The sequence below is a fragment of the Azospirillum sp. UENF 111221 genome (genome assembly GCF_058780625.1).
Map to the genome: position 1 here is coordinate 290,530 of NZ_JBSNCH010000003.1, position 57,671 is coordinate 348,200.

Genomic DNA, 57,671 nt, shown 5'->3' on the forward strand with positions numbered 1-57,671 from the left:
CATGCTGCTGCTGGGCGAGACGGTCAGCCTGACCCGCCTGATCGGCACGCTGCTGGTGGTTCTGGGCGTGGTCCTGACGGCGCAAAGTTAAGGTATCGTAAACCAAACCAAAGGTCCGGCCGCAAAACAGGAAGGCGCTGTGACAATAGTCGCAGCGCCTTATTCCGCATTGCACCAATATCTTTGGTACACGACTGTCTGCATGCCAATGAGTACCATGATATGGCGACGAGTTTCGTCACAGTATCTTTCAATTTGAAAATGGAATGACACGATTCGGGTATTGACCGGAAAAGATTGACGGGTATAACTGACGACATATTCGCGAGCATAAATACCAGGGCACGCAATTTTAAAGACAGGCGACCCGGGTTCCGGCCGGCAGGCCGTTGCCTTGGGAAAGGGTTTCCTTTGCCGGCCGCGACACTCTCTTGCGGGTTCCCCGGAACCCCTGGGGTCGCGGCCGGTCGCCATTTGCCAGCCCCAAGGTCTGGATCCAAAGGCCCGTGCGGACGGCTGCACCGCCGCCCGGCGGCATTTCCCCGGCGGCGATTCGCAGCGTTGGAGCCGGGTCTTCGCCCCGACCGGCCCGTTGCGACATTCGGTGTGTAGAGGATTGATTGCGCATGGCTTCGCGGAGATGGCCGCCGCCTGCAAACCAGTCCCGGAAACCAGCCCCCGACCACGACCCAAACCGTTGACAACATGGCCGGGCGTGGGTGCAATAGCGCCCGCGAGCCGGGCCAGCCGTTGGGATGTGGCGGTGCCCGCAACACACACGAACAGGTCGGGGCAAATCATGAAAAAACTCGCTCTCAGCCTCATCGGCGCGGTCGCGGCGATCGCCATCGCCGGCCCGGCGATGGCCCAGGCCAAGAAGCCGGTCAACATCTACATCTGGAACGATTATCTGGGTGAAACGACCCTCGCCGACTTCACCAAGGCCACGGGCGCTGAGACGAAGGTCGACCTGTACGACAGCCTGGAACTGCTGGAGCAGAAGGTGCTCGTCGGCAAGTCCGGCTATGACGTGATCGTGCCGACCGCGGAGCCGACCCTGTCCCGCCTGATCCAGGCCAAGGTCGTGGGCCCGCTCGACAAGTCGAAGATCCCCAACTACAAGAACCTCGACCCCAAGGTCCTGAAGCTGCTGGAGAATTCGGATCCCGGCAACAAGTACGCCGTGCCCTATCTCGGCGGCACCGTCGGCATCGCCATCATCCCGGAGAAGATCAAGGCCGTCGCCCCCGACGTGGCGCTCGACAGCTGGGACCTGATCTTCAAGCCGGAGGTGGCGAAGAAGGTCGCGGCCTGCGGCATCACCGTGATGGATTCGGCCATCGACGTCATCCCGTCGGTGCTGAACTATCTCGGCCTCGACCCGAACTCCGAGAAGAAGGAGGATCTGGACAAGGTCGAGAAGACGCTGATGGCGGTGCGCCCCTACATCAAGCGCTTCGTCACCGGTGAGAACATCAACATCCTCGCCGGCGGCGATGCCTGCGTCGTGATGGCCTACAACGGCGACGCCATCCAGGGTGCCGCCCGCGCCGCCGAGGCGAAGAGCGCCAAGGTCGAATACATCACGCCGAAGGAAGGCGTGCAGGTCTGGTGGGACACGCTGGCGGTTCCGGCCGACGCGCCGAACAAGGACGGCGCCTACGAGTACATCAACTTCGTGCTCGACCCGGCCAACATGGCGAACATCTCCAACAAGGTCAGCTACGCCAACGCGGTGCCGGCCTCGCTGGCGACGGTCGCCGACGACATCAAGTCGAACCCCGGCATCTTCCTGCCGGCCGACAGCAAGCTGAAGCTGTTCTCGCTGAAGCAGATCAAGCAGGCCACCGACCGCGCCCGCACCCGCGTGTGGACCAAGGTCAAGACCGGCAAGTAAGCCGGGCCCCCCTGAGAAGCGCCGCTCCATGGTGCTGGCCCGCCCCGGCCGATCCCCAGCGATGGGGAGCGGCCGGGGCGTTGTCATGAAAGAGGAAACCGGATGGCCGGTCAGCCAATTCGCAAGCCCACCCGCCTGGAACCGTGGCAGGACGCGGGCCAGACCCCTTATGTCCGCATCGAGAAGGTGACGAAGACCTTCGGCGATTTCGTCGCCGTGGACGAAGTCAGCCTGTCGATCTACCGCAACGAGTTCTTCGCCCTGCTCGGCGGCTCCGGCTCCGGCAGAACGACGCTGCTGCGCATGCTGGCGGGGTTCGAGCAGCCGACCGAGGGCAAGATCTACATCGACGGCGTCGATATGGCCGGCATCCCGCCCTATGAGCGGCCGGTCAACATGATGTTCCAGTCCTACGCCCTGTTCCCGCACATGACGGTGGAGCAGAACGTCGCCTTCGGCCTGAAACAGGACGGGGTGGCGAAGGCGGAGATCCGCGACCGCGTGACGGAAATGCTGGGGATGGTCCAGCTGTCGGCCTTCGGCAAGCGCCGCCCGCACCAGCTGTCCGGCGGCCAGCGCCAGCGCGTGGCGCTCGCCCGCTCGCTGGTCAAGCGGCCGAAGCTTCTGCTGCTGGACGAGCCGCTGGGCGCGCTCGACAAGAAGCTGCGCGAGCGCACGCAGTTCGAGCTGGTCAACATCCAGGAAAAGCTGGGCGTCACCTTCATCGTCGTGACCCACGACCAGGAAGAGGCGATGACCATGTCCTCGCGCATCGCGGTGATGAACCATGGCGTGATCGCCCAGGTCGGCACGCCGACCGAGATCTACGAATACCCGCACAACCGCTTCGTTGCCGAGTTCATCGGCTCGATCAACATGTTCGACGGCCGCGTCGTCTCGACCGAAGGGGACCAGGTCCTCGTCGCGTCGGAGGAGGCCGGCTGCGAGCTGCTGATCGCCCACGCCACCCCGGCGCCGGCCGGCTCGCCCGTCTCCGTCGCCATCCGGCCGGAAAAGATCGCCCTGTCGAAGGAGCCGCTGCCGGATGGTGACGGCCGCAACCGGACGACGGGCATCGTCCGCGAGATCGCCTATCTCGGCGACGTGTCGATCTATCTCGTGCAGCTGCCGACCGGCAAGACGGTGCGCGTCACCGCCCCCAACATCACCCGCCGCACCGAAATGCCGATCACCTGGGAGGACGAGGTGACCCTGACCTGGCGCCCCTTCGCCGGCGTGGTGCTGACCCAATGAGGACGGTCGTCTCCGTCCTCGTTTCCGGGCTCAGCCGGATCGGGCTGTGGGGCCGCGGCGTGGTCGTCGCCATCCCCTATCTGTGGCTGCTGCTGTTCTTCATGGTGCCCTTCCTGATCGTCTTCGGCATCAGCTTCTCCAAATCGATCATCGCCCAGCCGCCCTATTCGTCGCTGGTGGAGTGGCTGACCGACGAGGATGCCGGCACCTCCAAGCTGCAGATCCTGCTGAACATCAGCAATTATTTCCGGCTGGGCGGGGACGACCTCTACATCCTCGCCTATCTGAATTCGCTCAGGATCGCGGCGGTCACCACGTTGATGTGCCTCGCCATCGGCTATCCCATGGCCTATGCCATCGCCAAGGCCGATCCGGCCCGGCGCGGACCGCTGATGATGCTGGTGATCCTGCCCTTCTGGACCAGCTTCCTGATCCGAATCTATGCCTGGATCGGCATCCTCAAGGGCAACGGCGTCATCAGCAATCTGCTGGAATGGGCGGGCATCACCAGCGGGCCGGTCGAATCCTCTATTCCGACTGGGCGGTCTATATCGGCATGACCTACTGCTATCTGCCCTTCATGGTCCTGCCGCTCTATTCGACCCTGGAGAAGATGGATCCCAGCCTGCTGGAGGCGGCGGCCGACCTCGGCTCCCGTCCGTTCAAATCCTTCCTGTCGATCACGCTGCCGCTGTCGCTGCCGGGGATCATCGCCGGTTCGCTGCTGGTCTTCATCCCGGCAGTGGGCGAGTTCGTGACGCCGGAACTGCTGGGCGGCCCGGACACGCTGATGATCGGCCGCGTGCTGTGGAACGAGTTCTTCGCCAACCGCGACTGGCCGGTCGCGTCGGCGGTGGCCATCGCGCTGCTTCTGGTCCTGGTGGTGCCGATCATGATCTTCCAGCATGTGCAGGGCAAACAGGCGGAGGCCGGGCGATGAAACGGTTCGGATTCCTGTCCTGGGCGCTGCTGTTCGGCTACGCCTTCCTCTATGTGCCCATCGCGCTGCTGGTCGTCTTCAGCTTCAACAAGTCGCGGCTGGTGACGGTGTGGAGCGGCTTTTCGACCAAATGGTATGGCGAACTGCTCCACAACGACGCCCTGCTGGATGCGGCGTTCCTGTCCTTCCAGGTGGCGGCGGTGTCGGCGACGCTTTCGGTGCTGCTGGGCACCTGCGCCGGGCTGGCGCTGACCCGCTTCGGGCGGTTCCGCGGCCGCACCCTGTTCGGCGGCATGATCACCGCGCCGCTGGTCATGCCGGAGGTCATCACCGGCCTGTCGCTGCTGCTGCTGTTCGTGGCGATGGAGCAATGGCTGGGCTGGCCCGACGGGCGCGGCGTCACCACGATCACCATCGCCCACACCACCTTCACCATGTCCTACGTCGCGGTGGTCATCCAGTCGCGGCTGGCCGGCATGGACGGCAGCCTGGAGGAGGCGGCGATCGATCTGGGCGCCCGTCCGGCCAAGGTGTTCTTCGTCATCACCCTGCCGCTGATCGCCCCGGCGCTGGTCGCCGGCTGGCTTTTGGCCTTCACCCTGTCGCTGGACGACGTGGTGGTGGCGAGTTTCGTCTCCGGCCCCGGTTCGACGACGCTGCCGATGGTAATCTTCTCCAGCGTCAAGTTCGGCATCAGCCCGCAGATCAACGCGCTGGCGACGCTGATGGTTCTGGTGGTGGCGGCCGGCATCTTCGTCGCCAGCATCGTCATGGCCCGCCAGGAACGGCAGCGCAAACGCGACGAACAGATGGCGATTCAGAACGGCTGAACGGCTTTTTGGAAGCGTTCCGCAGACCTAGCCATCCGCGCGCAGCAGACCTCTGCCGCCGCGGATGGCAATTGCCCGTTTCCTTTGCTATGTTGATGTCATCGTCAACAGCGAAAGAGGTCGTGCCATGCGCGCGCTCCTGTGGTTCCCCTTGTTGAGACTCGGATTTTTCAGTCCCGTTTCCACTGCCTATGCGACCACCCGTTCGGTCACCGCCCGCCGCGCCCTGCGCCCGCCGTCCGGCCTCTAGCCGGGCCTCATGCCGGACTCCTCTCCCGGCATGACGACGCGACGTCCATCCGCGTCTTTTTAAAATCCCGTCGCCGCAAGGCCACTCTGCACGACGCCCCTCTGCCATAACGCCAAGCACGCGCTGCGGCGGACGCGATTGCCAAAGGCGCGCTCCCGTGGTTAGGGTGGAGGGGTATGAAAAATGTCCCGGTCTCTTGCGGCGCGCTGACCGTTGTCTCGGTCCGACCGTTGTTTCGGTGTCGCGGCTGCGACGGGCAGAGGACTTTGAAAAAGGGTAGAGGGATCGACGCATGACGACACCGAACGCCCCGATGCCGACGGGTGAATGGACGGGTCAAGGCTTCCGCATGCCCGGCGAATGGGCCAGCCACAGCGGATGCTGGATGGCGTGGCCGTGCCGGCCGGAAACCTGGCCGGAGGGCGCTTTCGACGCCGCGTGCGACGCCTATGCCGAGGTCGCGCAGGCCATCTCCCGCTTCGAGCCGGTGACGATGGTGTGCGACCCGGCGGACGTGGCGGAAGCCTCGCTCGCCTGCGGTCCCGGCATCCAGATCCTGCCGCTGCCGATCAGCGAATTCCTGGATCCGCGACACCGGCCCCAGCTTCGTCGTCGACGGCAAGGGTGGGCTGGCCGGCGTCCATTGGGGATTCAACGCCTGGGGCGGCAATTACGAAGGCAGCGACAAGGACCAGCAGGTCGGCCGCCTGATCCTCGACCATCTCAAGCTCCCCTGCATGTCCGCCCCGCTGGTGATGGAGGGCGGCTCCTTCCATGTCGACGGGGAGGGGACGCTGATCACCACCGAACAGTGCCTGTTGAATCCCAACCGCAATCCCGGCCTGTCGCGGGAAGAGATTGAGCAAAACCTGAAGAGCCATCTCGGCGTCGAGACGGTGATCTGGCTGGGGCAGGGCTATCAGGACGACGAGACCGACGGGCACATCGACGAGATCGCGCTGTTCGTGCGTCCGGGCGTGGTGATGGCGATCACCACCGACGATCCCGGCGACCCCAATTTCAAAATCTTCCAGGACAATCTCGACCGGCTGAAGCGTGCCCGCGATGCGAAGGGCCGCGAACTTGAGGTCATCACCATCCAGCAGCCGGCCCGCCGCGACGTGAACGGCGTGCGCCTGACCCTGTCCTACACCAACCTCTACATCGCCAACGGCGGCATCGTCATGCCGGCCTTCGAGGATCCGGCCGACGACGAGGCCTTCCGCGTCGTCCGCAAGGCCTTCCCCGACCGCGAGGTGGTGCAGATCGCAGCGCTCGACATCGTCCGCGGCGGCGGCGGCATCCACTGCATCACCCAGCAGCAGCCGCTTCCCTGACGGGCCCGATCATGGTTTGGCGACCCTCGCCGCCGTGACGGGGCAGGCGAGGGAACGTGGCGGCGCGGCCGGTGTTCATGTCGGGCATTCTCCCTTCCGGAAAGCCCGACGATCATGGCCGAGGACACCGCCCGCCGGCTGCAGGCACGCCCCATCGCGGTGACGAAGGCCGCTCCACCCGTCTCCACCCGAACGATCCTGCTGATCATCACGCTGATCGTGGTGACGCTGTATCTGGCGGCGGACATCCTGATGCCCATCGCGCTGGCGGTGCTGCTCAGCTTCGTGCTGACGCCCATCGTCACCCGGCTGGAGCGCTGGCGTCTGGGCCGCGTTCCGTCGGTGCTGGCGGTGGTGGCGCTGCTCTTCCTCGGCATCATCGGCTTCGGTGCGGTGGTGGGCAGCCAGCTGGGCGATCTGGCCGACAATCTGCCGACCTACCAGCGCAACATCCACACCAAGATCAAGTCGCTGCGCAGCGCCACCGCCTCGGCCGGCGACCGCGGCGCGCTGAAGCAGGCGACGGATGCCTTCCGCGACCTGCAACAGGAGATCGAGCGCGCCACCGCCGGTGCCGCGGCCAACCAGCTGCCCGGCGCCGGTCCGGCGCCGCAGGCCGGCGCGCCTGTGCACCGCGAGCCGGTCCCGGTGCGCATCGACCAGTCCGACACCGGCGTCTTCGACCTCGTCAGCCGGGTGCTTGGCCCGGCGATGACGCCGATCGCCACCGCCGGCATGGTGCTGGTCTTCACCATCTTCATGCTGTTGCAGCGGGAGGATCTGCGCGACCGGATGATCCGGCTGGTGGGTTCCGGCGACCTCAGCCGGACGACGGAGGCGATGAACGACGCCGGTGAGCGGGTCAGCCGCTATCTGCTGATGCAGGTGGTGGTGAACGTGACCTACGGGCTGCCCATCGGCGTCGGGCTCTGGCTGCTCGGCGTGCCGAACCCGCTGCTGTGGGGGCTGCTGGCGACGGTGCTGCGCTTCATCCCCTTCCTCGGGCCGGTGATCGCCTCGGCCTTTCCCATCCTGCTGTCCTTCGCGGTCGACACCGGCTGGACCCTGCCGCTGCTGTGCATCGCCCTGTTCGTGGCGGTCGAGCTGTTCTCCAACAATGTGGTCGAGCCCTGGCTCTACGGAACGGCGACCGGCCTGTCCTCGCTCGCGATCATCGTGGCGGCGGTGGTGTGGACGACGCTGTGGGGCCCGGTCGGGCTCTTGCTGGCGACGCCGCTGACCGTCTGCCTCGTGGTGCTCGGCCGCCATGTGCCGCAGCTGCATTTCCTGGAGGTGATGCTGGGCGACCGCCCGGTCCTGCCCGACGAGGCGAAGATCTACCAGCGCCTGCTGGCCCGCGATCCCGCGGAAGCGACGGAACTCGCCGAGGAGCGGCTCGGCAAGTCCACTCCGCTGGAACTGGCCGACGGACTGCTGCTGCCCGCCCTGTCGCTGGCCGAACAGGAGCGCCAGCGCGGTTCCCTCAACCCGGACGGGAGGCAGGCGGTGGCCGAGGGCATGGCGGGGCTGCTGGACGAGTTGTCGGATGCAACCGCGCCTGCCGAGAATGCGCCGCGCGTGCTCTGCGTCGGGGCCCGCAACAATCTGGACGAGGCGGCGGCCGGGCTTCTCGCCTATCTGCTGGCGGGACGCGGCATCCATGCCGATGTCGTGCCCTGCGAGAAGGCATCGACCCGCTCCATCGCCAGCCTCGGCACCACGGGGGTGGATGCGGTGGTGCTGTCCTCGCTCAACCCGTCGGCGCTGGGCCATTGCCGGCGGATGATGCGCCGCCTGCGGATGCATTTCGGCCCGCGCGTGCCGATTCTGCTCTGCCTGTGGAGCGCCCATCCGGAATCCGAGGTGCCGGAGCGGGCCAGCGCCGAGACCGACGCCACTCTGGTCGCCACCGGGATGGCCGGGGCTCTGGCGCAGCTGGAGGAGCTGAACATCGGTGCCGTGCCGGTGCCGGACACGGTTGCCGAAGCAGCACCTTCCCCGACCTAGGCTGCTGCCGCCCAGCGGTTGCGTCCGGCGCGCTTGGCGATGTAGAGCGCGTCGTCGGCCGCCTGGATGCAGGTGTCGGCGGTCTGCCCCTGGCGATAGGACGCAACGCCCAGGCTGAGCGTCACCGTGATGCTGCTGTCCTGGTGGGCGAACGGATGGTGGGCGATGAGCTGGCGTAGTTTTTCCGCGACGGTTTCGGCCTGGATCTGATCGCTGCCGGGCAACAGGATCAGGAATTCCTCTCCGCCCCAACGGGCGCACAGGTCGTGCAGGCGGAGGTTCCGGCGCAGCAGGCCGGCGGTCTCCACCAGCACATGGTCGCCGGCGGCATGGCCGAAGGCGTCGTTCACGTCCTTGAAATGGTCGATGTCCAGCATGATCAGGGCGAAGCCGCTGCCGTTGCGGCCGACGCGGCACAGCTCCGCCTCCAGCCGCTCCATCATCTGGCGGCGGTTCGGCAGATCGGTCAGCGGGTCGGTCTGCGATGCGGCGTGCAGCGTGCGCGCCATCTGGCGGGTGTCGGTCTGCATGCGGTCGCTGATCTTGGCGATCTTGGTCAGCTGCCGCATCAGCTTCATGTGGTCGTTGGCGAGCGCGCGGAACTCCTGCATCAGCGGATGGCCGGCATAATCCTCGTTCGCCGCAAGACGGTCGACCCAATCCTGAAGCCTCTGTTCCTGCAGCATCATGCCCATCGTTCCCCGCCGCAAGGCCCAGCGCCTGGGCAAGCCCGTTACCGTCGTGCCGTCGGAATTGTCGACCTCGGAGTCGGCAGCCCCTGTCATTGCGACGTCTCCGGTACCGGAACCGCCGCCGAAGCCGTTGCCGCCGTGGACATCGCTGCCCGCGCCACCGGCAGCCGGACGGTGAAGGTCGAGCCCTGGCCCGGCTCGCTCGCCACCGAGATCCCGCCGCCATGGGTATCGACGATGCAGCGGGCGAGGTGGAGGCCAAGCCCGGCCCCGGTCGTCCCCGCCGCGTTGGAGGCACGGAAATACTTGTCGAACAGCCGCGCCGCGTCGGCTGCGTTGACACCGATCCCCTCGTCCGAGATCCGCACCGTCACCTGACCGCCCGCGCCGCCTCCGCAAGGGCTGCCGGCGGCACCGTCGCCGACCGAAAGGTCGAGGCGGATCGTCCCCGTTCGGCGAGTATTTGACAGCGTTTTCCATCAGGTTGGAGAACACGACCGCCAAAAGGTCGCGGTCGCCTGGAATCGGCACCGGAAGGTCCAGGCCGTGCAACTCGAACCGGTGGCCGGTGGCGGTCCCTGCCATCTCGCCCGCCAGCGTGGTCAGCATCGCCGCAAGGTCGAAGGCCACTGGCCGCGCCTTCGCGGCGCCAAGCCGTTCGTTGGTCAGGCAGCGTTCGATCAGGTGCAGCATCCGCTGGACCGCGTTGCGGATCTTACCGACCCGCGGCATCGCCGAAACCGGCAGCTTCGGCTCCAGCTCCAGCATCTGCGAGGCGCTGTCGATGATCGCCAACGGCGTGCGGAATTCGTGGCTGACCATCAGCACGAACTGCCGCTGCTGGCGCGTTATCTCCTTGGTCTCGGTCTGGAGACGGTCACTGATCTTGGCGATCTTGTGAAACTGGCGCAAAAGCTTGCCATGCCGCTCCGCCAGCGTCTGGAATTCCGCCAGCAGCGGGTTGTCGGCATTGGCCGGATCCTCGGCCAACCGTGCCACCCATTGACGAAGCTCCTGTTCCTGTGAGCGCATCGGCATTTCGGGTACTCAGCGCGCCATCAATGGGCCAGAATTTCAAACGGCAGAGACACGTCCTCGGCAAACTCCTCCGCCATGTCGAGGGCGCGGTCGTTGTCGCTGTCGTAATGCCAGCGCACCGACACCGTCTGGCCCTGCTGGTGGGCGCCGTCCAGCATTTCCAGCACGTCGATCATGCATTTGATGCTGCTGGTGTTGAGGTAGCTCAGCCCGATGTCCAGCACCACTGCCGGCGCGGGGGTCTTCAGATAATCCTCCAGCCAGTTGAACACCGGCGCGTAGAAATCGAAGGAGTTCTCCGGATAGGATTCGCCTTCGATGCGCAGCAGTCCGGCCGCCGGATCGAAATCGATCAGGGGAGAGCAGGAGGTTGCCTCGATCCGCAAACTGTCCATTATGTGTATTCCGTGATTTCTTATAGCTGCACTTCAAGGCTGAAGAAGAAATAGGTGTCATCCACCGCGCGCAACGAATATTCCAGCGGCCGGGTGGCCTTGCGCGCCATGTCGATCAGGCCCAGCCCGGCGCCGCTGGCGCCCGCCTCGCGCGGCTTGCGCGACTGTTCCTTGTAGACCGCCTTCAGGCCGGCCTTGTCCAGCCCGCGCAGCTTCTCCAGCATCGCCGACAGGCCGGGGACGTCGTCCGCCTCCACCAGATTGCCGGAGCTGACCACGTAATGGTCATGCTCCTTGCCGATCACCACGATGCCGCTGTTGGCCGGGATCGGCCGGCCCAGCGCTTCCCGCGACGCCGTGTAGTTGCGGACATTCTGCGCCTGCTCCACATAGACGGAGAAGACGTCCATGATCGCCGACTTTTCGATCCGCTCATTTTCCAGATGGTTGCGGACCGCCTTGCCCAGCTCTTCGATGACGCTGTGGCTGAAGGGGCCGCTGAAGCAGATCAGCAGCTTCTGCCGCGACAGCAGCTCCTGAAGGTTGAAGAGTTCGTTGCCTTTCATCGGACCTTGACGACCTGCCTTACGGGTGAACGGGGTGGGATGAGGATGCGTCGGGCGCGGATGCCGCCGCAAGCACCGGTGTTGCGGCCGGTGCGGCGGCAGGCGAAACGGTGAAGCCGACCAGGGTGATGTCGTCGCGCTGTGCCCGCTCGCCCTGATGCTCGGCCAGGGCCTGCGCGAAGGCGGCCCGGCGCTCCGTCATCGGGATCGCGTCATGCTCAAGCAGCATCGCGGCGAAGCGGCGGTTGCCGAAGCCGAAGCCGCGGGTGCCGCCGGCCTGATCGAGGAAGCCGTCGGTGGTCAAATAGAAGCTGCGTCCGGGCGCCAGCTCCACCCGGTGGGTGGTGAAGCGGTGGCTGCTGTCGGACCGGCGATAGCCCAGGCTCTGCGCATCGCCCTTCACCTCATCGACGGTCCCGCCGGCAGCGGAGTCGACGATGTGCAGGCCGATCCGCCCGCCGGCGAACAGCAGGTCTCCCCGGTCCGGCCGCACGAGGCACAGCCCGATGTCCAGGCCGTTGTCGAAGCGCGGGTTGTCGCGCCCGCGGGCCAGTGCCGCGCGCACCATGCGGTTCAGCCCGCCCAGGATCGTCGCCGGATCGCTGTCCGGCGTTTCCGACAGCACATGGTCCAGGACGGCCGACACCGTCATCGTCATGAAGGCCCCCGGCACGCCATGGCCGGAACAGTCGGCGACGCCGATCAGGAAACGGCCGTCCTCCAACTCGCGGAAGATGTGGAAATCGCCGCCCACCACGTCGCGCGGACGCCAAAGCACGCAGACGCCGTCCAGGTGCCGTGCCATTTCCCGCTCGTCGGGCAGGATGGCGGATTGCAGGAGGCTGGCATACTGGATGCTGTCCATCACCTGCCGGTTGACGACCGCCAGCTGCTCATTGGACTGGCGCAGCTCCTCCGTCCGTTCGGCGACGCGCTGTTCCAGCCGCTCGGTATAGCCGTGGACGGTTTCCGCCATGTGGTTGAAGGCGACGGTCAGCTGCCCGATCTCGTCGGCGCGGGTGTTGCGCAGGCGGACGCGGTAGTCGCCGGCGGCGATGGCCCCGGCGGAGCGCGTCAGCCGGGCGAGCGGCGCCAGCACCAGCCGGTTCAGCAGGATGCTGATCATGCCGATGACGGCGAGCAGCGAGAAGAAGACCAGTCCGGCCATCGGCGCCAGCGCGGTCATGGTGGCGCTTTCCGCCTCCTCCAGCGAATAGGTCATGCGCAGCAGGCCGACCATCGTGCGCTCGCCGTTGCTGCCGGACATGACGATCTGCTTTTCGACGGTCGTCAGCTCGGCCCGGCCGGCCGGACGCTCCAGCGCCACCAGCGGCTCGCCATGGCCGCCGCGGCCGCCGGAAGCCGCCCACACCTTGACGCTGCGCACCGCCGCGTCCTCGGCCAACAGGCCGCGGATCATCGCCTCCACCGCGCGGGTGTCGAACTCCCACACCGCCTGCCCCATGGCCGAGGCCTGGAGCGTGCCGACCAGGGTCGCCCGGTGGGTCAGCGCCTCCCTCTGCTGCCGGCCGACCAGGACGGAGGAGACGCCCATGGCGATCAGCCCGACCAGCAGGGTGCAGCCGACGATCATCAGGATGACGCGGGTCAGCAGCGACGACCCGCCGGCACGGACCACCTCGTCGCCCGACCCCTGGGGGCCGGCGCCGCGCAGCGTATCAGGATTCGGTGTCGTCCCATCCCGTGACGCTCATCCACATCCTCCTGACCCGGCCGATCGGACGATCCGTGTTCATGGCGGGTTTCAAGTCAGCCGCGGCCCCGGTTGCCGGATCCGCGATAGTCCCAGGCGCATCAGTAAATCCACCCTCGCGTGCAGCATGCCGACAGTCATCGAACCGGCCGGCGGACATGATGCATGTGGCGGATAAGGTTACCCTTAGCACGACGGGATCAATCAGTCCTGAAATAACATTCGGCACCGGCTTCATGCAGTGTCGGGACATCCGGGAAAATGGGAACAATCGGAAACCGGCGGAGACCATTTCCATCCAATTGCGACGAAGTGTAACAACGGCCTGGCCACCCGGCTGAAGCCTTTGGGGGAAAGCGGTTTTTCCCGTAGACGCCCGCGTCGCCGGCCGTGCTACCCTCGGATACTGTTGCTTGTGGCAAGAGCCGGCGGCTGGAGCTGTCTTCTGGGGGAGAGCGAAGGATGGCGTTTGGTGTTCGTGCATTCGTTGTCCCGCGGACCGTTCCAGCCAGACTTGCCGCCGTCGGCGGGGCCGTTCTTGCCGCATTGGCCGCGACGGCGTTGCCCGCCGCTGCGCGTCCGGTGACCGTGCTGGCGCCGGAACTGCCCCCGATGATGAGCGCCGACGGCACCGGGCGCGAGGCCAGCATCATCGCGGAGACGCTGGCCGCCTGCGGGCATGAGGCGCATTTCAAGGTCGTCCCCTTCGGCCGCCACTGGAACGACTACCGCGACAGCGTCCAGGGAAGCGCGCAGGCCGGCGGGCAACCGGGAGGGCAGATCGACGCCGTCTCCACCGTCCCGGCGGGCATGGAGATGCCGGGAGCCCGCTCCGCCCCCTACATCCTCTACCAGAACGGCGCCTCCGTGCTGAAGAGCAGCGGTTTGACCGTGCAGTCGCTGGCCGATCTGGCGGGCAAGCGCGTCATCACCTTTTCCGGCGCGCCGGACGTGCTGCCGGGGCTGCGCGCCGCCATCCCCAGCTTCGGCGATTTCCGGGAGCGCGCCGACCAGATGGTGCATTCCAACCTGCTGTTCGCCGGTCGGGTCGACGCGGTTCTGGCCGACGGCCTGATCTTCGCCGAATACAACCGCCAGCTTCAGGAAAAGGCGAAGGCGGCCGGCGGCCTGCCCTTCGACCCGGCCCAGCCGGTGCAGTTCACCGCCATCTTCCCGCCCACCGCCTACAGCATGGTGTTCCGCGACGAACAGCTGCGCGCCGACTTCGACCGCTGCCTTGCGGAGATGAAGGCGAAGGGGCGCCTCGACGCCATCGACCGCGACTGGGTCGGCCGCTATTCCGCGACGGTCGGCGACCGCTACCTGTCCCAAAGGTGAGGTCGCGGAACCGGATTTGCGGAACCGGGGTTTATCCCATCCGTCCGATATGGTTTGCGTAACCGCTTCGGGCGTTTAATATAACTTCATATGAATGTGAATGGGGGCGTGAGGCGTCGTGGCCCGGATCATTGTGGTCGAGGACGAAGCCGACCTTCGTGACGATCTTGTCGAATATCTCGACCGCTGCGGGTTCGAGGTGGGGGGTGCGTCGCGCGGCGCCGAGCTGGACCGCCTGCTGGAGGCAGGCCCGGCGGATGTGATCGTGCTCGACATCAATCTGCCGGACGAGGATGGATTCTCGGTCGCCCGCCGCGTCCGCGCCAGCTCTTCGGCCGCCATCATCATGCTGACGGCGCGATCCGGACTGATCGACCGTGTCATCGGGCTGGAGCTGGGCGCCGACGTCTATCTGGTCAAGCCGGTCGATTTCCGCGAGGTGGAGGCGCAGATCAAGGCGCTGATGCGCCGGATGCAGAAGGGCGCCGCACCGCAATCGGCCACAGAGCAACCGGCGGGGATCGGGGTGTCGTTGCCCGGTCCGGCGCCTGCCCTTGCCCCTGCGGACTCGCGCAAGGTCTGGGTGTTCGACGACATCGAATGGCGCATCCAGCCGCCGACCGGTTCCGCCGTGCCGCTGACCGCGACGGAGTACAAGTTTCTTTCGCTGCTGGTCGCCGCCCCCGGTGAGGCGGTCAGCCGCCAGGACATTTCCGTCACCCTGACCGGCCGCGATTGGGACCCCTACAGCCGCTCCATCGATTCCCTGGTCCGCCGCTTGCGCATCAAGGTGGAGGAGCGCAGCGGCTGCGCCCTGCCGGTCCAGGCGGTCCACGGCGTCGGCTATGCCTTCGTCGGCCCGGTGGTGACCAGCGCGGTGGAGGACAGCGCCGACTGAGGCCGCGCTGCCGGCGGTGTGCTGCCGGCGGCAAGGGGCGTTGGCGGCGGGTCTCCACCCCGGTCTCGGCACTCGACTCCCGGCCCTCCTTCGGCGATGGTAGCGCCCGCAAGGAAGGGACGAGAGACCACCATGACAGATGCCACCGCCGCCTCCGAGAACACCCCCGCGACCGGCAGCCCCGCTTCCGGCGGCGCCAATTCGGGCAGCGACGGCAGCGGCCTGTATCTGGTCGACGGCTCGGGCTTCATCTTCCGCGCCTTCCATGCGCTGCCGATGCTGACGCGACCGGACGGCACGCCGGTCAACGCGGTGCTGGGCTTCTCCAACATGCTGCTGAAACTGCTGGCCGACGCCAAGGCGGAGGCCGTGGCGGTGGTCTTCGACAGCAAGCGCCTGAATTTCCGCAACGAATTCTACCCCGACTACAAGGCCCACCGCCCGGAGCCGCCGGAGGAGCTGAAGCCGCAGTTCGCGCTGATCCGCGAGGCGACGGAGGCCTTCTGCCTGCCCTGCCTGGAGCTTGAGGGCTATGAGGCCGACGACCTGATCGCCACCTACGCCCGTCTGGCGCAGGAGGCCGGCCGGCCGGTCACCATCGTGTCGTCGGACAAGGACCTGATGCAGTTGGTCCGCCCCGGCGTCGGCATGTTCGACCCGATGAAGAACAAGGCCATCGGCCCCGACGAGGTGTTCGAGAAGTTCGGCGTCCCGCCGGAGAAGGTGGTGGACGTACAGGCGCTGGCCGGTGACAGCGTCGACAACGTCCCCGGCGTGCCCGGCATCGGCGTGAAGACAGCCGCCCAGCTGATCACCGAATACGGCGACCTGGAAGCCCTGCTCGCCAATGCCGAGAAGATCAAGCAGCCGGCCCGCCGCCAGAAGCTGGTCGAGTTCGCCGATCTGGCCCGCGTCTCCCGCCGTCTGGTCCTGCTCGACGATCAGGTGCCGCCGCCCAAGCCGCTGGACGAGCTGCGGGTGCGCGAGCCCGATCACCAGCGGCTGATCGACTTCCTGCGCGCCCAGGGCTTCCGCAGCATCGTCTCCCGCGTCGAGATGGAGATGCAGAAGGACGGCCGCATCGCCGACGGGGCCGGCGGCTCGCTCCCGGCCCCCGGCTCCATGCCCAGCCCTGCGGCGAAGTCGCCGGCGACGGCGGAAAGCCCGGCCACGGAGGACCGCCCGGCCCGCAGGACGGTGCTGAACGTCCCGGAGGTGCGCTACGAGCTGGTCCAGGATGCCGACGCGCTGCGCCGCTGGGTCGAGCGGGCGCGCGAGACCGGCGTGCTGGCGGTCGACACCGAGACCGACAGCCTGACGCCGGCCACCGCCACGCTGGTCGGCGTCTCGCTGTCGACCGAGCCGGGCATCGCCTGCTACATCCCGCTCGCCCACAAGGCGGAGGGTGCGGCGGCGGCCGGCCAACTCGATTTCGAGGCCCCGACGCCGCCCAGGCAGATCGCGACCGACGAGGCGATGGCGATCCTGAAGGACGTGCTGGAGGACCGGTCGGTCCTGAAGATCGGCCACAACTTCAAGTTCGACCATCAGCTGTTCGCCCGCAACGGCGTCAACGTGTCGCCGGTCGACGACAGCATGCTGATCTCCTACGTGCTGGAGGGCGGGTCGCACGGCCACGGCATGGACGAACTGGCGGAGCTGCACCTCGCCTACACGCCGATCCCCTTCAAGGAGGTCTGCGGCACCGGCAAGAACCAGATCACCTTCGACCGCGTGCCGCTGGACAAGGCGCTGGCCTATGCCGCCGAGGACGCCGACATCACGCTGCGGCTATGGACGCTGCTGAAGCCGCGGCTGGTCGACGACCGCATGGTCACCGTCTACGAGACGCTGGACCGCCCGCTGGTCCCGGTGGTGGCGGACATGGAGCGGGCCGGCGTCCACATCGACAAGAAGGCGCTGTCCGACCTGTCGCAGAGCCTGTCGCTCCGCCTCGCCGAGATCGAGAAGGATGTCCATGCGCTGGCCGGCCAGAGCTTCAACATCGGCTCGCCCAAGCAGCTGGGCGAAATCCTGTTCGACACTCTCAAGCTCGGCACCGGCAAGAAGGGCAAGACCGGAGCCTATTCCACCGACAGCAGCGTGCTGGAGGAGCTGGCGGAACAGGGCCACACCATCGCCCAGCGTGTGCTCGACTGGCGCCAGCTCGCCAAGCTGAAGAGCACCTACACCGACGCGTTGCAGGAGAAGATCTCGCCGGTCACCGGCCGCGTCCACACCGCCTTCGCGCTGGCGGCGACCAACACCGGCCGCCTGTCCTCGACCGACCCCAACCTGCAAAACATCCCGGTGCGGACGGAGGAGGGCAAGAAGATCCGCCGCGCCTTCGTCGCGTCCCCCGGTTACAAGCTGCTGAGCGTCGATTATTCGCAGATCGAGCTGCGTCTGGTGGCGGAGATGGCGAACATCCAGGCGCTGAAGGACGCCTTCCGCGACGGGCTGGACATTCACGCCGCCACCGCCGCCCAGGTCTTCGGCATCCCGCTGGAGCAGATGACGCCGGACATCCGCCGCAAGGCCAAGGCGATCAACTTCGGCATCATCTACGGCATCTCCGGCTTCGGGCTGGGCCGCCAGCTCGGCATCGCGCCGGGGGAGGCCAACGCCTTCATCAAGACCTATCTGGAGCGCTTCCACGAGCTGAAGGTGTGGATGGAGGCGACCAAGGCCTTCGCCCGCCAGCACGGCTATGTGGCGACGCTGTTCGGCCGCCGCTGCTACATGCCCGGCATCCAGGAAAAGAACGCCGCCCGCCGCGCCTTCGCCGAGCGTCAGGCGATCAACGCCCCGATCCAGGGCACCGCCGCCGACATCATGAAGCGGGCGATGAACCGCATGCCGGGCGCGCTCGCCGCCGCCGGCAGCAACGCACGGATGCTGCTGCAGGTGCACGACGAACTGCTGTTCGAGGTGCCGGAAGCGGAAGCCGAGGACGCCGCGCGCATTGTGCGCGAGGTGATGGAGGGTGCGGCGACGCTCGGCGTGCCGCTGGTGGCGGAAGCCGGGATCGGGGATAACTGGGAAGAGGCGCACTGAGGGGGGCGAGAACCCCCCTCTCCCTCCCCGGGGAGAGGGGATTGCAGTTTTTTCCTACGCCACGATCCGTACCGGCACCCCCTTCGCGGCGGGCGTCTTCGACGCCTCGTCGTGATACCACAGCGGAATCAGCGGGTTCATCTCCGGGTAGTACGCCCCGACGCAGCCGCGCGGCAGCTGGAAGGGCGTCACCGTCAGCCCTCCCACCCGGCGGTCGACGTCGTCGCCGGCATCGCTCGCCAGCGCCACCACCTGACCCTCGCGCAAGCCGGCGGCGGCGATGTCCTGCGGGTTCATCAGCAGCACGTCGCGGGTGCCCTCGATGCCGCGCAGGCGGTCGGAGTAGCCGTAGATCGTCGTGTTGAACTGGTCGTTCGACCGCATCGTCATCAGCCGCCAGCGGCCCGGCGCATCCTCGAAGCCGATGGCGCGCAGACGGCCCGGCGGGGTGAAGTGGGCCTTGCCGGACTCCGTCTTCCAGATCCGCTCGCGTGCCGGGTTGCCGCGGTAGAAGCCGCCGGGGGTGAAGACCCGCTCGTTGAAATGGTGGAACTGGTCGGGATAGGTCGCCTCGATCTGGGCACGGATGCGGCGGTAATCGGCCACCCACGCGTCCCATTTTACCTTCGGGTTGGGCGGCAGGGTCGCCTTCGCCATGCCGGCGACGATGGCGACCTCCGATTTCAGATGCGGGCTGGCCGGCGTGTTGTTGCCGAGCGAGCCGTGGATGCAGCTCAGGCTGTCCTCCATCGTTACCGCCTGCGCGCCGCTCTCCTGCACATCCTCCTCCGCCCGGCCCAGGCAGGGCAGCAGATAGGCGACCTCGCCGTTGATCAGGTGGCTGCGGTTCAGCCTGGTCGCGATCTGCACGGTCAGGCGCAGGCGCGACCAGGCCGCCTCCATCCGCTCGCGCTCGGGGATGGCGCGGACGAAGTTACCGCCGAACCCGATGAAGGCCTTCACCTCGCCCGACAGGATCTTCTCGCAGGCCTTGACGGTGTTCAGCCCCTCCTTGCGCGGCGGCTCGAAGCCGTACTGTTCGGCCAGCCGGTCGAGCGGCACCAGCTCCGGCTTTTCGGAGATGCCGACGGTGCGCTGGCCCTGGACGTTGGAATGGCCGCGCACCGGCGAAATGCCGGCGCCGTCGCGGCCGATGTTGCCCTTCAGCAGCCACAGATTGACCAGAGCCCCCAGCGTCTCCGAGCCGTGCACCTGCTGGGTCAGGCCCATGCCGTACATGGCGATGGAGCGTTCCGCCTCGATGTAGATGTCGGCGGCCTGCTTTAGGTCGGCGCGGGTCAGGCCGGACTCCTCCTCGATCTCCTCCCAGCCGATGGCGTCGACCCGCGCCTTCATCTCCTCGAATCCGGCCGTGTGCTGGGCGATGAAGTCGTGGTCGAGGATATGTTTGCCGTCCGCCTTCCGCTCCTTCTCGGCGGCCAGCACATGCTTGATCAGGCCGGTGATCGCGGCGATGTCGCCGCCGGTCTTGACCTGGAAATAGAGGGTGGAGATTTGGGTGTCCTTGCCCGTCAGCATCTCCAGCGGGCTCTGCGGGTTGCGGAAGCTCTCCAGACCCTTTTCCCGCACGGGGTTGAAGGTGACGATCTTCGCGCCGCGCTTCACCGCGTCCTGCAACGGGTGGAGCAGGCGGGGGCTGTTCGACCCGGTGTTCTGGCCGAAGAAGAAGATGGCGTTGCAGCTCTCGAAATCGTCGAGCACGCAGGTGCCGACCGGCGAGCCGATCACCGTCTTCAGCCCGACCGAGGTCGTCTCGTGGCACATGTTGGAGCTGTCGGGCAGATTGTTGTGCCCGTAGAGCCGCGCGAACAGCGCGTAGAGATAGGAGGTCTCCAGGCTGGCGCGGCCCGAGGCGTAGAACACCGCCTGTTCCGGGGCGATGGCGCGCAGCTCCGCCCCGATGGCGGCGAAGGCCTCGTCCCAGCCGCAGGGCACATAGCGGTCGCCGGCGCGGTCATAGCGCATCGGGTGGGTCAGCCGCCCCTGCTGCTCCAGATCGTAATCCTTCCAGCCCTTCAGCTCCGTGACCGTGTGCTGGGCGAAGAAGTCGGGAGTGCAGCGCCGGCTGGTCAGTTCCCAGATCGTCGCCTTGGCGCCGTTCTCGCAGAACTCGAAGGCGCGGGGCTTGGCCGGCTTGGCCCAGGCGCAGGACACGCACATGAAGCCGCCGGGCTTGTTCTGCCGGCGCAGCGTGTCGAGCACGGCGGGGGTCGGCCGTTCCTCCCCCATGATGCGGGCCATCGACCCGACCGACCCCCAGCCTCCGGCCGGACCGTCGTAATGCGGGGTGTCCTTGTCGTCCGACAGGCCGTCGATGCTCATGGGGCGATACTCTGGGGAGTGGTCTTGCGACATTTCGGGGGCAGGCTCCTGGGACCGGAACGTCGGTTCCGACAAGGATCCAACCCGGCGGACGGCTTCGGGTTCCCCGAACCGGTCAGCGCTTCTTCTGGGAACTGGTGTTCCGGACATCCGGCTTGGACAGCACTGCGCGCAGCAGTTCGGCGTTCTTGCGTGCCTCCTGCTTCTGGCTGTCCCAATTGGCGGCGATCAGGTCCTGGCCGCGTTCGCGGGCATAGTCGCCCAGGCGCTGGAACAGCTCCACCCGTTCCTCGTGGGTCCGCAGGGCGACCCAAAGGGCCGTTTCCATCGCTTCGGCCTGCGCCGCCTCCATGCTGTCGGGGCTGTAGGCATGGCCGACATGGCAGCGGAAGCGCAGCACCGGTCCGTCATGGATCTCGCTCAGGCCGCCGCCGCATTCCGGACAGGACAGGGTGGTCGGCTTGCCGACCGCGTTGGTGTCTTCTGACACGGCTGTGAACTCCTGCTCGGCGATCCGCGCCTCCGTGGCGACATCGAGCGGCACGGGTGGGCCAGATGGGGCCGGTTCGGCGGCCAGCCGGTACAGCAGGGCCGGCATATGGGCGAGCGGCAGGACGTGATCGGCCTCGCCTTTGTCGATGGCGCTTTGCGGCATTCCCGGCCATTCGGCATCGTCCGGATCCTGGACGACGCCGATGCCGCCGCAGCGGCGGATCGCCCGCAGGCCGGACGTGCCGTCATCCAGGGTGCCCGACAGCACGACGCCGACGACACGGCTGCCGAAGGCGACCCCGGCCGAGCGGAACAGCGGGTCCACCGCCGGCCGGGTCCGGTTCTCCCGCGGGCCGCGGCGGACCAGCACCCGGTCGCGGTGGACCAGCAGATGGTGGTCGGGCGGCGCCACATGGATGTGACTGGGGCGGATCGGTTCGCCATCCACGGGATGGAAGGCCGGCAGCCAGCCGATCCGTTCCAGCAACTGCGGCAGGACGCTGGTGGCATTGGGCGTGATGTGGAGAACGACGAACACAGTCGGCGCCCATCCTTTCGGCATCGCGCCGAACAGGCGGGTGAGAGCGGTCAACCCGCCGGCCGACGCACCGATGGCGATGATGTCGCGATTCTCCATGAAACCAGAACAGGTCCGCATCCGCGGCGTTTCACGATTGGCTGAATAATTCACCTGTTGCTTGCAGCAGTTCCCGGGAAGGGCGTAGGTCTCCACGTCGCTTGAGCCGGGGGCGGGCAGGCGATTATGCTTGTCCCGACACCGTCATGACGCAGACTGATGACCAAGAAGACCGACGATCCCGACAGCGATTTCAACAATCTGATCCGTCACATCCAGGAAAGCCGCGGCATCGATTTCCGCGGTTACAAACGCACGAGCCTGGAGCGGCGCATCCGCCGGCGGATGGAGGAGGTCGGCTGCGACAGCTTCGCTGCCTACCACGCCTTTCTGGAAGTCCACCCGCAGGAATTCGTCGATCTTCTGAACACCGTCCTCATCAACGTCACCTCCTTCTTCCGCGACACCGAGTCGTGGGAGGTTCTGCGGCGGGAGGTCGTTCCCCGCATCCTGGAGCGCAAGGGCGACAAGGGGGCGATCCGCATCTGGAGCGTCGGCTGTGCCTCGGGCGAGGAGCCCTATTCGCTGGCGATGATGTTCGCGGAGGTGCTGGGGACTGTGGACTTCTGCCGCCGCGTCAAGATCTACGCCACCGATCTGGACGATGCGGCGCTGAACACCGCGCGCCACGCCACCTATGCGCCGCGCGACGTGGAATCGGTGCCGGAGCCGCTGCTGGAACGCTATTTCGAGCGCATCGGCAATCATTACGTGTTCCAGCGCGACCTGCGCAAATGCGTGATCTTCGGCCGCCACAATGTGGTCAGCGACGCGCCGATCTCCCGCATCGACCTGCTGATCTGCCGCAACCTGCTGATCTATCTGGAGGCCGACACCCAGGGCGTCGTCCTGCCGCGGCTGCATTACGCCCTGGTCAATGACGGCTTCCTGTTCCTGGGCAAGGCCGAAACCCAGCTGGCCCGGTCGCGCATGTTCGAGCCGGTCGACCTGAAGAGCCGCATCTTCGCCAAGGTGCCGCAGGAATGGCGGCGGAGTGCCGGCGGAAGCCTGTCGCTGGCCAACGACGCCGGCGGCCCCCGCGTCAACCAGCAGATGCGGCTGCTGGAGAGCATCGTCGACAGCAGCTCCACCGGCTATCTGGCGGTGAACGCCGAAGGGGTGCTGGTCTTCGCCAACACCCATGCCCGCCGCCTGTTCGACGTCGAGGAAACCGACATCGGCCGCCCGTTCCACGACCTGACCATCTCCTACCGTCCGACCGAGCTGCGCAGCCGGATCGAGGAGGTGCGAACCTCCGGCCGCATGGTCCGCATCGAACACCAGCCCTTCACCCGGCCGGAGGCCGAGCCGGTCCGCCTGACCATCGAGGTGGCGCCGCTCCACAGCCGCGACGGCAAGGCCTTCGCCACTCTGCTCAGCTTCTTCGACACCAGCCGCATCTTCCTGTTGCAGCAGGAGATCGAGGCGGCACAGGAAAGCCTGGAGACGACCATCGAGGAACTCCAATCCTCCAACGAGGAGCTGGAGACGACCAATGAGGAACTCCAGTCCACCAACGAAGAGCTGGAAACGACCAACGAGGAACTCCAGTCCACCAACGAGGAACTGGAGACGATGAACGAGGAGCTGCGCTCCACCAACGAAGAGCTGGAGGTCGCCAACGAGGAGATGCGCCGGCAGAGCGAGGAGGCGGGCGAGTATCGCCGCTATTCCGAATCGATCCTGCGCAGCATCGACGTCGGCATCATCGTTCTGGACGACAACCTCACCGTCCAGTCCTGGAACCGCTGGAGCGAGAATGTCTGGGGCCTGCGCAACGAGGAGGTGGCCGGAGAGCTGTTCCTGGATCTGGACATCGGCCTGCCGGTTCAGCGGCTGCGCCGCCCCCTGCACGACATCCTGACGACGCAGGCTCCGGCGGAGCCGGTGGAGATGGAGGCGATGGACCGCCGCGGCCGGCGCATCGCCTGCCGCATCCGTCTGTCGCCTCTGCTCTACGACAACCGGGCAGCCCGTGGGGCCGTGCTGATCATCGAGGACGTGACGGAACGGGCGCGGTCCGACGCCTTCGTCGAGTATCTGGGGCGCATCATCGGCCAGTCCCTGAACGAGGTCTATTTCCTCGACGCCGCCAATTTCAATTTTCAGCTGGTCAACAAGGGAGCGGAGGAAAAGCTGGGCTATTCGCTGGATGCGCTGCGCCAGATCGCGCTGCACGACCTGATGCCGGACATCGACGCGGCCGCCTTCAGCCGGCTGGTCGGGCCGCTGCTGTCCGGGGAAAAGGCGGAGATCGTCCTTGAAACCACCATCGAGCGTCCCGACCAATCGGTCCGCCCGGTTGAGCTTTGCATGCAGTATTTCGGTGAGGAACAGCCGCCGATCCTCGTCGCCCTGGCCCATGACGTGACCGAACGGCAGCGGATCGGCCTCGATGACAGCCGCGTGGAGGCGGCCAGCAATTGATCGTCAGGCCGATTTATACGATGGCGGCGCGTGGAGGTCGCGAAAGGTCCGGTTGTGATCAGGGTGGCCGATGCTGGCCACCCCGCCTGTACTCGATCCGGCTCATATCAACTGGCCTAAAGGAATAGGGTGGAACTGCGGCTGACTGTGACAGTTTAGATAATGAACCTACGGCTGGTTTGTCTGAACGACTCGATGCAAAGTTGCTCATTGGTGGCGCTGGCAGGGGCTGCACAGGATGTCGGATGCGCACGGATACAAGGGAGCGGAGCGGGTCGCGACCACTGGCGTGAAGGCTAGGCCGCTGATCGTGCAGCCCCTTTGGGACCACATGGACCATGCCGTCATCGTTACCGACTGCAATCTCGATGCGCCGGGACCGATCGTCCTCTATGTCAACCGGGCCTTCACCACCCTGACCGGCTATCGGGCGGACGAGGCCATCGGCCGTTCCCCACGCTTCCTGCAATGCCGCCGCACCGATCCCGCCGTGTCCGCGACCATCCGGCGTGACCTGCGGCAAAACGGTGCGGCCCGCGTTTCCCTTGTCAACCGCCGCAAGGACGGCAGCGACTATCTGTGCAGCCTCGTCATCACGCCACTGGTTGGGGTGCGCGGCGAAACCGAGCATTTCATCTGCGTGGCCCAGGCCCTGAAGGAAGACCGCACTCCCGACGCGCTGATGCGCCTGTCGGCCGAGCTGGAGCAGGCGCAGACGCTGATCGAGGATCTGGAGCGGCGTCAAAGCGACGCCGATGAGTTGATCGACCGTCAGCATCGTGAAATGGCGATCGTGACGGAGCGCTACCGCGAGTCCCTGTCTCAGCTGGATGCGATCCAGGAAAGGTTGGCCATCCGCGAGACTGCGCTGGACCGCCGCGGCAGGGATTTCGAGCGCTCGGATTCCGAACTGAACGCCTCGCTGGAAGAGCTGCGAGCGATGGACGAGGAACTTCGCGCCACGCTGGAGCAGATGGAGGACTCCAACATCCAGCTTGCCCAGGTCAACGAGGAACTCCGTCGCCTCCAGGCCGCCGATGCCGACAAGCTGCAGCTCCTGGCATCGGCCAGCCACGACCTGCGCCAGCCGGTGATGTCGATGGGGCTGTTCCTCGATGTCCTGCGCAACCGCCTGGGCGAGGCGGAGCGGCCGATCATGGGCGGGCTTCTGGCGGCACACCTGTCGATCCGCACCCTGCTGGACGGCATGCTGGACACTGCGAGGCTGGACGCCGGAGCGATAGAGCCGGTGGTCGAGACATTGCCGGTCGCCCTGATGCTAGAAATCATCCATGGCGAATTCATGCCGCAGGCCGAAATGCGCGGCCTACGCTTCCGCGCCGTTCCCAGCACCGCGATGGTGGTCAGCGACCCCCAGCTGCTGGAGCGCATCCTGCGGAACCTCGTCGCCAACGCGCTGAAATACACCGTGTCCGGCAAAATCCTGCTGGGCTGCCGCCGCTGCGGCGATTGCCTGCGCATCGAGGTGTGGGACACCGGCCCCGGCATCCCCGAGCACAGCCAGCAGGCCATATTCGAGGAGTTCCGGCAGCTCGACAATCCGAGCCATGATCAGAAACACGGCGTCGGGCTGGGGCTGGCGATCGTCTCGCGGCTCGCCGGCCGGCTCGGTCATCAGGTTCAGTTGCGCTCCTGGCCGAACCGTGGATCGGTCTTCTCGGTGACGGTTCCGCTGGCCGAACGTAAAAGGCGCAAGCGCCGCCGTTGATGGTGTGGCTTGCCACCTTCGGTTTGGAGGACGGTTATCCCCATGCGCCGTCTACGTGCCGATGGAACGGTTCATCCCAAGGCCAAATCGGTCCAAAGTCGCATCATGGCCCTGCGTCTCTATGGCCAAGTGGCACTTTTGCACGAGTAAAGGGGAACAAACGTGGATCATCACGTGCAGCACGCTCATGACTCAGCAAAGTTGGATCAGGCGTCCGACCGCCGGGGCTTGTCCGGCGCTCCCCTCAAGTTCCTGATCGTCGACGACCATGCCCTGGTCCGCTACGGCCTGTCGCTGGCCTTGCAGCAGCGCTATGAGGACGTCGCGATCGTCGAGGCGGGATCGCTGGCCGATGCCACGCGCAAGGCGCACTCCGAACCGGGTCTCACCGCCATCCTCTACGATCTTCAGATGGGCGACGCTGACGAGCACAGCGGTTTGGCCGAGATGCTGGAGGCGGCCGGCGATGTGCCGGTGATCGTGGTTTCGGGGGTGACCGACGGCAACGTCATCGCCTCCTGCATCCGCGCCGGTGCCCGCGGCTTCGTCCACAAGGGATGCGACGGCACGGTGCTCGACCAGGCGCTGCCCATTGTGCTGGAAGGCGGCATCTTCGCCCCGGCGCCGCCGGCCGTGCGCGGCGGCACGCCGATCCGCATTCCGCTGCCGGCCTCCGCGACGCCGGTCCGCACCGAAGGCGATGCCGTCAACAGCCTGACCGACCGTCAGCGCGAGGTGCTTCGCCTGCTTCTGGAAGGCCAGTCGAACAAGGAGATCGCCCGTGCGCTGGGTGTGCTGGAGGGCACCATCAAGGTCCATCTGCGCACCGTGATGCAGCGGCTGGGCGTTCGCAACCGCACCCAACTGGCGCTGGCGACCATGAAGTCGGGGATCAAGCTGTCGTCCTGATCGGTAAAGGGTGGGGGCTATTGCGGCGTCGGGCCGATGCCGCGTTGCTGGGCGGCGTCCAGCAGGCTGACGAGTTCGCCCGACACCCACCAGCGGCAGCGGCGGCGCTCCTCGGTCGCGACGGTCACGACGCGCTCGATCAGCCTGCTTTCCCCGGCGTTCAGCTCACGGCCATCGCGCAGGGCCCGCTCGGCGATGCCCAGCAGGGTCTTGTCGATGGCCGTCACCTCGATGGGGTAGCCGGCCTCCTCCGCCAGTTCGCACAGATCGGCCATGGCCGACAGCGCGTCCTCCCGGCCATAGGCGCCGATCTGCCGGAACAGGGCGGCCAGATGCTCCCCGATTGCCGTCAGCCAGGGGTTGGTCGAGGCGGCGATGCCGCGGCGGCGCAGCCGGTGGTTGAAGCCGTTGATGAAACGCACCGGGTCGATCAGCGGCCGGGCGGAGGTGCTGGCGTTCAGGGTCAGCAGCCGGTGGCTCAGCACCGGCACCACCTCGCCCTCGACCAGCCCGGTCACCCGGCCGACGGCGGCCGAGACCGCCGCCCAGTTGCGTCCGCCGCGCTCGACGCCGAAGCCCTGCAACGCGTCGTACCAGCGGAAGGCACGTTCCTGCAGGCGGTCCACCGTCTCGCCCGCCGTCAGCTGCGGCGGGGCAGGGCGGCTGAGATGCAGATCCTCCAGCTTCTGGCGCAGGCATTGCCAGGCGAACTGCACATGCCCGACCGCCGCCTCCACCAATGCCGGGCTGGGGGACATGCCATGGAGGGCCAGCGCCTGATCGGGATCGCGCGACCCGTTGATCAGGGAGAGCGCATAGTGCATCGCGCCGTCGGCCGAGCCGTGCTCCGCCATCTCCGACACGGCGTGCAGGATGCCGATGGTGTCGCGCGGACGGACCATCCCCTTCCACAGCGGCGCATGTTCCAGCATGGAGTCCAGCATCGCCAGATCGCCCATCGACAGCGGCGCCACGCCGGCCAGCCCGCGCTTGCGCAGCAGCGTCAGCCGTTCGGCGTTGGCGGTCGCCAGCAGCGGCCCGGCCACGCCGCGCTGGCGCAGGACGGCCAGCGAGCGGACGCGAAGCTCCTCCGCCCAGTCCGCTGCGGCGGTGGAGGCGAGGACCCTGTCCAGCGGATGTTCGCTGGCACGGGCGGCGATGTCGGACTGCACCCGTCCGGCCAGTTCGCGCAGATGCGGCAGCAGGGCGAACCACCAGGCACTGGCGTCGACCACATGCATGCAGCCGGGCGGCCGGCTTTCCGCCAGCATCAGCTGGTCGGTGCGCAGCATCACCGGATCGAACCAGCCGGTCCAGATGCGGCGCGCATGTTCGGTGCGCGGGCCGTTCAGCATGGCGACGATCAGCCGGCCGACCTCCACCGTCATCTGATCGTCTTCCAGATGCCCGGCCTGCACCAGCTCGAACAGCTTGGATTTCTGCGCCCGGTCCAGCGGAGCCAGAATCGCCTTCACCTTGTCCAGGCTGACGGAAGCCGGATCGGGTTCGACCGCGCGGAGCGGAGCGGTCAGAAGGGAGGCGCTGCGGTTGGGGCGGCCGGCCATTGGCGTTCACGGGCGCTGCTGAATCACGGCAATTTTAGGTACTGGCACGAATGATTGCTACTGGTATGTCGTGACATATTCTGTCGAGCTGTGTCGGAGCCGTTTCTTGCAGCACCTCCGCAACTTTTGGCCGACGGGCCGACACAATTGAAACGAGATGCATCAAATGCATCCAAAATTTATTTCATTTAAGCGCTAAATCGTCCCTTCACACATGTGTCCCGTACACCCATTATGGGGTCAGGCATCGCCTCACGCATCAAGGCGCTCACATGGTTCCGCAACAGATCGCCGACACCGCTCCCAGGTTGTTCAAAGTCATGACCCAGGCCGACTCCCGCAAGGCAGAGAAGATCGGACCCGAGCAGGCGGCAGACGATTTCGTCGCCCGTCTCGCCGCGGCCGGCCTGCCGGCCGACGAGCGGGCCGAGGCCTACGAGGCGGCGCTGAAGCGGCTGATGGCACACCTGATCCGGCAGGAAGGCTGGCTCGCCGAGGAATTCACCGCCGTCGCCCGGTCGCTCGGCGCCTACTGACCGCTTCCGCCGTCCACACGCCGGCCGCCCGTCCACTCAGGACCGGCGGCCTTTTTGCGTTTGTGGAGCGTTTGCAGAGGGTGGCCGTCCTCCCCTCTCCCCGGCGGGAAGAGGGGATGGCCACTGCCCTCACCGCTCGTTGAAGCTGTCGGACAGGGCGAAGTAGATCGGCTTCAGCAGATATTCCAGCAGCGACCGCTCGCCGGTGGGCAGCTCCACCTGGGTGGTCATGCCGGGAAGAACCGGGTGCTGGACGTCGTTGCGGCCGACATGGTTGCGGCTGAGCGCCACGACCGCCTTGTAGTAGGGGCGGTGCTGCTCGTCCAGGAAGGTGGAGGCCGAGATGCGCAGCAGTGTGCCGGTGATGGCGCCATAGCGGGCGAAGTCGTAGGTCAGCACCTTGACCGTCGCCTCCTGCCCGACCTGGAGATGGCCGACGTCGCGCGGGGTGACATGCGCCTCCACCGTCATTTCATGGTCGACCGGGACGACCTGCATCAGCACGCCACCTTCCGGCACCACCGCGCCGATGGTGTTGACCCGCAGATCCTGCACCAGCCCGCGCACCGGCGACAGCACGGTCAGGCGCTGGGCACGGTCGTCGAGCTTGGCGCGGGCCTCGCGCAGCTGGGCGATCTCGGCGGTGACGGTTCCCATCTCGGTCACGGCGTCCTGCGACAGCTTGGCCGACTGGTCGAGGATGCGGTTGCCGGCCTCGGTGATCGCTTGGCCGGTGGCGATGATCTGCCCCTCGATCCGCCGCTGCTCACCCATCAGGCGCGACTGCTCGCGCTGGGTTTCCAGCGATTGCAGCTTCGACGACAGGCCCATCGATTCCAGCTTGTTGCGGATGTCGACCGATCCGGTGATGAAGGTGATCTGGTCCTTGATGCTGGCCAACTGCCCCTCATACAGCGCCAGTTCCGCCTCGCGCTGCGACACCTGGGCGCGCAGGACGGCGATGGCGGTGTCGCGGGCCTGGCGCTGGGTGTCGTAGATCAGCTTCTGGTCGGCGACCTGCGACTCCGTCTGCGGCGTGTCGGGACCGGCGACGCGGGCGAAATCGGCGGCCCGCCCGGCGGCGAAGGCGCGCAGCCGCTCCGCCCGCAGTTCCAGCGTCAGCAGCCGGGCATTCATCTGCTCCCGCTCCGCCTGGACCTGCTTGGGGTCGAAGGCGAGCAGCGGCTGGCCGGCCTCCACCAGATCGCCTTCCTTGACCAGGATGGACGACACGATGCCGCCCTCCAGATGCTGGACGACCTGGGCATTGCCGGACGGCACCACCTGCCCGGCGGTGACGACGGCCTCCTTGACCGGCATCAGCGTGGCCCAGGTCAGCAGGGCCGCCATCAGCAGGACCAGCACGAGGATGGTGGCGCGGACCAGCGACAGCGTCGCATCGTCGGCGCTGAGCGATTTGCCGGTGGGGCGGGCGAGGTCTGAAGCGGCCATCTTGCGGTTCACACGGGACTGGAGGAAAGAGCGAAAGGCGTCGGTGCCCGATCGGCGCCAGATCAGCGTTGTGGCGTAGCGGCGACGCCGGGCGGGCGTTGCAGCCCGATCCCACCCAGCAGCGCCCCGGCGATGCCGTTGGCGACGCTGTTGCCGCCGCCCGGGCCGCCGCCCGGGCCGCCATTGGGACCTGTTCCGGGGCCGACCGGACGGGGGCCGGGCAGGCCGCCGGCCGGGGCGGCGGGGCCGATCATGCCGGCATCCATGGTCAGCACCGTGTCGGCCAGCGTCAGGTGGCTCGGCCGGTGGGTGACCAGGAAGATGGTGCTGTGGCTGCGCAGGGCGGCGAGCGCCGCGTGCAGCGCCTTGTCGCCCTCGAAGTCCAGCCGGCTCGCCGGCTCGTCCAGCAGCAGGATGCGCGGACGGCGGATATAGGCGCGGGCCAGACAGAATCTTCTGGGTCAGGCTGGGCGACAGGCGCAGCGACTGGTTGTCGCCGATGCGGGTATCCAGCCCGCGCGGCAGCGCCTCCACCTCGTCCAGCGCGCCGGCCAGCGACAGCGCCCAGCGCAGTTCGGCCTCGTCGGCGGTCTGGTCGGCGAAGCGGAGGTTCTGCGCGATGGTGCCGTAGAACAGCGAGCTGGCTTGCGGCACATAGCCGATGGACTTGCGCAGGTCGACCGGGTCCATCTGGCGGATGTCGACGCCGTCGACCCGCACATTGCCGGCCTGCGGCGCATAGAGCCCCAGCATCACCTTCAGCAGCGACGACTTGCCGGCGCCGTCCGGCCCGACGATGGCGACGATCTGCCCCGGCTTGACGGTGAAGGTCACGCCGACCAGCGCCGGATCGGCATCGTTGCGGTAGCGCAGCGACACGCGGGAGAAGGAGACCTCGCCCTTCAGCCGGCGCGGCTGCAAGGTGGCGCAGCGCGGCTCGCGCTCCGGCCGGATGCTCATCAGGCCGTTGATCTGGCGGGCGTTGGCGCGCAGCTGCTCGATGCGCGGCAGCATGGAGACGGCGGTCTGCAACGGCACCATCACCCGCCACAGCAGCATCATCGACGCCATCAGCGCGCCCGGCGTCATCGTGCCGGCGAAGACCTGGAGGGCGCCGACGCCGACGGTGGCCAATCCTGCCACCGGCACCACCAGCCCGGCCAGCGCCGCATGGGTCGCCGACAGGTTGGCGGCGGTGTGGCCCGACCGGGCGGTGCGGGCGGACAGCCGGTCATAGCGGTCGCGCCAGTGGGCCAGCCCGCCGATGGCGCGCAGGGCCGGCATCTTGGCGACCATCTCGACGAAGAATTCCTGCCGCTCGGTGTCGGCCCGCGCGGTGATGCCGGTGCGGGCTCGCACCATCGGGTGGACGGCGGCGCCGATTGCGGCGGTGACCAGCACGGCGGCCAGCGGGACGAGGGCCAGCGGCCCGCCCAGCACCGCCATCACCATCAGATAGAACAGGGCGAAGGGCACGTCGAACAGCGCCGCCACCTGCCCCTGGCTGATGAAGTCGCGGATCGACTCCAGGTCCTTCACCCGCGCGATCTGCGTGCCGATGGCCGCCCGCTCGCTCATGCCCACCGGCAGCATCAGGATGCGGTCGATGGTGGCGTTGCTGACGGTGCGGGCGATGCGCGATCCGGCATGGGCCAGCGCCCGGCCACGGATTTGGCGCAGGGCGAAGTCGCCGGCGATGACCAGGAAGGCGCCGACGGCGATGGTGACCAGCGTGTCGAACGACCCGGTGCCGATCACCTTGTCGTAGATCGCCATGGTGAAGAGCGGGGCGGCGACGGACAGCAGGTTGATGACGGCACTCAGCCCCAGCACCGCCCACAGCAGCGGGAAATAGGCGTGGATGACCGAGCCGACCCAGTTCTGGCTCCCGGCGCCGGAGGCGGACTCCAGCGGCGTGAAGACGTAAGCCGTGCCCTTGCCGTAGTTCAGCGTGACCGTTTCGCGCGACTGGCCGCTGAAGGCGGTGACGCCGTCGGCATCGGCCGACAGCAGCGTGTAGATGCCGCCGTCGCGGGCGCGGAACAGGCAGGGCAGCAGCGACGGCTCCGGCCGGCCGAGGTCGAAGCGCAGGCTGCGCCCCTCGAAATGCAGGCGCTGGAACACGTCGCACAGCTCCTCCACCGTCTGCACCTCGGAGAAGTGGGGCAGGGCTTCCGCCAGCGTCTGCGGCGCGCCGCGCCAGCCGAGCGCGTCGAGCAGCGGCACCATGCAGGCGCCGACGGCCGACGCCTCGGCCAGACGGCGGCGCAGGATGTCGCCATCATCATGGGCGGCACGGATCGGCTGCGCATCGGTGCCGGATTCGGCCTCCGGTTCCACGGCGCTGGAGACGGCGGCCACCAGGGCCGGCTGTCCCCCGACGGCATCGGCGGCCGGGTTGCGGGCCACCGCAAGGCCGTCGACGATCTGCACCACCCGGTCGGCCAGCGACAGCAGCGACGGGCGGCTGCTGACCAGCAGGATGGTGACGCTGCCGCGCAACTCGTCCAGCGCACGGCGGAACGCCTTGTCGGACTCGACGTCGAGCGACGAGTTCGGCTCGTCCAGCAGCAGGACGGCCGGTTCGCGGACCAGCGCGCGGGCAAGGCAGATCATCTGGCGGGCACCGCGCGGCAGCGCCTCCTGCGAGGCGTCGCCGACGATGGTCTCGTAGCCCTGCGGCAGGCTGGCGATGCGGCGGTCGAGGCCAAGGCGCCGGCAGACCTCCATCGCCAGATCGGCCCGGCTGGGGTCGAACAGCGTCAGGTTCTGCAGGATGGTGCCTTTGAACAGCTCCGGATGCTCGCCGACATAGACGACGCCGCCGATGCCGATCATGGCGTCGGCCCCGGTCAGGGTGCGCACGCCGACCCGGACCTCGCCGGACCGCGGCCGCAGCACGCCCAGGATCAGGCGCAGAAGCGTCGTCTTGCCCGAACTGTTGGTCGCCACCACGCCCAGCAGCTCGCCCGGCCCGACGCTGAGCGACAGGCCGCTCAGGATCTCCGGCCCGCGGTCATAGGCGAAGACGACCTTGTCCATCTCGATGGAGCCGGGGGCCAGCGGCGTGGCGACCGCACCGTCCGACTCGGGGTTTCCATCCCTGGCGACCGGCGCCGCGGCGCCGTTGGATCCGACCTCCAGCAGGACATGGCCGATGCGGCGCAGGGCCAGCGACACCGACTGGTAGCGCACCCAGCGGTCGAACAGCGCCTGCACCGGCTGGACGCAGCGCCCGGCCAGCATCGAGCAGGCGGTCAGCACGCCGGTGGTCATCGCCCCGTCGATCACCGACACGCTGCCCAGCAGAACCACCAGCATCATCGTCGCCTGCGCCAGCGTGCCGGCGACGACGGAGGCGGTGCCGCTGAGCCGCGCGACGGTGAAGTCCTCCTCGCTGCAGCCCTGTTGCAGGCGCTCGTGGCGGCGCAGCAGGCCGGCCTCGGCCCCCAGCCCCTTCACCGTGTGGACGCCGCCCAGCACCTCGCTGATGAAATTCAGGCGCCGCTCCTCCAGCGTGTGGCGGCTCTCCAGCGCCCGGCGCATCCGCCGGCCCAGCACGGCGCCGACGATCAGGAAAAGCCCCAGCACCGCCACCGGGATCGCCGCCAGCCAGCCGGCCAGCAGGGCGATCAGGCCCAGGTAGAGGGCGGCGAAGGGGATGTCGATGGCCGATTGCAGCGCCTGGCCCGAATAGAATTCCCGCACCAGCTTGATGGCGCGGTAGACCTCGAAATGGGTGCCGATTCCCTGCTGGGAAAAGGCGTTCAGCGGCATGTGCATCAGCCGGTCGATCAGCGACGCGCTCGACTGGTGCTCGATCCTCGCCCCCATCCAGGTGGTCAGCGCCGAACGCGCGACCCGCAGGATCGCCTCCATCACCGCCGCCGCCCCGCAGCCGATGCCGAGCAGAAGCATGGTGCCGGTCGGATTCGTTCGGCAGGATGCGGTCGTAGACGTGCAGCAGCGTGACCGGCAGGGCCAGTCCGAAGATGTTCAGCGCGAAGGATGCGAGGATCAGCATCCCCCGGTCGCGGCGCGGGCCCAGCATGCCGGACAGCAGGCGCCGCGCAGCCTTCTCGGCCGCACGGTTGCTGTCGCCGCGGTCCCGGCCGGTCGAGGCCTTGGCCGAGTCGGCGGAGGATGTGGTGCGGGAAGTGGGCTGAGGGGCGGGCTGCAAGCGGATCGACCTGTTTCACGGAGTTAACCGAGCGCTAATCAACACCATATTTGCTAGTGATAGGTAAATCCGCGAATAGCAACAAAAGGCAACCGAGTGACAAAGCGCGTTGCGCGCGGCCCTTCGGAGTTTGCGCGAAAGCGGTAAAAACCCAACAGTCCCAAGGGATTTCGTTGCCACTGGGTGGGCCCCCTGGGGTAGAGGTGGTGGGCGGTTCAGCGTCCAACATGTTGAAACTCATCACAGGATGTTTCTTATCACAAGCAAGTAGGAGCGCTAGAACCTAGGGTCGTGACGAGTGGTGCGGTGCGATTTCGCGCCCGACTTTATGGAGCGGTCCGATGGCTGAGGAAGCGGTTCAGGGTAAGGTCCCGGCGGTCGACGATCGTCAGATCCTGGACGATCTGACCCTTCTCCAGCAGGTCGACGGTACTCGCCTGGGCGGCGTCATCCATGAAGCGAGCTCGGTACAGCTTCAGCGGCCCGACGATACGCTGGGCTATGTCCAGACCGATTATCGCGGCGCCGAGGATTCTGATGGTGGGCGGCGCGGTGCAGACCGGTGCCGTCGTCGGCGAATTCGGTGGCGGTCGCCGCCGACCAGGCGGTGAACGCGCTGCTGCTGAACGGCGACGTGCTGCGCACCGAAGGCACCCGCGGTTCCGGCCCGACCGGTCCCGAGGGCTCCGGCCCGACGGACGGGGAGGGCCGCGGTGCCGACGGCAAGGCGGCGGAGCGGGCGGAGCTGCTGTCGACCGCGCGCACCACCTCGGCCTACGACCCGCTCGAGGCTGCGGCGTCGGACATCCCCGTGCCGGAGTTGCCCGATCAGGTGATCGACAATGGGGTGGTTCCCGCCGCCGAGGGCGTGACGTTCCTGCAGGCCGCCGCGGTGGTCGCCCCCGCCGTCGCCACAGCCTCGACTCCGGCCCCGGCCCCGGTGTCCGACACGCCCAGCCTGACGGTGAACGGGGTGTCCGGTGACGAGGACAGCGCCATCGCGCTCAACATCGCCGCCGCCCTGACCGACACCGGCGGGACGGAGGTGCTGACCGTCACCCTGGCCGGCATTCCGGACGGCGCGGTTCTGCGCGACGCCTCCGGTGCGGTGCTGACGGTGGTCAACGGCAGCATCGTGCTGACGGCGTCGCAGATCCCCGGCCTGACGCTGACCCCGCCGGCCAACAGCGGCGACAGCTTCAGCCTGACGGTGACGGCCACCAGCACCGACGGCACCGCCGCGCCCAACAGCGTCACCGCCACGCTGCCGGTCACGGTCAATCCGGTGTCCGACACGCCGACGCTCAGCGTCTCGGCCGTCACCGGTGCCGAGGATACGGCGATTCCGCTGACGATCAGCCCGGCGCTGACCGACACCGACGGCTCCGAGACGCTGACGGTCACCATCGCCGGCATTCCGACCGGTGCGGTCCTGACCAATGCGGCCGGCGAGGTTCTGACCGTTTCCGGCGGCTCGATCACCCTGACGCCGGGCCAACTGGCGGGGCTGGCGATCACCCCGCCGCTGAACAGCGACGCCGATTTCACGCTCACCGTCACGGCGACCAGCCGCGACGGCAGCGCCGCGCCCGCCAGCACCAGCCTGCCTCTGGTGGTCACGGTGAACCCGGTCACCGACACGCCGACGCTGAGCGTCGCTGCGGCGACCGGCAACGAAGACTCCGCGATTCCGCTGACCATCACCCCGGCCCTGACCGATACCGACGGGTCGGAAACGCTGAGCATCACCATCAGCGGCATTCCCTCCGGCGCCAGCCTCGCCAACGCGGCCGGCGATACGCTGTCGATCAGCAACGGCTCCGTCACGCTGACGCCCGGCCAGCTGGCGGGTCTCCGCATCACGCCGCCGGCCAACAGCGACGCCGACTTCACCCTGACGGTCACCACGACCGCGCAGGACGGCACCGCCGCGCCGGTGAGCGTCAGTGCGCCGCTGGCCGTCACCGTCAATCCGGTGACCGACACGCCGACCCTGTCGGTCAGCGCGGCGACCGGCAGCGAGGATACGGCCATTCCGCTGGTGATTTCGCCGGCCCTGACGGACACCGACGGCTCGGAATCGCTGAGCATCACGATCAGCGGCATTCCCGTCGGCGCGAGCCTGAAGAACAGTGCGGGAGACACGCTGACGATCGGCAACGGTTCGATCACGCTGTCGCCGAACCAGCTGGCCGGCCTGACGATCACGCCGCCGGCCAACAGCGACGTGGATTTCACCCTGACGGTCACCGCCACCGCCCGCGACGGCGGCGCCGATCCCGTCAGCGTCAGCGCGCCGCTGGTGGTCACCGTCAATCCGGTGACCGACACGCCGACCCTGTCGGTGTCCGCCGCCACCGGCAGCGAAGACACGGCGATCCCGCTGTCGATCACCCCGGCGCTGACCGATCTGGACGGGTCGGAGGTGCTGACCATCACCATCAGCGGCATCCCGGCCGGCGCCAGCCTCAGCAACACGGCCGGCAACACGCTGACCATCAGCAACGGCTCGATCACGCTGATGCCGGACCAACTGGCCGGTTTGAAGATCACGCCGCCGTCGAACAGCGACGACGACTTCACCCTGACCGTCACGGCAACGGCCAAGGATGGCGTCGCCACTCCGGTTTCGGTGACGCAGACCCTGGCGGTGACCGTCAACCCGGTGACCGACACCCCGACCCTGTCCGTATCGGCCGCCCGCGGCGATGAAGACACCGCGATTCCGCTGACGATCAGCCCGGCCCTGACCGACACCGACGGGTCGGAGACGCTGAGCATCCGGATTTCCGGCGTTCCGGCGGGAGCGACGCTGAGCGCCGGCACCTCGGTCACCGAAAGCAACGGCACCACCACCTGGACGCTGACGCCCCAGCAGCTTGCCGGTCTGAAGATCACGCCGCCGGCCAACAGCGACGTGGATTTCGACCTGACGGTCACTGCAATCGCCAAGGACGGCACAGCACCGGTCGCGACGACGAGCCAGACCCTGCACGTCACCGTCGATCCGATCACCGACACGCCGACGCTGAGCGTCACCGCGGCGAGCGGCAATGAAGACACCGCAATCCCGCTGTCGATCACTCCGGCCCTGACCGATCTTGACGGGTCGGAAACGCTGACGATCACCATCAGCGGCATCCCGGCGGGCGCCAGCCTCAGCAACACGGCTGGCAACACGCTGACCATCAGCAACGGGTCGATCACGCTGACGCCGGACCAGCTGGCCGGGCTGAAGATCACGCCGCCGTCGAACAGCGACGACGACTTCACCCTGACCGTCACGGCAACGGCCAAGGATGGCGTCGCCACTCCGGTTTCGGTGACGCAGACCCTGGCGGTGACCGTCAACCCGGTGACCGACACCCCGACCCTGTCCGTGTCCGCCGCCCGCGGCGACGAAGACACGGCGATTCCGCTGACGATCAACCCGGCCCTGACCGATACCGACGGGTCGGAGACGCTGACCATCCGGATTTCCGGCGTTCCGGCCGGAGCGACGCTTAGTGCCGGCACCTCGGTCACGGAAAGCAACGGCACCACCACCTGGACGCTGACGCCCCAGCAGCTTGCCGGCCTGAAGATCACGCCTCCGTCGAACAGCGACGTGGATTTCGACCTGACCGTCACCGCGATTGCCAAGGATGGCAGCGCGCCGGTGGCGACGACGAGCCAGACCCTGCACGTCACGGTCGATCCGATCACCGACACGCCGACGCTGAGCGTCTCCGCGGCGAGCGGCAACGAAGACACGGCGATTGCGCTGGCGATCACTCCGGCGCTGACCGATCTTGACGGGTCGGAGACGCTGACGATCACCATCAGCGGCATCCCGGCCGGTGCGACGCTCGCCAACACGCTGAACGGGACGCTGACGGTCAGCAACGGCTCGATCACGCTGACGCCCGACCAACTGGCCGGCCTCAAGATCACGCCGCCGGTGAACAGCGACGACGACTTCACCCTGACCGTCACCGCGACGGCCAAGGATGGCGTCGCCACTCCGGTCAGCGTCAGCGCACCGCTGGTGGTTACCGTCAATCCGGTGACCGACACGCCGACGCTGAGCGTCACTGCTGCGACCGGCAACGAAGACACCGCCATTGCGCTGACGATCAACCCGACCCTGACCGATACCGACGGGTCGGAGACGCTGACGGTGACCATCAGCGGCATTCCGGCGGGCGCCAGCCTCAGCAATACGGCCGGCAACACGCTGACCATCAGCAACGGCTCGATCACGCTGACGCCGGACCAGCTGGCCGGGCTGAAGATCACGCCGCCGTCGAACAGCGACGATGACTTCACCCTGACCGTCACGACCACGGCGAAGGACGGTGTCGCCACTCCGGTCAGCGTCAGCGCACCGCTGCTGGTGACCGTCAACCCGGTGTCCGACACCCCGACCCTGTCCGTATCGGCCGCCCGCGGCGATGAGGACACCGCGATTCCGCTGACGATCAGCCCGGCGCTGACCGACACCGACGGGTCGGAGACGCTGAGCATCCGGATTTCCGGCGTTCCGGCGGGAGCGACGCTGAGCGCCGGCACCTCGGTCACGGAAAGCAACGGCACCACCACCTGGACCCTGACGCCCCAGCAGCTTGCCGGTTTGAAGATCACGCCGCCGTCGAACAGCGACGTGGATTTCGACCTGACGGTCACCGCAATCGCCAAGGATGGTAGCGCGCCGGTGGCGACGGCGAGCCAGACCCTGCATGTCACGGTCGATCCGGTCACCGACACGCCGACGCTGAGCGTCTCCGCGGCGAGCGGCAACGAAGACACGGCGATTGCGCTGGCAATTAGCCCGGCGCTGACCGATCTTGACGGGTCGGAAACGCTGACGATCACCATCAGCGGCATCCCGGCGGGCGCCAGCCTCAGCAATACGGCCGGCAACACGCTGACCATCAGCAACGGCTCGATCACGCTTACGCCCGGTCAGCTGGCTGGGCTGAAGATCACGCCGCCGCTGAACAGCGATGCGGATTTCACGCTCACCGTCACCGCGACTGCCAAGGACGGCGTCGCCGCGCCGGTTTCGGTCAGCCAGACCTTGCCGGTGACCGTCAGCCCGGTGTCGGATACTCCCTCGCTGAGCGTCACGGCGGCGACGGGCAACGAGGACACCGCGATTGCGCTGTCGATCACGCCGGCTTTGACCGACACCGACGGGTCGGAGGTGCTGACCGTCACCATCTCTGGGATTCCGGCCGGTGCGACGCTCGTCAACACGCTGAACGGCACGCTGACGGTCAGCAACGGCTCGATCACCCTGAACCCCGACCAGCTTGCCGGGCTGAAGATCACGCCGCCGCTGAACAGCGACGATGACTTCACCCTCACCGTCACCGCGACTTCGAAGGACGGGAGCGCCGCGCCGGCCAGCACCAGTGCGCCGCTGCTGGTGACCGTCAACCCGGTGTCCGACACCCCGATCCTGTCCGTATCGGCCGCCCGCGGCGATGAGGACACCGCGATTCCGCTGTCGATCAGCCCGGCCCTGACCGACACCGACGGCTCGGAGACGCTGACCATCCGGATTTCCGGCGTTCCGGCCGGAGCGACGTTGAGCGCCGGCACCTCGGTCACCGAAAGCAACGGCACCACCACCTGGACGCTGACGCCCCAGCAGCTTGCCGGGTTGAAGATCACGCCTCCGTCGAACAGCGACGTGGATTTCGACCTGACCGTCACCGCGATCGCCAAGGATGGTAGCGCGCCGGTGGCGACGGCGACGCAGACCCTGCACGTCACCGTCGATCCGGTCACCGACACGCCGACGCTGAGCGTCACCGCGGCGAGCGGCAATGAAGACACCGCAATCCCGCTGGCGATCACTCCGGCGCTGACCGACACCGACGGGTCGGAAACGCTGACGATCACCATCAGCGGCATCCCGGCCGGAGCAACGCTCGCCAACACGCTGAACGGCACGCTGACGGTCAGCAACGGCTCGATCACGCTGACGCCCGACCAACTGGCCGGGCTCAAGATCACGCCGCCGTCGAACAGCGACGTGGATTTCGACCTGACCGTCACCGCGACGGCCAAGGATGGCGTCGCCACGCCGGTTTCGGTGACGCAGACCCTGGCGGTGACCGTCAACCCGGTGACCGACACCCCGACCCTGTCCGTGTCCGCCGCCCGCGGCGATGAGGACACCGCAATTCCGCTGTCGATCAGCCCGGCCCTGACCGACACCGACGGGTCGGAGACCCTGACGGTCACCATCGCCGGCGTTCCGGCGGGAGCGACGCTGAGCGCCGGCACCTCGGTCACCGAAAGCAACGGCACCACCACCTGGACGCTGACGCCCCAGCAGCTTGCCGGGTTGAAGATCACGCCGCCGTCGAACAGCGACGTGGATTTCGACCTGACCGTCACCGCAATCGCCAAGGATGGTAGCGCGCCGGTCGCGACGGCGACGCAGACCCTGCACGTCACCGTCGACCCGGTCACCGACACGCCGACGCTGAGCGTCACTGCGGCGAGCGGCAATGAAGACACCGCAATCCCGCTGGCGATCACTCCGGCGCTGACCGATACCGACGGGTCGGAGACACTGACGATCACCATCAGCGGCATCCCGGCGGGAGCAACGCTCGCCAACACGCTGAACGGCACGCTGACGGTCAGCAACGGCTCGATCACGCTGACGCCCGACCAGCTGGCCGGCCTCAAGATCACGCCGCCGGTGAACAGCGACGATGACTTCACCCTGACCGTGACCGCGACCGCCAAGGATGGCGTCGCCACTCCGGTCAGCGTCAGCGCACCGCTGGTGGTTACCGTCAATCCGGTGACCGACACCCCGACGCTGAGCGTCACTGCTGCGAGCGGCAACGAAGACACCGCCATTGCGCTGACGATCAACCCGGCCCTGACCGACACCGACGGGTCGGAGACGCTGACGGTGACCATCAGCGGCATTCCGGCCGGTGCAACGCTCGCCAACACGCTGAACGGGACGCTGACCGTCACCAACGGCACGATCACGCTGAACCCAAATCAGCTTGCCGGGCTCAAGATCACGCCTCCGCTGAACAGCGACGCGGATTTCGACCTGACGGTCACCGCGACCGCCAAGGACGGCACAGCGCCGATCGCGACGGCGACGCAGACCCTGCATGTCACCGTCGACCCGGTGACGGACACGCCGACGCTGAGTGTCACTGCTGCGAGCGGCAACGAAGACACGGCGATTGCGCTGTCGATCAGCCCGGCGCTGACCGATACCGACGGGTCGGAGACACTGACGATCACCATCAGCGGCATTCCGGCCGGCGCGATCCTCGCCAACACGCTGAACGGCACGCTGACGGTCAGCAACGGCTCGATCACGCTGAACCCCGATCAGCTTGCCGGGCTCAAGATCACGCCGCCGTCGAACAGCGACGTGGATTTCGACCTGACCGTCACCGCGACGGCCAAGGATGGCGTCGCCACTCCGGTTTCGGTGACGCAGACCCTGGCGGTGACCGTCAACCCGGTGACCGACACCCCGACCCTGTCCGTGTCCGCCGCCCGTGGCGATGAAGACACCGCGATTCCGCTGACGATCAGCCCGGCCCTGACCGACACCGACGGGTCGGAGACCCTGACGGTCACCATCGCCGACGTTCCGGCGGGAGCGACGCTGAGCGCCGGCAGCTCGGTCACGGAAAGCAACGGCACCACCACTTGGACGCTGACGCCCCAGCAGCTTGCGGGTCTGAAGATCACGCCGCCGTCGAACAGCGACGTTGATTTTGACCTGACCGTCACCGCAATCGCCAAGGATGGCAGCGCGCCGGTCGCGACGACGAGCCAGACCCTGCACGTCACCGTCGACCCGGTCACCGACACGCCGACACTGAGCGTCTCCGCGGCGAGCGGCAACGAAGACACGGCGATTGCGCTGGCAATCACTCCGGCGCTGACCGACACCGACGGGTCGGAGACGCTGACGATCACCATCAGCGGCATCCCGGCCGGAGCGACGCTCGCCAACACGCTGAACGGGACGCTGACGGTCAGCAATGGCTCGATCACGCTGAACCCCGATCAGCTTGCCGGGCTCAAGATCACGCCTCCGGTGAACAGCGACGATGACTTCACCCTGACCGTCACCGCGACGGCCAAGGATGGCGTCGCCACTCCGGTCAGCGTCAGCGCGCCGCTGGTGGTCACCGTCAATCCGGTGTCGGACACCCCGACCCTGTCCGTGTCCGCCGCCCGTGGCGACGAAGACACCGCGATCCCGCTGACGATCAACCCGGCCCTGACCGACACAGACGGGTCGGAGACGCTGACCATCCGGATTTCCGGCGTTCCGGCGGGAGCGACGCTGAGTGCCGGCAGCTCGGTCACCGAAAGCAACGGTACGACCACCTGGACCCTGACGAAGGACCAGCTGACCGGCCTAAAGATCACGCCGCCGCACAACAGCGACGTGGATTTCGACCTGACGGTCACCGCGATTGCCAAGGATGGCACAGCACCGGTCGCGACGACGAGCCAGACGCTGCATGTCACGGTCGATCCGATCACCGACACGCCGACTCTGAGCGTCACGGCGGCGACGGGCAGCGAGGACACAGCGATTGCGCTGGCGATCACTCCGGCGCTGACCGACACCGACGGGTCGGAAACGCTGACGATCACGATCAGCGGCATTCCGGCCGGTGCGATCCTCGCCAACACGCTGAACGGCACGCTCACCGTCACCAACGGGTCGATCACGCTGACCCCCAATCAGCTCGCCGGGCTGAAGATCACGCCGCCGTCGAACAGCGACGACGACTTCACCCTCACCGTCACCGCGACTGCCAAGGACGGCGTCGCCGACGCGGTCAGCGTGACCCAGCCCCTGCCGGTCACCGTCAACCCGGTGTCCGACACGCCGACGCTGAGCGTCACCGCCGTCACCGGCAACGAAGACACCGCCATTCCGCTGACGATCAGCCCGGCGCTGACCGACACCGACGGGTCGGAGGTGCTGACGATCCGCATCACCGGCATTCCGGCCGGTGCGACGCTGGTCAACACGCTGAACGGCACGCTGACGGTCACCAACGGCTCGATCACGCTCAATCCCGACCAGCTGGCCGGTCTGAAGATCACGCCGCCGCTGAACAGCGACGACGACTTCACCCTGTCGGTGACCGCCGTCTCCAAGGACCGCGGCGCGGCCGAGGCGACCACGACCCTACCGCTGGTGGTCACCGTTAACCCGGTGACCGACACCCCGACGCTGACCGTCACCGCGGCGAGCGGCAACGAAGACACCGCCATCGCGCTGGACATCAGGTCGGCCCTGACCGATCTCGACGGATCGGAGAGCTTGAGCATCAAGATCACCGGCGTTCCGGCCGGGGCGACGCTCAGCGCCGGCACTTTCGTCACGGAAAGCAACGGCACCACCAGCTGGACCCTGACCCAGGCGCAGCTGGCCAACCTGAAGATCACGCCCAAGGCCGACAGCGACGTCGATTTCACCCTGACCGTCACCGCCACGGCGACGGACCGCGGCCTGTCCCCGGTCTCGGTGCAGACGACCCTGGCCGTCACCGTCATCGCCGTGGCCGACAAGCCGACCGTTTCCGTCACGCCGATCACCTACGATCTGGCGGTCGGACAGAACGACACGCTGACCGGCACCGCCGGCAACGACACGCTGTCGGGCGGTGCGGGCAACGACACCATCCTGGGCGGCGCCGGCGACGACGTGATCTATGGCGACGGCAGCGGCACCTTCACCGTCGCCCTGTCGATCACCCCCGCCGTGACCGATCACGACGGGTCGGAATACATCTCCAAGGTGACGATCTCCGGCGTCCCGGCCGGGGCGACGCTCAGCGCCGGCACCCTCAACGCCGACGGCACCTGGACCCTGACCCAGGCCCAGCTGTCCGGGCTGAAGATGACCGCGCAGGAAGGCGACACCAGCCATCCCATCACCCTCACCGTCGTCTCGACCTCCAGGGAGCAGGAGAACGGCAGCACCGCCGACAGCGACCCGCGGACGCTGACCGTCAGCTTCGCCAACACGCCGAAGGGCAACGACAGCCTGGACGGCGGCGACGGCAACGACACCATCTTCGGCGGGGCCGGCAACGACACCCTGATCGGCGGGCTGGGCGACGACAGCCTGGACGGCGGCGCCGACAACGACCTGCTGGCCGGCGGCCCCGGCAACGACACCATCGACGGCGGCGCCGGCAACGACACCGTCACCTATGCCGGCTCGGCGACCGCGGTGAACGCCAACCTCGCGACCGGGGTCGGCACCGGGGAAGGCACCGACGTTCTGCGCAATCTGGAGAACGTCACCGGCTCGGCCTTCGACGACGTCATCACCGGCGACGGCGGCGCCAACATCCTGCTCGGCGGCGGCGGCAACGACACCATCACCGGCGGGGCCGGGACCGACACCATCCATGGCGGGGCGGGCGACGACCTGTCGATCTTCACCGTCGGAACCGACGGCGGAACCGCGTCGGCTCCGGAACTGCAGGATGGCGATGCCGGCATCGACACCTTCCGGGTGATGCTGACGTCCGCCCAGATGTCCAACCCGGCGATCCTGGCCGACCTGCGCACCCTGCGCGACCTGATCGAGGCGGCGGCGGCCGATCCCAACGCCGCGACCAAGGACACCGATGTCGCCAACGCCGTCACCCTGACGGCGCTGGGCATCAAGGTCGCGGATTTCGAGAAGCTCGAAATCTACGTCGACGGCCAGCCGGTCAATGTGCGCGAGGTGCTGAACTACACCCCGACGGCCACCGCCGCCGCCGCCACCACCTCCACCACCGAGGACAATGCGGTCAGCAGCCGCCTCGTCGCCACCGACCAGGACACCCTCAACGGCCGCACCGACGACAGCCTGACCTTCAAGGGGCCGGGCGCCGACGGCCAGCCGGTGCGGCTGGCGCACGGCACGCTGGTGGTGAACGCCGACGGCACCTTCACCTACACGCCGGACGCCGATTTCAGCGGCACGGAAACCTTCTCCTTCACCGTCACCGACGCCTATGGCGGCACCTCCACCGCCACGCAGACCATCAAGGTGGCGCCGGTCGCCGACTCCATCACGCTGACCACGCTGAACACGCGCGGCAACGAGGATGCGGCCGGCGGCATCGCCATTGCCCCCACCATCACGCTGAGCGACGTCGATGCCGCCAGCCCGGAGGCGGTGGAGACGGTCACGCTGACCATGTCGGCCTCGCAGCTGGATGTCGCCGGCGCCAAGCTGTACCTGAACGGCACGGAGCTGACGCGCAGCGGCAGCGGGACCTACAGCTGGACGATCCCGACCAGCGCCCTGGTGGCCGGTGGATCGGCCGGAACCTGGACGGTGTCCGGCCTGAAGATCGTCACCACCCGCAACTCCGATGCCGACCTCACCTACACCCTGACGGTCGGGACCATCGACAGCACCAGCGCCGGCACGGTGCGCGGCAGCAAGTCGGCGACCGGCACCATCACCGTCGATGCGGTGGCCGATGCGCCGACCGTGACCGCCGCCGCCGCGGCGACGGACGAGGACACCTCGGTCGCGCTGAAGATCACCCCGGCGCTGACCGACACCGACGGGTCGGAGAGCATCGGCTATGTCACCGTTTCCGGCGTGCCGGCCGGGGCGAGCCTTAATCTCGGCACGGTCCTGAGCACCCAGGGCGACGGCAGCACCAGCTGGAAGGTCAACGCGGCCGATCTGGCGAGCCTGCGCCTGACCCCGCCGCACGACTTCTCCGGCACCATCACCCTCCGCGTCGTCGCCACCTCGGTGGAGCGCGAGAACGGTTCGACCGCCGATTCCGCGCCGGCGACCTTGACGGTGACCGTCACCGGCGTGGCCGACGCCCCCATCGTCATCCCCGTGGCGGCGACGGGCAATGAGGATACCGCCATTCCGCTGTCCATCGACGCCCACCTGTCCGACGTGACGGGCGAGACGCTGGACCACATCACCATCACCAACCTGCCGGAAGGGGCGACGCTGTCCGCCGGCATCCACAACGCCGACGGCAGCTGGACGCTGACCCCGGCGCAGCTGACCGGCCTGACCTTCACGCCGCCGCCGAACTATTCCGGCACGCTGACGCTGAAGATCACCGCCACCTCGGTGGAAGGGGCGACCACCGCAACCTCGGCACAGCAGTCGCTGACGGTGACCGTCACCGCCGTCGCCGACACGCCGGTCCTGTCGGCCTCCGATGCGGTGGGGCGCGAGGACACCGCCATCCCGCTTTCGGTGGTCGCAGCATTGACCGACCGCGACGGGTCGGAAAGCCTCAGCATCCTCGTCGGCGGCGTGCCGGCGGGCGCCACGCTGAACCACGGCCATTACGACGCGACGCTGGGCAAATGGGTGCTGACCCAGGCCGACCTGTCCGGCCTGACCATCACCCCGCCGGCCAACTCCAACACCGGCTTCAACCTGACCTTCACCGCGCGGGCGACGGAAGGCTCCAACGGCGCCTTCGCCGACGCGGCTGCGGTGTCCGTCCATGTCGAGGTGCAGGGCGTTGCCGACGTGGTGACGCCGAACGGCACGCTGACCGCGCGCGGCGACGAGGACACGGCGATCAACCTGAAGCTCGGCGATCTGGTGATGACCGACAATGACGGGTCGGAGCGCCTGTCGCTGGTCGTCAGCAACCTGCCGTCGGGCTCCTGGCTGTCGCTGGCGGCCGGGCACGACAGCGGCCTGGTTCTATCTCGGCAACGGCCGCTGGTCGGTCGATGCGGAGTACCGCAACGAACTGACGCTGACGACGAAGAAGGACTTCTCCGGCACCATCACGCTGAAGGTGGACGTCATCACCACCGACAGCAACGGCGCGCCGATCATCACCGTGAACGGCGTGACCTCCGGCGGGATGCTGAAGGACACCCGCGACCTGACGGTCACCGTCGACCCCAAGGCGGACGAGCCGGTCGTCTCGATCGGCGCCAGCGGGCTGGAGGATGCCGTCGGCGGCATCCCGCTGACCATCTCCGCCCTGACCGGCGACAGCGACGGGTCGGAGCACATCTCCTCCATCGTCATCTCCGGCCTGCCGGCCGGGGTGACGCTGACCAGCTCGGACGCCGGCGCGCTGACCGCGAATGCCGACGGCAGCTGGACGGTCGATCCGGCGAAGCTCGGCAACCTGCGCCTGATCGTGCCGGCCAACAACGCCGACGACTTCACCATCACCGTCAAGGTGACGGCGATGGACGGCACCGACACGTTGACCAAGACCTACACCCCGACCGTCACCATCACCGCGGTGGCCGACGCGCCGGTGTCGCATGCTGCCGACGGTTCGGCGGTGCCCTACCATGTCGACGACCAGTCGACGACCGGCGTGCCGGACGGGCTGGTGCTGAACCTGAACGCCTTCCTGGCCGACACCGACGGGTCGGAAAAGCTGGCGGTCACCATCGGCGGCGTGCCGAAGGGCACGGTGCTGTCGCGCGGCATCGACAACGGCAACGGCACCTGGACGCTGACCGCGGAGGACTACACCGCGGCGCTGGCCGAGGGCGGCCTGAAGCTGACCGTCAAGGATGCGAACGCCACCGGCATCACCCACAGTGTGTCCGGCAGCGTCGACACCGCCAGCGTCACGCTGACGGTCAACCCTTACAGCATCGAGAGCGAGGGCGACCGCAACACCAGCGTGTCCGACAGCTTCGTGCTGAGCTGGACCACCACCGCCTCCTCCGGCGGCGGCTCGACCGATCCGGGCAACGGCGGCAACACTGGCGGCGGCACCAGCCCGCCTCCTCCTCCGCCGCCCCCTCCGCCCCCTCCGCCGCCGCCCCCGGTGCTGGACCCCAGCGTCGGCAGCGACCGGCCGCATGCCGTGACCACCGCCGAGGATACGTCGGTGGCACTCGGCCTGAAGGACGGGCTGGCGAACTGGCAGGACGTCTCCACGGTCACCCTGTCGGGCATCCCGACCGGCGCCAGCCTGAGCAACACGGCCGGCGACACGCTGACCGTCACCGGCGGCTCGATCACGCTGACCAAGGCGCAGCTGGACGGGTTGAGGCTGACGCCGCCGTCGAACAGCGATGCCGATTTCACGCTTTCCATCGACGTGGTGTCGGGCAGCAGCAACGCCCACACCACGCTGACCCAGGCCGTGACCGTCACCGCCGTGGCCGACAGCCCGCTGCTGACCGTGCAGACGGCGTCCGGCAACGAGGATACCGCCATCGCGCTGGACATCACCGCAGCGCTGGCCGACACCGACGGGTCGGAAACGCTGGCCAGCATCGTCATCGACGGGGTGCCGGCCGGTGCCTCGCTGTCTGCCGGCTATCTCGACTCCACCACCGGGCGCTGGGTGCTGACGCCGGGCCAGCTGGCCGGGCTGAAATTCACCCCGCCGCACGATGCCAGCGGCACCTTCCAACTGACGGTGACGGCGGTCTCGCGCGAAACCAGCAACGCCGACCGGGCGACCACGACCAAAACGCTGACCGTCGAGGTGGCGCCGGTCAGCGACGCCCCCGCCATTTCCGTCAGCGCCGCCACGGCGCTGGAGGATCATGCCGCCAACCTGTCCATCGATGCCGCGGTCACCGATCTGGTCGGCACCTCCGAGGTGATCACCGCCCTGCGGGTGACGGTGCCGGCCGGCTTCACCCTGTCGGGCGGCACGTCGCTCGGCAACGGCGTCTACGACCTGACCGGCCTGTCGGCCAGCGACCGCGCGGCCCTGAAGCTGACGCCGCCCGCCAACTATGCCGGCACGGTGACGCTGACGGTGGACGCTGCCGCCCAGGACGGCACGGCGGCCCCCGCCTGGTCGAGCAGGAGCTTCTCGGTCACCTACACCGCGGTCGCCGACGCGCCGAACGTCACGGTGCATGACACGACGGGGGCGGAGGACACCGCCATCGCCCTGAACCTGTCGGCCAGCCTTGTCGACACCGACGGGTCGGAGACGATGGCGGTCATCCTGTCGGGCCTGCCGGCCGGTGCCGTGCTGAACCATGGCTCCAACAACGGCGACGGGTCCTGGACCCTGAAGCCGTCGGAGCTGGCCGGCCTGACCGTCACGCCGCCGCGCAACTATTCGGGCGGCATGGACCTGACGCTGACCGCCACCAGCCTGGAAAGCTCCAACAAGGACACGGCGAGCACCACCGCCACCATCCATGTGACCGTCACTGCGGTCGCCGACGCGCCGACCGTCATCGTCGCCAACGCCTCGGGCAGCGAGGACACCGCCATCGCGCTGAACCTGACGGCGGCGCTGGTCGATACCGACGGGTCGGAGACGATGGCCCTGGTGCTGTCCGGCCTGCCGGCAGGTGCGGTGCTGATTGATGCCAACGGCACCATTCTGACGCCGACCGCCGGCTCGGTCGCGCTGACCGCCGCCCAGCTGTCCGGGCTGAAGCTGATGCCGCCGGCCAATGCCGGCACCGACTTCAACCTGACCCTGACCGCGACGACGACGGAGGCTTCCACCGGCGCCACCGCCACCACCAGCCAGCTGTTCCGGGTCAGCGTCGATCCGGTCGCCGACCAGCCGATCATCACCTGGGCACCGCTGTCCGGCACCGAGGACACGGCCGTGCCGCTGAACCTCTCGGTGGCGCTGTACGACACCGACGGGTCGGAGCGGCTGGGGCTGCTGACGATTGCCGGCGTGCCGACGGGCGCGCTGCTGTCGGCCGGGACGAAGAACGCCGACGGCAGCTGGACCCTGACGCCGGCCCAGCTGACCGGCCTGACCCTGACCCCGCCCGCCAACAGCGATGCGGCGATCGCCCTGACCGTCACCGCCGTCAGCATCGAGTCCAACGGCAGCACGGCGACCAGGACCGTCACTGTGCCGATCACCCTGGCCGCGGTGTCCGATACCCCGACGCTCAGCGTGTCCGCCGCGACCGGCAACGAGGACACGGCCATCGCGCTGACCATCACCCCGGCGCTGACCGACACCGACGGCTCGGAGACGCTGACGATCACCATCAGCGGCATCCCGGCCGGCGCCAGCCTGAGCAACAGCGCCGGCAATGTCCTGACGATCAGCAACGGGTCGATCACCCTGACGCCGGCCCAGCTTGCCGGGCTGAAGATCACGCCGCCGTCGAACAGCGATGCCGACTTCACCCTGACCGTCACGGCTATCTCCACTGACGGTACGGCGGCACCGGCCAGCACCAGCGCGCCGCTGCCGGTCACGGTCAACCCGGTCACCGACACGCCGACCCTGAGCGTCGCGCCCGCGACCGGCAATGAAGATACACCCATCGCGCTGACCATCACCCCGGCCCTGACCGATCTGGACGGTTCGGAGACGCTGACGATCACCATCAGCGGCATTCCCACCGGCGCCACCCTGAGCAACAGCGCCGGCAACACCCTGACGGTCAGCAACGGCTCGATCACGCTGACCCCGGACAAGCTCGCCGGGCTGGCGATCAAGCCGCCATCGAACAGCGATGCCGATTTCAACCTGACGGTGACCGCCACCGCCAAGGACGGCAGCGCCGCTGCGGTGTCGGTGTCCTCGACCCTTGCGGTGACGGTCAACCCGGTGTCCGACACCCCGACGCTCAGCGTGTCCGCCGCGACGGGCAACGAAGACACGGCGATTGCGCTGACGATCAATCCGGCGCTGACCGACACCGACGGGTCGGAAACGCTGACGGTCACCATCAGCGGCATCCCGGCCGGCGCCAGCTTGAGCAACACGGCCGGCAATGTCCTGACCATCAGCAACGGCTCGATCACCCTGACGCCGGCCCAGCTTGCCGGGCTGAAGATCACGCCGCCCTCGAACAGCGACGCTGACTTCACCCTGACCGTCACCGCCACCGCCACCGACGGCAGCGCCGCCCCGGCCAGCACCAGCGCGTCGTTGCCGGTCACGGTGAACCCGGTCTCCGACACGCCGACCCTGAGCGTGTCGCCAGCGACCGGCAACGAAGACACGGCGATTGCGTTGGCCATCACCCCGGCGCTGACCGACACCGACGGGTCGGAGACGCTGACGATCACCATCAGCGGCATCCCGACCGGCGCCACCCTGAGCAACAGCGCAGGCAACATCCTGACGGTCAGCAACGGGTCGATCACCCTGACACCGGCCCAACTGGCCGGGCTGGCGATCACGCCGCCGTCGAACAGCGATGCCGATTTCAACCTGACGGTGACCGCCACCGCCAAGGACGGCAGCGCCGCTGCGGTCTCGGTGTCCTCGACGCTCGCGGTGACGGTCAACCCGGTGTCCGATGCCCCGACCCTGACCGTGTCGGCGGCGAGCGGCAACGAGGACACGGCGATCCCGCTGTCCATCACCTCGGCCCTGACCGACACGTCGGAAGTGCTGAGCATCACCATCAGCGGCATCCCGGCCGGGTCCAAGCTGACCAACAGTGCCGGCAACACGCTGACGATCAGCAACGGGTCGATCACCCTGACCCCGGCCCAGTTGACCGGGCTGAAGATCAAGCCGCCGTCGAACGACGACGCCGACTTCACCCTGACCGTCACCGCGACCTCGACCGACGGCAGCGCCGCTCCGGCCTCCACCGTTGCGCAGCTGGCGGTCACGGTCCTGCCGGTGTCCGACACGCCCACCCTGGCGGTCAATCCGGCGACGGTGGCGGAGGATGGCACGGTCGCCCTGTCGATCACCCCGGCCCTGACCGACCCGTCGGAGACGCTGAGCGTCACCATCGCCAACATCCCGACCGGTGCCCACCTGTCGAACAGCGCGGGCGACACGCTGACCATCAGCAACGGCTCGATCACCCTGACGCCGGCCCAGCTGGCCGGCCTGTCGATCACGCCGCCCCATGACAGCGGCACCAGCTTCACCCTGTCGGTCACCGCGACCTCGACCGACGGCACCGCAACGCCGGCCAGCCTGTCGCGCTCGCTCGCGGTGACGGTGACGCCGGTCGCCGACACCCCGACGCTGACCACCCCGGCCGTCCATGGGCCGGAGGACACCGCGATTCCGCTGACCATCACCGCCGCCTCCACCGACACCGACGGGTCGGAAACGGTGACGGTGCGGATCACCGGCATGCCGGCGGGCGCCAGCCTGAACCACGGCACCCACAACAGCGACGGCAGCTGGACCCTCAGCACCTCGGACCTGACCGGCCTTACCTATACCCCGCCGGCCGACGCCAACGGCACCGTCACCCTGTCGGTCACCGCGACCTCCCAGGACGGGGCCAGCACCGCGGCGGTCACCCAGACCCTGGCGGTGACCGTCGATCCGGTGAACGACAAGCCGACGCTGGCCGCCGCCCACACCACCACCGTGATCGCTGCCGATGCGACCGACCACCCGGCCGTGGTGTCCGACGCGACGATCACCGATGTGGACAGCAGCGTCATGTCCGGCATGTCGATCCGCATCGCCGCCGGCTCGCAGACCGGCGACACGCTGAAATCTCGACAGCCTGACCATCGCGACCGATCCGTCGACCGGACGCAAGACGGTGGCCGGCACCGGGATCGAGGTCAGCTGGGACGATGCCAACCACCAGCTGTCGCTGTCCGGCACCGCCTCCACCGCGACCTACACCGACATCCTCCACCATCTGGCCCTGACGCCCAACGGCAGCGGCGCCCGGACGCTGGAGGTGATGGTCAGCGACGATCAAGGGCTGTCCAGCGACCCGATGGCGGTGCAGGTGCTGGTCTCGAACAGTGCGGCGATGACCGGCAGCGCCGGTGCGGACATCCTGCATGCCGGCAGCAGCACCACCAGCATGTCCGGCGGGGCCGGGGACGATCTGTTCATCTTCGCCCCGCGCGGTGGCGACCTGACCATCAATGGCGGGGCGGGCTGGACCGACGTGGTGGAGGTCGGCGCCTTCGTTGCCAATGCCGGCACCAACTGGATGCAGCAGCTGGACGGGCATGCCTACACGGTCGATCCGTCAGGTCACGGCCTGACCTTCACCCAGGAGACGACCGTCACGCTGGAGGACCAGAACCATCACCAGCTGGTGCTGCAGAACATCGAACGGCTGACGTTCTGACGGGGTGGGTGACGCGGTGGGGCAGAGGCAGAGGGGGGAGCGGCAGGCGGGGTCAGGCGTCCGGCGTGCCGTCCGCCTTCTCCCCTCCGGCTTCACCGTCGCCGCTGTCGGTCTGCATGTGGGTTATGATCCGCTTCATCAGCCGGCCCAGCATCGCCCGTTCGTTCGCCGCCATGGCGGCGATGGGCGGGCTGAGCGACTGGCGCAGGGGGTCGCGGTCCAGAAGGAGCCTGCCGTCGTCGGTCAGGTCGAACAGCCAGCCGCGCTTGAATCCCGGATGCTGCCGGCGGGTCAGCAGCCCCTTGTCCACCAGGGTGGAAACGGTGCGCGATACCGGTGCCAGGTGGATTTTCTGGAACCGTGCCAGCGCGGTCAGGGTGCGCGCCGGCTCCGGCGCGTCATGGAAGTAACGCAACGCCACCCATTGGGCCGGGAAAAGCCCATCGGTGAAGCTGATGCCATCAGACAAGCCGGCTGACCTGGTCCAGCAAGGTGACCAGATCGTCGTCGGTCGACGGGTTGTCGCCATCCTCCGGCCTTTCCGACACGCGCTTCTCTCCCTCCCGACACTGCACCGAACCAACCGGCGGCAAGCTTGGCGGTGGACTGTAGCGAAGTCAACGCGCCAGCGGAAGCGGCAGTCTTCGCGTCTGCGTGGTGAAAGTGCCATCAGGATTCGCGTGGATTATCGTTGAGGGAAATCCATCGCTTCCGTACCAAAGCCTTGGCGAAAGCAGCCGGCCCGCCCCATTTGTGGTCCAACCATCACAAACCGCGGATACTGGACATGACCGGCACCCCCCGTCTGACCAACGCCTTTCTGTTCGACCTCGACGGCACGCTGACCGACACGGTCTACCAGCATGTGCTGGCCTGGAAGGAGGCATTGGACGAGGAGGGCATCGCCCTGTCGGTCTGGCGCATCCACCGCAAGATCGGCATGAGCGGCGGGCTGTTCACCAACATGCTGCTGCGCGAGACCGGTCTCGGCGCCGACCAGGCTCTTCTCGACCGCCTGCGCCAGCGCCATGCGCAGGCCTACAGGCGGCTGGCCCCCGGCGTGGTTCCGCTGCCGGGCGCCCGCGAGTTGCTCGACACGCTGACGGAGTTGAACATCCCTTGGGCCATCGCCACCAGCGGCCGGATGGAGACGGCGCGGCCGGCGCTGGAGAAGCTGGGCGTCGATCCCTCGAGGGCCGCGGTCATCACCCGCGACGAGGTCGAATATGCCAAGCCCGACCCCGACCTGTTCCTGGCCGCCGCCGCGCGCATCGGCGTGGACATCGCCAGCGCCTTCGTCGTCGGCGACAGCATCTGGGACATGATCGCCGCCAAGCGGGCGCGGGCGCTGGGAATCGGCCTGCTGTCCGGCGGCTATGGCCGGGAGGAGTTGGAACGCTCCGGCGCGCTGCGCGTCTATGAGGACCCGGCCGACATGCTGGATCACCTGGACGAAGTCGGCGGGCGCCGCGGGCTGGCGCAGTAAAAGCGGGAGTGCCGGAAACCATCCGATCCGCCGTTTCGGTCGGAGCGGTGCGAGGTGCCGTCTCCGGTCTCCATGACTGCCATCGATAGCCAGTCCTTCCTGTTCAACTGAAGGCCGTCTCCAGACCAGCCAAAAAAAAGCCGCCGGAAACACCGGCGGCTTTTAAGTCCGAGAGGAACGTCCAACAAGTTGTGCCGGGTCAACCCACGGCGCATCCAGCGGTACGGGACTAATATATTAATATCTCATCCGTCTGGCAAGCGGCTTTCCTTCCTTCGGCCGGATTTTTTGTCCCGTGGTGCCTGACCGCAGATATGACGGCGCCCAAACGCAGAACGCCCCCCGGCGGTGAGCCTGAGGGCGTCTCTATCACAGTTAAGCGGCTTTTCAGGGAGGGGCGGGCCGTCAGTCGGCGCCGGCCGTGGCGTTCGGGACGGCGGCGGCGGATTTCGGACCGCGCTGGCCCAGCACCAGGGCGATGATGGCGAAGGCGGTCAGGTCGAACACGGTCAGGCAGGCGAACAGCGGCTCGTACCCGATGGTGGTGGCGAGCTGGCCGATCATCAGCGAGAAGATCATGCCGCCCATGTAGCCGGCCATGCCGCCGAAACCGGTCGCCGTGGCGACGTCCTGCTTTTCAAAGGTGTCGGTGACCAGGGCGTAGAGCAGGCTCGACAGCATCTGATGGGCGAAGGCACCGAGGGAGAACAAGAAGATCGCGGTGATCGGGCTGGCGGCGAAGCTGATCAGCGCCGGGCCGACCATGCAGACCGCACCCACGCCGACGCCGGCGATGCGGGAGTTGACCAGCGACATCCGGAAGCGCTTCACGAAGAAGGGCGACAGGTAACCGCTGAGGATGCAGCCGATGTCACCGGCCAGGAACGGCAGCCAGGCGAACAGGGCGAACTGCTTGATGTCCATGCCGCGGGTGGAGACCATGTACAGCGGGATCCAGAAGCTGAAGGTCTGCCAGGCCGGCTCGGTCAGGAAACGGGCGGCGGCGATGCTCCAGAACTTGCCCTTGCCCAGCACGCGCTTCATCGACGGCTTCGGCAGCTCGACCTGCTCCTGGCCGTCCAGGATGTAGGCATGCTCTTCCTTGGTCAGGCGCGGATGGTTCTCCGGGTTGCGGTACAGCATGTACCACAGGGCCGACATGCCGACGCCCAGCAGACCGGTGACGAGGAAGGCTTCCTGCCAGCCATAGGTCAGCGACAGCCAGATGACGAAGGGCGGGGCGATCATCGCGCCGATGGAGCTGCCGGTGTTGAACCAGCCGGTGGCGATGGAGCGCTCCTTGGCGGGGAACCACAGGGTGGAGGTCTTGACGCCCGACGGCATGGCCGCCGCTTCGCTGACGCCCAGCAGGCCGCGGAAGAAGGCCATCGACTGCCAGCTGCCGGCCAGCGCATGCATGGCGGCGGCGATGCCCCAGACGCCGGCGAACATCGCGTAGCCCAGCTTCAGCCCGATCAGGTCGGTGATGTAGCCGGCGACCGGCTGCATCAGGCTGTAACAGAGCTGGAAGGCGCTGACGATGAAGGAATACTGCTCGGTCGTGAAGTGGAGCTGTTCCTTGAGCGTCGGCGCCAGGATGCCCAGGGTGTTGCGGTCGATGTAGTTGACCACGGTGCCCAGCATCATCAGGGCAAGGATTTGCCACCGCAAACCACGGATCTTGTTCATCTTTTCCTCACATGCCTGCCACGGCAGGCGCCGGTGCGCACGTACAGGCCCTTATGGCGGCGATCCTCGGGCGGGATGCCTGGCCGGCGGGTGTTCGGTGCCGGGCGAATGGGTCGCTTCCGCTCTGCTTCAAGAGGGGCGGGAGCATCGCTGACGGAGTTATATTAATATATCAGTGTTGGGTGCAAGCGGTTTTCCGGTGCCGCCTTCGGCTCTTGCGAAAATGTCGCAGTCCAATGATGCGATGCGCTGATTTCTTCGCAGTCGCAGCAAAAACCAGCCCGTTTCCCGAGAGCGGTTACTTGCTGCGGTGCAATATCATTGAAAGTTGAAAGGCCTGTTTTGCTGTTCGGATTTTAATGGCGGGCCGGTCTGCCCGGTTCATCCGCCCGTAGGAAGCCACAGCATCGGCTCGCCATAAATGACCTGGATCAATGGCCTACGCGCCGCTTCCGCCCCGCCGGCAATGGCAGGACGGCCGCCATGCCGCTGCCATCTCTGTGGAAACGCTCGGATCTTGTTCGTTGCTGCACTGCGACAATCTGGGGCCTTCCTTGCAAAAGTAATATATCAGACAGTTGTGCAGCGCAGAGCAGCGGCACCCGGAAATCCCGCTTCGGACTGACCGACGTCAATGTGTCCGGCCCGCTTCGGACCGACCATTCGTCCTGGTCGACCGCCGTTTTCTGCCGCACCCCGCGCCGGCTTTTGAAAGACCCGCCGGCCCCGTCATCGAAGACGCCCCCCTCGGGAGACGACTGTCGCCAGCACAAAGGATTTTTCCGGCATGACCCAAAGCCCGACCTCCACCGCCCCCCTCAGGCCCGTCTCTTCCGTCCGCAACATGGCCCCCAAGATGGCCCGCATCATGGACGGCAACGAGGCGGCGGCCTCCGTGGCCTATCGCGCCAGCGACGTCATCGCGATCTACCCCATCACGCCATCCTCGCCGATGGGGGAATTCGCCGACGAATGGTCGGCGGCGCACCGCCCCAACCTGTGGGG

The 57,671-nt window shown here is 67.6% G+C and carries 28 protein-coding genes and 3 pseudogenes (2 of these 31 only partly in view); 18 read left to right on the forward strand and 13 right to left on the reverse strand.

The genetic code is table 11. The features are described 5' to 3' along the window. From ACWPN3_RS09750 to ACWPN3_RS09785, 8 genes and pseudogenes are all read left to right on the forward strand, one after another. Positions 1 to 91, forward strand: partial view of an EamA family transporter gene (locus ACWPN3_RS09750; protein WP_109450976.1) — the 3' portion only. It extends 284 nt beyond the left edge of the window; the window shows 91 of its 375 coding nt (coding positions 285-375); its start codon lies off the left edge, out of view; its stop codon occupies positions 89 to 91. Positions 92 to 799: 708 nt separating this feature from the next. Continuing rightward, on the forward strand, positions 800 to 1,897 hold the full coding sequence (locus ACWPN3_RS09755; protein WP_452032267.1) for an extracellular solute-binding protein: 1,098 nt from the start codon (positions 800 to 802) through the stop codon (positions 1,895 to 1,897). Positions 1,898 to 1,999: 102 nt separating this feature from the next. Then, on the forward strand, positions 2,000 to 3,151 hold the full coding sequence (locus tag ACWPN3_RS09760) for an ABC transporter ATP-binding protein (RefSeq protein ID WP_492261305.1): 1,152 nt from the start codon (positions 2,000 to 2,002) through the stop codon (positions 3,149 to 3,151). Further along, positions 3,148 to 4,091 (forward strand): annotated as a pseudogene (locus tag ACWPN3_RS09765) (ABC transporter permease subunit). The gene ACWPN3_RS09760 and the pseudogene ACWPN3_RS09765 overlap by 4 nt, the downstream one beginning before the upstream one ends. After that, complete coding sequence (locus ACWPN3_RS09770; protein ID WP_492261306.1) at positions 4,088 to 4,921, forward strand: ABC transporter permease subunit; 834 nt, start codon at positions 4,088 to 4,090, stop codon at positions 4,919 to 4,921. The pseudogene ACWPN3_RS09765 and the gene ACWPN3_RS09770 overlap by 4 nt, the downstream one beginning before the upstream one ends. Before the next feature lie 635 nt (positions 4,922 to 5,556). Beyond that, a pseudogene (locus ACWPN3_RS09775) lies at positions 5,557 to 5,664 on the forward strand (agmatine deiminase family protein); the annotation flags it as partial. A gap of 91 nt (positions 5,665 to 5,755) precedes the next feature. Further along, complete coding sequence (locus ACWPN3_RS09780; protein WP_492261421.1) at positions 5,756 to 6,508, forward strand: agmatine deiminase family protein; 753 nt, start codon at positions 5,756 to 5,758, stop codon at positions 6,506 to 6,508. Positions 6,509 to 6,622: 114 nt separating this feature from the next. Continuing rightward, positions 6,623 to 8,515 carry an AI-2E family transporter gene (locus ACWPN3_RS09785; protein WP_492261307.1) on the forward strand — a complete coding sequence of 631 codons (1,893 nt, stop codon included), beginning with the start codon at positions 6,623 to 6,625 and terminating at the stop codon, positions 8,513 to 8,515. On the opposite strand, the gene ACWPN3_RS09790 is transcribed toward ACWPN3_RS09785, so the two are convergent. From ACWPN3_RS09790 to ACWPN3_RS09815, 6 genes and pseudogenes are all read right to left on the reverse strand, one after another. Continuing rightward, the gene (locus tag ACWPN3_RS09790; protein ID WP_492243131.1) at positions 8,512 to 9,300 is read right to left on the reverse strand and encodes a GGDEF domain-containing protein; all 789 of its coding nucleotides are present in this window, start codon (positions 9,298 to 9,300) and stop codon (positions 8,512 to 8,514) included. The two genes, ACWPN3_RS09785 and ACWPN3_RS09790, sit on opposite strands and share 4 nt — an antisense overlap. Beyond that, a complete protein-coding gene (locus ACWPN3_RS09795) occupies positions 9,297 to 9,677 on the reverse strand; it encodes a sensor histidine kinase (RefSeq protein WP_492261422.1) in 381 nt (126 codons plus the stop codon). The genes ACWPN3_RS09790 and ACWPN3_RS09795 overlap by 4 nt, the downstream gene beginning before the upstream one ends. A 238-nt stretch (positions 9,678 to 9,915) precedes the next feature. After that, positions 9,916 to 10,245: pseudogene (locus ACWPN3_RS09800) on the reverse strand (histidine kinase dimerization/phospho-acceptor domain-containing protein); the annotation flags it as partial. Positions 10,246 to 10,265: 20 nt separating this feature from the next. Continuing rightward, entirely contained in the window at positions 10,266 to 10,640 is a 375-nt protein-coding gene (gene siaC / locus ACWPN3_RS09805) for a biofilm regulation phosphoprotein SiaC (protein WP_109450990.1), read from the reverse strand. Positions 10,641 to 10,660: 20 nt separating this feature from the next. Beyond that, positions 10,661 to 11,206 (reverse strand): SiaB family protein kinase, encoded by a 546-nt coding sequence (locus ACWPN3_RS09810; RefSeq protein WP_492243134.1) that lies wholly within the window; start codon positions 11,204 to 11,206, stop codon positions 10,661 to 10,663. A gap of 19 nt (positions 11,207 to 11,225) precedes the next feature. Beyond that, entirely contained in the window at positions 11,226 to 12,845 is a 1,620-nt protein-coding gene (locus ACWPN3_RS09815; RefSeq protein ID WP_492261308.1) for a SpoIIE family protein phosphatase, read from the reverse strand. A gap of 537 nt (positions 12,846 to 13,382) precedes the next feature. On the opposite strand from ACWPN3_RS09815, the gene ACWPN3_RS09820 reads away from it, so the two are divergent. The 3 genes from ACWPN3_RS09820 to polA all read left to right on the forward strand — a co-directional run bounded on the left by ACWPN3_RS09820 (position 13,383) and on the right by polA (position 18,213). After that, positions 13,383 to 14,258, forward strand: coding sequence for a substrate-binding periplasmic protein (locus ACWPN3_RS09820; RefSeq protein WP_492243136.1), 876 nt, complete (start codon positions 13,383 to 13,385; stop codon positions 14,256 to 14,258). Between the two features lie 118 nt (positions 14,259 to 14,376). After that, complete coding sequence (locus ACWPN3_RS09825; RefSeq protein WP_109450993.1) at positions 14,377 to 15,156, forward strand: response regulator transcription factor; 780 nt, start codon at positions 14,377 to 14,379, stop codon at positions 15,154 to 15,156. 132 nt (positions 15,157 to 15,288) lie between these two features. Beyond that, a complete protein-coding gene (gene polA / locus ACWPN3_RS09830; protein WP_492243137.1) occupies positions 15,289 to 18,213 on the forward strand; it encodes a DNA polymerase I in 2,925 nt (974 codons plus the stop codon). A 54-nt stretch (positions 18,214 to 18,267) separates the two neighbouring features. On the opposite strand, the gene ACWPN3_RS09835 is transcribed toward polA, so the two are convergent. Further along, positions 18,268 to 20,556: an FdhF/YdeP family oxidoreductase gene (locus tag ACWPN3_RS09835; protein ID WP_492243138.1), complete on the reverse strand. Its 2,289-nt coding sequence runs from the start codon at positions 20,554 to 20,556 to the stop codon at positions 18,268 to 18,270. Between the two features lie 115 nt (positions 20,557 to 20,671). Further along, positions 20,672 to 21,685, reverse strand: a complete 1,014-nt coding sequence (locus ACWPN3_RS09840) for a chemotaxis protein CheB (RefSeq protein ID WP_492243139.1) — start codon at positions 21,683 to 21,685, stop codon at positions 20,672 to 20,674. A 159-nt stretch (positions 21,686 to 21,844) separates the two neighbouring features. On the opposite strand from ACWPN3_RS09840, the gene ACWPN3_RS09845 reads away from it, so the two are divergent. The 3 genes from ACWPN3_RS09845 to ACWPN3_RS09855 all read left to right on the forward strand — a co-directional run bounded on the left by ACWPN3_RS09845 (position 21,845) and on the right by ACWPN3_RS09855 (position 26,750). Next, entirely contained in the window at positions 21,845 to 24,112 is a 2,268-nt protein-coding gene (locus ACWPN3_RS09845; RefSeq protein ID WP_492243140.1) for a CheR family methyltransferase, read from the forward strand. A gap of 238 nt (positions 24,113 to 24,350) precedes the next feature. Continuing rightward, positions 24,351 to 25,841 carry a PAS domain-containing sensor histidine kinase gene (locus ACWPN3_RS09850; protein WP_492243141.1) on the forward strand — a complete coding sequence of 497 codons (1,491 nt, stop codon included), beginning with the start codon at positions 24,351 to 24,353 and terminating at the stop codon, positions 25,839 to 25,841. A gap of 228 nt (positions 25,842 to 26,069) precedes the next feature. Continuing rightward, positions 26,070 to 26,750 (forward strand): LuxR C-terminal-related transcriptional regulator, encoded by a 681-nt coding sequence (locus ACWPN3_RS09855; RefSeq protein ID WP_492243142.1) that lies wholly within the window; start codon positions 26,070 to 26,072, stop codon positions 26,748 to 26,750. Between the two features lie 17 nt (positions 26,751 to 26,767). Here the strand turns inward: ACWPN3_RS09855 and ACWPN3_RS09860 are convergent, their stop codons facing one another. Then, the gene (locus ACWPN3_RS09860) at positions 26,768 to 28,315 is read right to left on the reverse strand and encodes a hypothetical protein (protein WP_492243143.1); all 1,548 of its coding nucleotides are present in this window, start codon (positions 28,313 to 28,315) and stop codon (positions 26,768 to 26,770) included. 320 nt (positions 28,316 to 28,635) lie between these two features. Here ACWPN3_RS09860 and ACWPN3_RS09865 point away from each other — a divergent pair, with 320 nt between their 5' ends. Next, on the forward strand, positions 28,636 to 28,851 hold the full coding sequence (locus ACWPN3_RS09865) for a hypothetical protein (protein ID WP_492243144.1): 216 nt from the start codon (positions 28,636 to 28,638) through the stop codon (positions 28,849 to 28,851). A gap of 129 nt (positions 28,852 to 28,980) precedes the next feature. On the opposite strand, the gene ACWPN3_RS09870 is transcribed toward ACWPN3_RS09865, so the two are convergent. Both ACWPN3_RS09870 and ACWPN3_RS09875 read right to left on the reverse strand, forming a co-directional pair. Beyond that, positions 28,981 to 34,221, reverse strand: a complete 5,241-nt coding sequence (locus ACWPN3_RS09870) for an HlyD family type I secretion periplasmic adaptor subunit (RefSeq protein WP_492261309.1) — start codon at positions 34,219 to 34,221, stop codon at positions 28,981 to 28,983. A gap of 588 nt (positions 34,222 to 34,809) precedes the next feature. Further along, positions 34,810 to 34,938, reverse strand: coding sequence for a hypothetical protein (locus ACWPN3_RS09875; RefSeq protein WP_492261310.1), 129 nt, complete (start codon positions 34,936 to 34,938; stop codon positions 34,810 to 34,812). A gap of 107 nt (positions 34,939 to 35,045) precedes the next feature. Between ACWPN3_RS09875 and ACWPN3_RS09880 the strand changes: the two genes are divergently transcribed. After that, the gene (locus ACWPN3_RS09880; protein ID WP_492261311.1) at positions 35,046 to 49,346 is read left to right on the forward strand and encodes a cadherin-like domain-containing protein; all 14,301 of its coding nucleotides are present in this window, start codon (positions 35,046 to 35,048) and stop codon (positions 49,344 to 49,346) included. Between the two features lie 4,197 nt (positions 49,347 to 53,543). Here the strand turns inward: ACWPN3_RS09880 and ACWPN3_RS09885 are convergent. Continuing rightward, on the reverse strand, positions 53,544 to 53,912 hold the full coding sequence (locus ACWPN3_RS09885) for a MarR family transcriptional regulator (protein ID WP_492261423.1): 369 nt from the start codon (positions 53,910 to 53,912) through the stop codon (positions 53,544 to 53,546). A 366-nt stretch (positions 53,913 to 54,278) separates the two neighbouring features. Here ACWPN3_RS09885 and ACWPN3_RS09890 point away from each other — a divergent pair, with 366 nt between their 5' ends. Then, entirely contained in the window at positions 54,279 to 54,977 is a 699-nt protein-coding gene (locus tag ACWPN3_RS09890) for an HAD family hydrolase (RefSeq protein ID WP_109451808.1), read from the forward strand. A 405-nt stretch (positions 54,978 to 55,382) separates the two neighbouring features. On the opposite strand, the gene ACWPN3_RS09895 is transcribed toward ACWPN3_RS09890, so the two are convergent. Then, positions 55,383 to 56,666, reverse strand: coding sequence for an MFS transporter (locus ACWPN3_RS09895; RefSeq protein ID WP_174473124.1), 1,284 nt, complete (start codon positions 56,664 to 56,666; stop codon positions 55,383 to 55,385). A 787-nt stretch (positions 56,667 to 57,453) separates the two neighbouring features. Here ACWPN3_RS09895 and nifJ point away from each other — a divergent pair. Next, positions 57,454 to 57,671 carry the beginning of a pyruvate:ferredoxin (flavodoxin) oxidoreductase gene (gene nifJ / locus ACWPN3_RS09900; RefSeq protein ID WP_492261312.1) on the forward strand. Its footprint extends 3,382 nt past the window's final position, so only the first 218 of its 3,600 coding nucleotides appear in the window; its start codon is at positions 57,454 to 57,456; its stop codon lies beyond the right edge, outside the window.

Coding starts and splice junctions, on each gene's coding strand:
- ACWPN3_RS09755 (WP_452032267.1), top strand. CDS start 800: ATGAAAAAACTCGCTCTCAGCCTCATCGGCGCGGTCGCGGCGATCGCC.
- ACWPN3_RS09760 (WP_492261305.1), top strand. CDS start 2,000: ATGGCCGGTCAGCCAATTCGCAAGCCCACCCGCCTGGAACCGTGGCAG.
- ACWPN3_RS09770 (WP_492261306.1), top strand. CDS start 4,088: ATGAAACGGTTCGGATTCCTGTCCTGGGCGCTGCTGTTCGGCTACGCC.
- ACWPN3_RS09785 (WP_492261307.1), top strand. CDS start 6,623: ATGGCCGAGGACACCGCCCGCCGGCTGCAGGCACGCCCCATCGCGGTG.
- ACWPN3_RS09790 (WP_492243131.1), bottom strand. CDS start 9,300: ATGACAGGGGCTGCCGACTCCGAGGTCGACAATTCCGACGGCACGACG.
- siaC (WP_109450990.1), bottom strand. CDS start 10,640: ATGGACAGTTTGCGGATCGAGGCAACCTCCTGCTCTCCCCTGATCGAT.
- ACWPN3_RS09810 (WP_492243134.1), bottom strand. CDS start 11,206: ATGAAAGGCAACGAACTCTTCAACCTTCAGGAGCTGCTGTCGCGGCAG.
- ACWPN3_RS09820 (WP_492243136.1), top strand. CDS start 13,383: ATGGCGTTTGGTGTTCGTGCATTCGTTGTCCCGCGGACCGTTCCAGCC.
- polA (WP_492243137.1), top strand. CDS start 15,289: ATGACAGATGCCACCGCCGCCTCCGAGAACACCCCCGCGACCGGCAGC.
- ACWPN3_RS09835 (WP_492243138.1), bottom strand. CDS start 20,556: ATGAGCATCGACGGCCTGTCGGACGACAAGGACACCCCGCATTACGAC.
- ACWPN3_RS09840 (WP_492243139.1), bottom strand. CDS start 21,685: ATGGAGAATCGCGACATCATCGCCATCGGTGCGTCGGCCGGCGGGTTG.
- ACWPN3_RS09845 (WP_492243140.1), top strand. CDS start 21,845: ATGACCAAGAAGACCGACGATCCCGACAGCGATTTCAACAATCTGATC.
- ACWPN3_RS09850 (WP_492243141.1), top strand. CDS start 24,351: ATGTCGGATGCGCACGGATACAAGGGAGCGGAGCGGGTCGCGACCACT.
- ACWPN3_RS09860 (WP_492243143.1), bottom strand. CDS start 28,315: ATGGCCGGCCGCCCCAACCGCAGCGCCTCCCTTCTGACCGCTCCGCTC.
- ACWPN3_RS09865 (WP_492243144.1), top strand. CDS start 28,636: ATGACCCAGGCCGACTCCCGCAAGGCAGAGAAGATCGGACCCGAGCAG.
- ACWPN3_RS09870 (WP_492261309.1), bottom strand. CDS start 34,221: ATGCTTCTGCTCGGCATCGGCTGCGGGGCGGCGGCGGTGATGGAGGCG.
- ACWPN3_RS09875 (WP_492261310.1), bottom strand. CDS start 34,938: ATGGATGACGCCGCCCAGGCGAGTACCGTCGACCTGCTGGAGAAGGGT.
- ACWPN3_RS09890 (WP_109451808.1), top strand. CDS start 54,279: ATGACCGGCACCCCCCGTCTGACCAACGCCTTTCTGTTCGACCTCGAC.
- ACWPN3_RS09895 (WP_174473124.1), bottom strand. CDS start 56,666: ATGAACAAGATCCGTGGTTTGCGGTGGCAAATCCTTGCCCTGATGATG.